This window comes from Pseudoruminococcus sp., from assembly GCF_047012705.1.
Taxonomy (GTDB): domain Bacteria; phylum Bacillota; class Clostridia; order Oscillospirales; family Acutalibacteraceae; genus Pseudoruminococcus.
The window spans coordinates 1-57,671 of the sequence record NZ_JBKXNW010000003.1; the positions used below are offsets into that span (position 1 = coordinate 1).

At 36.4% G+C, this 57,671-nt stretch carries 57 protein-coding genes and 1 other annotated feature; of the genes, 46 read left to right on the forward strand and 11 right to left on the reverse strand.

What is annotated here, in order from left to right:
- Positions 1–954 (forward strand): putative PEP-binding protein (locus ACLU24_RS03450; protein ID WP_412610349.1); only part of this gene is annotated, 954 nt, incomplete at its 5' end.
- A 196-nt stretch (positions 955–1,150) separates the two neighbouring features.
- Here the strand turns inward: ACLU24_RS03450 and leuA are convergent.
- Positions 1,151–2,842 carry a 2-isopropylmalate synthase gene (gene leuA, locus ACLU24_RS03455; RefSeq protein ID WP_412610350.1) on the reverse strand — a complete coding sequence of 564 codons (1,692 nt, stop codon included), beginning with the start codon at positions 2,840–2,842 and terminating at the stop codon, positions 1,151–1,153.
- A gap of 96 nt (positions 2,843–2,938) precedes the next feature.
- Positions 2,939–3,176 (reverse strand) — a binding site (T-box leader).
- Between the two features lie 226 nt (positions 3,177–3,402).
- Here leuA and ACLU24_RS03460 point away from each other — a divergent pair.
- The 5 genes from ACLU24_RS03460 to ilvC all read left to right on the forward strand — a co-directional run bounded on the left by ACLU24_RS03460 (position 3,403) and on the right by ilvC (position 7,959).
- On the forward strand, positions 3,403–3,843 hold the full coding sequence (locus ACLU24_RS03460) for a cell wall hydrolase (protein ID WP_412610352.1): 441 nt from the start codon (positions 3,403–3,405) through the stop codon (positions 3,841–3,843).
- Between the two features lie 33 nt (positions 3,844–3,876).
- Positions 3,877–4,500, forward strand: coding sequence for a hypothetical protein (locus ACLU24_RS03465; protein WP_412610353.1), 624 nt, complete (start codon positions 3,877–3,879; stop codon positions 4,498–4,500).
- 277 nt (positions 4,501–4,777) lie between these two features.
- Complete coding sequence (gene ilvB, locus ACLU24_RS03470) at positions 4,778–6,388, forward strand: biosynthetic-type acetolactate synthase large subunit (protein ID WP_412610355.1); 1,611 nt, start codon at positions 4,778–4,780, stop codon at positions 6,386–6,388.
- A gap of 10 nt (positions 6,389–6,398) precedes the next feature.
- Entirely contained in the window at positions 6,399–6,887 is a 489-nt protein-coding gene (gene ilvN, locus ACLU24_RS03475; protein WP_022264291.1) for an acetolactate synthase small subunit, read from the forward strand.
- Between the two features lie 49 nt (positions 6,888–6,936).
- Positions 6,937–7,959 carry a ketol-acid reductoisomerase gene (ilvC, locus tag ACLU24_RS03480; protein WP_412610356.1) on the forward strand — a complete coding sequence of 341 codons (1,023 nt, stop codon included), beginning with the start codon at positions 6,937–6,939 and terminating at the stop codon, positions 7,957–7,959.
- Positions 7,960–8,128: 169 nt separating this feature from the next.
- Here the strand turns inward: ilvC and asnB are convergent, their stop codons facing one another.
- Positions 8,129–10,000, reverse strand: coding sequence for an asparagine synthase (glutamine-hydrolyzing) (asnB, locus tag ACLU24_RS03485; RefSeq protein WP_412610357.1), 1,872 nt, complete (start codon positions 9,998–10,000; stop codon positions 8,129–8,131).
- 332 nt (positions 10,001–10,332) lie between these two features.
- Here asnB and ACLU24_RS03490 point away from each other — a divergent pair, with 332 nt between their 5' ends.
- The 8 genes from ACLU24_RS03490 to ACLU24_RS03525 all read left to right on the forward strand — a co-directional run bounded on the left by ACLU24_RS03490 (position 10,333) and on the right by ACLU24_RS03525 (position 17,459).
- Complete coding sequence (locus tag ACLU24_RS03490; RefSeq protein WP_412610359.1) at positions 10,333–11,694, forward strand: MurT ligase domain-containing protein; 1,362 nt, start codon at positions 10,333–10,335, stop codon at positions 11,692–11,694.
- A gap of 17 nt (positions 11,695–11,711) precedes the next feature.
- The gene (locus ACLU24_RS03495; RefSeq protein WP_412610360.1) at positions 11,712–12,443 is read left to right on the forward strand and encodes a hypothetical protein; all 732 of its coding nucleotides are present in this window, start codon (positions 11,712–11,714) and stop codon (positions 12,441–12,443) included.
- Between the two features lie 27 nt (positions 12,444–12,470).
- A complete protein-coding gene (locus ACLU24_RS03500) occupies positions 12,471–13,469 on the forward strand; it encodes a sugar-transfer associated ATP-grasp domain-containing protein (RefSeq protein ID WP_412610362.1) in 999 nt (332 codons plus the stop codon).
- A gap of 373 nt (positions 13,470–13,842) precedes the next feature.
- Complete coding sequence (gene rpmE, locus ACLU24_RS03505) at positions 13,843–14,046, forward strand: 50S ribosomal protein L31 (protein ID WP_022264278.1); 204 nt, start codon at positions 13,843–13,845, stop codon at positions 14,044–14,046.
- Positions 14,047–14,106: 60 nt separating this feature from the next.
- Positions 14,107–14,730 carry a YigZ family protein gene (locus ACLU24_RS03510; protein WP_412610364.1) on the forward strand — a complete coding sequence of 208 codons (624 nt, stop codon included), beginning with the start codon at positions 14,107–14,109 and terminating at the stop codon, positions 14,728–14,730.
- Between the two features lie 207 nt (positions 14,731–14,937).
- Positions 14,938–16,203, forward strand: coding sequence for a diaminobutyrate--2-oxoglutarate transaminase (gene ectB / locus ACLU24_RS03515; protein ID WP_412610365.1), 1,266 nt, complete (start codon positions 14,938–14,940; stop codon positions 16,201–16,203).
- A gap of 155 nt (positions 16,204–16,358) precedes the next feature.
- On the forward strand, positions 16,359–17,225 hold the full coding sequence (gene fba / locus ACLU24_RS03520) for a class II fructose-1,6-bisphosphate aldolase (protein ID WP_022264281.1): 867 nt from the start codon (positions 16,359–16,361) through the stop codon (positions 17,223–17,225).
- 45 nt (positions 17,226–17,270) lie between these two features.
- Positions 17,271–17,459: a hypothetical protein gene (locus ACLU24_RS03525; RefSeq protein ID WP_412610367.1), complete on the forward strand. Its 189-nt coding sequence runs from the start codon at positions 17,271–17,273 to the stop codon at positions 17,457–17,459.
- A 255-nt stretch (positions 17,460–17,714) separates the two neighbouring features.
- On the opposite strand, the gene ACLU24_RS03530 is transcribed toward ACLU24_RS03525, so the two are convergent.
- Together ACLU24_RS03530 and ACLU24_RS03535 are read right to left on the reverse strand one after the other, a co-directional pair.
- A complete protein-coding gene (locus tag ACLU24_RS03530; RefSeq protein WP_412610369.1) occupies positions 17,715–18,137 on the reverse strand; it encodes a flavodoxin in 423 nt (140 codons plus the stop codon).
- A gap of 78 nt (positions 18,138–18,215) precedes the next feature.
- Positions 18,216–18,782: a DUF3793 family protein gene (locus ACLU24_RS03535; protein WP_412610371.1), complete on the reverse strand. Its 567-nt coding sequence runs from the start codon at positions 18,780–18,782 to the stop codon at positions 18,216–18,218.
- A gap of 471 nt (positions 18,783–19,253) precedes the next feature.
- On the opposite strand from ACLU24_RS03535, the gene ACLU24_RS03540 reads away from it, so the two are divergent.
- Positions 19,254–19,994 (forward strand): IspD/TarI family cytidylyltransferase, encoded by a 741-nt coding sequence (locus ACLU24_RS03540; RefSeq protein ID WP_412610372.1) that lies wholly within the window; start codon positions 19,254–19,256, stop codon positions 19,992–19,994.
- Between the two features lie 65 nt (positions 19,995–20,059).
- Positions 20,060–23,620 (forward strand): CDP-glycerol glycerophosphotransferase family protein, encoded by a 3,561-nt coding sequence (locus ACLU24_RS03545; protein WP_412610374.1) that lies wholly within the window; start codon positions 20,060–20,062, stop codon positions 23,618–23,620.
- A gap of 128 nt (positions 23,621–23,748) precedes the next feature.
- Here ACLU24_RS03545 and ACLU24_RS03550 read toward each other — a convergent pair whose 3' ends face one another.
- Genes ACLU24_RS03550 through ACLU24_RS03565 form a run of 4 tightly spaced genes read right to left on the reverse strand, consistent with a single transcriptional unit; the run spans position 23,749 to position 25,941 of the window.
- A complete protein-coding gene (locus ACLU24_RS03550) occupies positions 23,749–24,210 on the reverse strand; it encodes a GNAT family N-acetyltransferase (RefSeq protein WP_412610376.1) in 462 nt (153 codons plus the stop codon).
- Positions 24,207–24,665: an HIT family protein gene (locus ACLU24_RS03555; RefSeq protein WP_412610377.1), complete on the reverse strand. Its 459-nt coding sequence runs from the start codon at positions 24,663–24,665 to the stop codon at positions 24,207–24,209. Before ACLU24_RS03555 ends, ACLU24_RS03550 begins: the two co-directional genes overlap by 4 nt.
- Positions 24,666–24,691: 26 nt before the next feature.
- The gene (locus ACLU24_RS03560) at positions 24,692–25,360 is read right to left on the reverse strand and encodes a class I SAM-dependent methyltransferase (protein ID WP_412610379.1); all 669 of its coding nucleotides are present in this window, start codon (positions 25,358–25,360) and stop codon (positions 24,692–24,694) included.
- 20 nt (positions 25,361–25,380) lie between these two features.
- Complete coding sequence (locus ACLU24_RS03565; RefSeq protein WP_412610380.1) at positions 25,381–25,941, reverse strand: hypothetical protein; 561 nt, start codon at positions 25,939–25,941, stop codon at positions 25,381–25,383.
- Between the two features lie 177 nt (positions 25,942–26,118).
- Between ACLU24_RS03565 and speD the strand changes: the two genes are divergently transcribed.
- The 7 genes from speD (at position 26,119) to ACLU24_RS03600 (ending at position 32,653) form a co-directional block, all read left to right on the forward strand.
- Entirely contained in the window at positions 26,119–26,922 is an 804-nt protein-coding gene (speD, locus tag ACLU24_RS03570) for an adenosylmethionine decarboxylase (RefSeq protein WP_412610381.1), read from the forward strand.
- An 11-nt stretch (positions 26,923–26,933) separates the two neighbouring features.
- Entirely contained in the window at positions 26,934–28,379 is a 1,446-nt protein-coding gene (locus ACLU24_RS03575) for an aminotransferase class I/II-fold pyridoxal phosphate-dependent enzyme (protein WP_412610382.1), read from the forward strand.
- A 15-nt stretch (positions 28,380–28,394) separates the two neighbouring features.
- Positions 28,395–29,063 (forward strand): hypothetical protein, encoded by a 669-nt coding sequence (locus ACLU24_RS03580; RefSeq protein WP_412610383.1) that lies wholly within the window; start codon positions 28,395–28,397, stop codon positions 29,061–29,063.
- Positions 29,064–29,152: 89 nt separating this feature from the next.
- Positions 29,153–29,995: a polyamine aminopropyltransferase gene (speE, locus tag ACLU24_RS03585; RefSeq protein WP_412610384.1), complete on the forward strand. Its 843-nt coding sequence runs from the start codon at positions 29,153–29,155 to the stop codon at positions 29,993–29,995.
- An 11-nt stretch (positions 29,996–30,006) separates the two neighbouring features.
- Positions 30,007–30,483, forward strand: coding sequence for a hypothetical protein (locus tag ACLU24_RS03590; RefSeq protein WP_412610385.1), 477 nt, complete (start codon positions 30,007–30,009; stop codon positions 30,481–30,483).
- Positions 30,484–30,516: 33 nt separating this feature from the next.
- Positions 30,517–31,716: a saccharopine dehydrogenase family protein gene (locus ACLU24_RS03595; RefSeq protein WP_412610387.1), complete on the forward strand. Its 1,200-nt coding sequence runs from the start codon at positions 30,517–30,519 to the stop codon at positions 31,714–31,716.
- A gap of 508 nt (positions 31,717–32,224) precedes the next feature.
- Positions 32,225–32,653 (forward strand): RNHCP domain-containing protein, encoded by a 429-nt coding sequence (locus ACLU24_RS03600; protein WP_412610388.1) that lies wholly within the window; start codon positions 32,225–32,227, stop codon positions 32,651–32,653.
- A 77-nt stretch (positions 32,654–32,730) separates the two neighbouring features.
- On the opposite strand, the gene ACLU24_RS03605 is transcribed toward ACLU24_RS03600, so the two are convergent.
- Complete coding sequence (locus tag ACLU24_RS03605) at positions 32,731–36,057, reverse strand: GGDEF domain-containing protein (RefSeq protein ID WP_412610390.1); 3,327 nt, start codon at positions 36,055–36,057, stop codon at positions 32,731–32,733.
- A gap of 363 nt (positions 36,058–36,420) precedes the next feature.
- On the opposite strand from ACLU24_RS03605, the gene pyrB reads away from it, so the two are divergent.
- Together pyrB and ACLU24_RS03615 are read left to right on the forward strand one after the other, a co-directional pair.
- Positions 36,421–37,497, forward strand: a complete 1,077-nt coding sequence (gene pyrB / locus ACLU24_RS03610; RefSeq protein WP_412610392.1) for an aspartate carbamoyltransferase — start codon at positions 36,421–36,423, stop codon at positions 37,495–37,497.
- A 22-nt stretch (positions 37,498–37,519) separates the two neighbouring features.
- A complete protein-coding gene (locus ACLU24_RS03615) occupies positions 37,520–38,074 on the forward strand; it encodes a flavodoxin family protein (RefSeq protein WP_412610679.1) in 555 nt (184 codons plus the stop codon).
- Between the two features lie 79 nt (positions 38,075–38,153).
- Here the strand turns inward: ACLU24_RS03615 and ACLU24_RS03620 are convergent, their stop codons facing one another.
- Positions 38,154–40,004 (reverse strand): hypothetical protein, encoded by a 1,851-nt coding sequence (locus ACLU24_RS03620; RefSeq protein WP_412610393.1) that lies wholly within the window; start codon positions 40,002–40,004, stop codon positions 38,154–38,156.
- Positions 40,005–40,229: 225 nt separating this feature from the next.
- On the opposite strand from ACLU24_RS03620, the gene ACLU24_RS03625 reads away from it, so the two are divergent.
- The 20 genes from ACLU24_RS03625 (at position 40,230) to ACLU24_RS03720 (ending at position 55,643) form a co-directional block, all read left to right on the forward strand.
- Positions 40,230–41,072: a fumarate hydratase gene (locus ACLU24_RS03625; protein ID WP_412610680.1), complete on the forward strand. Its 843-nt coding sequence runs from the start codon at positions 40,230–40,232 to the stop codon at positions 41,070–41,072.
- The gene (locus ACLU24_RS03630; RefSeq protein ID WP_412610394.1) at positions 41,069–41,638 is read left to right on the forward strand and encodes a Fe-S-containing hydro-lyase; all 570 of its coding nucleotides are present in this window, start codon (positions 41,069–41,071) and stop codon (positions 41,636–41,638) included. The genes ACLU24_RS03625 and ACLU24_RS03630 overlap by 4 nt, the downstream gene beginning before the upstream one ends.
- A 416-nt stretch (positions 41,639–42,054) precedes the next feature.
- The gene (locus tag ACLU24_RS03635) at positions 42,055–43,245 is read left to right on the forward strand and encodes a trans-sulfuration enzyme family protein (RefSeq protein WP_412610395.1); all 1,191 of its coding nucleotides are present in this window, start codon (positions 42,055–42,057) and stop codon (positions 43,243–43,245) included.
- 121 nt (positions 43,246–43,366) lie between these two features.
- Entirely contained in the window at positions 43,367–43,597 is a 231-nt protein-coding gene (locus ACLU24_RS03640) for an RDAC family protein (protein ID WP_412610397.1), read from the forward strand.
- Positions 43,590–44,033, forward strand: a complete 444-nt coding sequence (locus ACLU24_RS03645) for an NUDIX hydrolase (RefSeq protein ID WP_412610398.1) — start codon at positions 43,590–43,592, stop codon at positions 44,031–44,033. Before ACLU24_RS03640 ends, ACLU24_RS03645 begins: the two co-directional genes overlap by 8 nt.
- The gene (locus tag ACLU24_RS03650; RefSeq protein WP_412610399.1) at positions 44,011–44,514 is read left to right on the forward strand and encodes a GNAT family N-acetyltransferase; all 504 of its coding nucleotides are present in this window, start codon (positions 44,011–44,013) and stop codon (positions 44,512–44,514) included. Before ACLU24_RS03645 ends, ACLU24_RS03650 begins: the two co-directional genes overlap by 23 nt.
- A gap of 35 nt (positions 44,515–44,549) precedes the next feature.
- Positions 44,550–45,398 carry a hypothetical protein gene (locus tag ACLU24_RS03655; RefSeq protein ID WP_412610401.1) on the forward strand — a complete coding sequence of 283 codons (849 nt, stop codon included), beginning with the start codon at positions 44,550–44,552 and terminating at the stop codon, positions 45,396–45,398.
- Between the two features lie 51 nt (positions 45,399–45,449).
- Positions 45,450–46,121 carry a hypothetical protein gene (locus ACLU24_RS03660; RefSeq protein WP_412610402.1) on the forward strand — a complete coding sequence of 224 codons (672 nt, stop codon included), beginning with the start codon at positions 45,450–45,452 and terminating at the stop codon, positions 46,119–46,121.
- A 108-nt stretch (positions 46,122–46,229) separates the two neighbouring features.
- Complete coding sequence (gene hisZ / locus ACLU24_RS03665; RefSeq protein ID WP_412610404.1) at positions 46,230–47,426, forward strand: ATP phosphoribosyltransferase regulatory subunit; 1,197 nt, start codon at positions 46,230–46,232, stop codon at positions 47,424–47,426.
- A 22-nt stretch (positions 47,427–47,448) separates the two neighbouring features.
- Complete coding sequence (hisG, locus tag ACLU24_RS03670) at positions 47,449–48,099, forward strand: ATP phosphoribosyltransferase (protein ID WP_412610406.1); 651 nt, start codon at positions 47,449–47,451, stop codon at positions 48,097–48,099.
- Positions 48,096–49,382: a histidinol dehydrogenase gene (gene hisD / locus ACLU24_RS03675; RefSeq protein WP_412610407.1), complete on the forward strand. Its 1,287-nt coding sequence runs from the start codon at positions 48,096–48,098 to the stop codon at positions 49,380–49,382. Before hisG ends, hisD begins: the two co-directional genes overlap by 4 nt.
- Before the next feature lie 160 nt (positions 49,383–49,542).
- Positions 49,543–50,607, forward strand: coding sequence for a pyridoxal phosphate-dependent aminotransferase (locus ACLU24_RS03680; RefSeq protein WP_412610409.1), 1,065 nt, complete (start codon positions 49,543–49,545; stop codon positions 50,605–50,607).
- A gap of 36 nt (positions 50,608–50,643) precedes the next feature.
- Complete coding sequence (gene hisB / locus ACLU24_RS03685) at positions 50,644–51,219, forward strand: imidazoleglycerol-phosphate dehydratase HisB (RefSeq protein ID WP_412610411.1); 576 nt, start codon at positions 50,644–50,646, stop codon at positions 51,217–51,219.
- Between the two features lie 37 nt (positions 51,220–51,256).
- Positions 51,257–51,670: a hypothetical protein gene (locus tag ACLU24_RS03690; RefSeq protein ID WP_412610412.1), complete on the forward strand. Its 414-nt coding sequence runs from the start codon at positions 51,257–51,259 to the stop codon at positions 51,668–51,670.
- A 66-nt stretch (positions 51,671–51,736) separates the two neighbouring features.
- Entirely contained in the window at positions 51,737–52,498 is a 762-nt protein-coding gene (hisA, locus tag ACLU24_RS03695) for a 1-(5-phosphoribosyl)-5-[(5-phosphoribosylamino)methylideneamino]imidazole-4-carboxamide isomerase (protein WP_412240826.1), read from the forward strand.
- Complete coding sequence (gene hisI / locus ACLU24_RS03700) at positions 52,479–52,811, forward strand: phosphoribosyl-AMP cyclohydrolase (RefSeq protein WP_412610414.1); 333 nt, start codon at positions 52,479–52,481, stop codon at positions 52,809–52,811. Before hisA ends, hisI begins: the two co-directional genes overlap by 20 nt.
- 22 nt (positions 52,812–52,833) lie before the next feature.
- Entirely contained in the window at positions 52,834–53,163 is a 330-nt protein-coding gene (gene hisE / locus ACLU24_RS03705; RefSeq protein WP_412610415.1) for a phosphoribosyl-ATP diphosphatase, read from the forward strand.
- Positions 53,164–53,282: 119 nt separating this feature from the next.
- A complete protein-coding gene (locus tag ACLU24_RS03710) occupies positions 53,283–54,446 on the forward strand; it encodes an amidohydrolase (RefSeq protein ID WP_412610416.1) in 1,164 nt (387 codons plus the stop codon).
- A 118-nt stretch (positions 54,447–54,564) separates the two neighbouring features.
- Positions 54,565–55,104, forward strand: coding sequence for a ribosome hibernation-promoting factor, HPF/YfiA family (gene hpf / locus ACLU24_RS03715; protein WP_412610417.1), 540 nt, complete (start codon positions 54,565–54,567; stop codon positions 55,102–55,104).
- A 143-nt stretch (positions 55,105–55,247) separates the two neighbouring features.
- Entirely contained in the window at positions 55,248–55,643 is a 396-nt protein-coding gene (locus tag ACLU24_RS03720) for a metal-dependent transcriptional regulator (protein ID WP_412610419.1), read from the forward strand.
- Positions 55,644–55,684: 41 nt separating this feature from the next.
- Here the strand turns inward: ACLU24_RS03720 and ACLU24_RS03725 are convergent, their stop codons facing one another.
- On the reverse strand, positions 55,685–56,446 hold the full coding sequence (locus tag ACLU24_RS03725; protein WP_412610421.1) for a formate/nitrite transporter family protein: 762 nt from the start codon (positions 56,444–56,446) through the stop codon (positions 55,685–55,687).
- A gap of 257 nt (positions 56,447–56,703) precedes the next feature.
- Here ACLU24_RS03725 and ACLU24_RS03730 point away from each other — a divergent pair, with 257 nt between their 5' ends.
- A complete protein-coding gene (locus ACLU24_RS03730; protein ID WP_412610423.1) occupies positions 56,704–57,264 on the forward strand; it encodes a VanZ family protein in 561 nt (186 codons plus the stop codon).
- Positions 57,265–57,671: the final 407 nt, after the last annotated feature.

The following is a 57,671-nucleotide window of genomic DNA, read 5'->3' on the forward strand; positions in this document are numbered from 1 at the left end:
CTTTGCCGTACAGAGCATATGTTCTTCGAGGAAGACAGAATTGCTGCATTCCGTGAGATGATTTGCTCCGATACAGTTGAAGAGAGAGAAGCAGCTCTCGAGAAGATTCTTCCATATCAGCAGGGCGACTTCGAGGCTCTCTACGAGGCTCTTGAAGGTAATCCTGTTACAATCCGTTTCCTTGACCCACCTCTCCATGAGTTCGTTCCAACAGAAGAGGCTGATATTAAGAAGCTTGCTGATGCACAGGGTAAGACAGTTGAGCAGATTAAGGCTATCATTGCTTCTCTCCACGAGTTCAACCCAATGATGGGTCACCGTGGCTGCCGTCTTGCAGTAACATATCCTGAAATTGCAAAGATGCAGACAAAGGCTGTTATCCGTGCAGCTATCAATGTTAAGAAGGCACATCCTGATTGGGCAGTTAAGCCGGAAATCATGATTCCTCTCGTTTGCGAAGTTAAGGAACTTAAGTATGTAAAGAAGATAGTTGTTGAGACAGCTGACGCTGAAATCGCTGCTGCTGGCATCGACCTTGAGTACGAAGTTGGTACAATGATTGAAATTCCAAGAGCTGCTCTTACAGCTGATGAAATTGCTAAGGAAGCTGACTTCTTCTGCTTCGGCACAAACGACCTTACTCAGATGACATTCGGTTTCAGCCGTGATGACGCTGGTAAGTTCCTCAATGCTTACTATGATTGCAAGATTTTCGAAAACGATCCATTCGCAAAGCTCGACCAGACAGGCGTAGGCAAGCTTATGGAAATGGCTATCAAGCTTGGTAAGCCAGTTAACAATAAGCTCCATGTAGGTATCTGCGGCGAGCATGGCGGCGACCCATCATCTGTTGAGTTCTGCCATAAGATTGGTCTTGACTATGTATCTTGCTCACCATTCCGTGTACCGATTGCTCGTCTTGCTGCTGCACAGGCTGCTATCAACAACAAGTAATTTAATTGCACTGAATAAATAGACCATAAAATGAAAGAAATCCGTCTGTTGTGAGAAATCACAGCAGGCGGATTTTTATGTCTACTCCAAAATATGCAAATAATAAAAAGGTAGTCACTATAAAATAGCAACTACCTTCTTTAAAATATTTTTGATTTCTTTATACTAAGTAAATAGAAATGATCAAGTTTTGAAATCAAAGCCCTTTTTGAATAACATCTCTGTTAATAGCGCAAAGAACAGCTTTAATTGATGCTTTAAAGATATTTGTGTGAATACCTACACCATATATAGTTTTACCCTCAGGAGTTTTTAAACCGATATAAGCAACCGCTTTAGAGTCTGAACCGCTTGAAATAGCGTGCTCGGTATAGTCAACAACTTCATAGCCTGTAACGCCGATTTCCTTTATAGCATTGCAGAAAGCATCAATAGGACCATTTCCGTTGCCTTCTATTATCTGTTCACTTGCAGAGCCATCACTAATTCTGAGTTTGCCTCTGAAGTACATAATATCATTGCCATGATTTTCGAGAACAGTGTGTCCGAGGAGAGAATATCTTTCATGGATATCAATATAGTTATCCTCAAATACTTTGAAAACTTCTTTAGGAGTAAGTTCACGACCTTCGTCGTCACAAACCTTTTGAACCAAAGTACCAAATTCAGGGTGCATTTTTTTTGGAAGATTATATCCGAAATTATTCTGCATAATAAAGGCAGCTCCGCCCTTGCCTGATTGAGAATTGATTCTGATGATAGGTTCATACTGTCTGCCGACATCAGCAGGGTCTATCGGAAGATATGGGATTTCCCACATATCGCTATCGTGTTCTTTCATATAAGCAAAGCCTTTATTGATAGCATCTTGGTGAGAACCTGAAAAAGCAGTGAAAACAAGGTCGCCGACATATGGTTGACGCTCATTAATGTGCATTTTTGTGCAGCGTTCAAAGATTTCACGATATTTAGGAAGGTTGCTGAAATCAAGCTTAGGGTCAACGCCTTGAGTATACATATTCAAACCGACAGTAACAATATCAAGATTACCTGTGCGTTCACCGTTACCGAAAAGTGTACCTTCAACTCTTTCTGCACCAGCAAGAAGTGCAAGTTCAGTAGCAGCAACGCCTGTACCTCTGTCATTGTGTGGGTGAATACTGATTATAGCGCTCTCTCTATTTGGAAGATTACGAATAAAGTATTCAATTTGGTCAGCATAAGTATTTGGAGTACACATTTCAACTGTGTTAGGAAGATTAAGGATAACAGGATTTTCAGGTGTAGAGCCAAGAGCCTCCATAACAGCAGAACAGATTGAAATAGCATTATCAGGTTCTGTGCCAGAAAAGCTTTCAGGTGAATATTCAAAACGAATATTTGTATCTCCTGCAAAATTTTCAGTAAGTTCTTTGATAAGCTTAGCACCATTTACAGCGATTTCTGTAATTCCGTCCATATCCTTATGGAAAACGACCTTACGCTGTAAGGTTGAAGTTGAGTTATAAAAATGAACGATAACATTTTTAGCACCCTTAACAGCTTCAAAAGTTTTTCTGATTAAGTGTTCACGAGCCTGAACAAGAACCTGAATAGTAACATCATCAGGTATGAGGTTATCATCAATAAGTTTACGGCAGATTTCATATTCTGTTTCAGATGCAGATGGAAAACCGATTTCAATTTCTTTAAATCCCATATCGCAGAGAGCTTTAAAAAATTCAAGCTTTTGTTCAAGATTCATTGGGTCTACAAGTGCTTGGTTTCCGTCACGAAGGTCAACAGAACACCAGATAGGAGCCTTTGTTATAACATTATTAGGCCACTTTCTGTCGGGAAGATTTATTTGCTTAAACGGTGCATATTTTCTGAACGACTCTTTTAACATAAAAAATTCCTCCATATATCAATAATTTTATCCCACAAATTAGCTGACAGGAGGCTTGGGTGTTATAAACATCAAAAAAGCCCGCCCCCTTAATAGCTAAGGGGCGAGCATAAAATTCAATGCACGCGGTACCACCCTAATTCAAACGCCAAAGCGTTCCTCAGCGAATCTCCAACAAGATTCTGGTCTATAACGGGACCTTACGGTCTGCCTTTAAATATTCGGGCAGACAACTCCGGGATGAGCTATACATATATAAAGCCAACGCTGTCTTACACCAACCGACAGTTCTCTTTGCTTGTTTTATATATCTTATTCCCTTCACAGTTTTTGCGGGATTATTCTTAATATTTATTATACGCATTGAGCCTAAAAAAGTCAACTGAATTTATAGAAATTCTACGCATTTATGGAAAATTAACAGATTAAGTGTAGGGACAATCTGAGTTAGTTCATTCTTGTCCTGAAAATATTCTCACGCAACAAAGCAATGTTGCATATCATATATCAAGGCGTCGATTCCGACAAACCTTTCAGGAGATTCCAAGGGGGATGATTCTGTGGATACACGGGAATTATTTGCAAGACTTATAGAATGTGAAGCGGGCGGAGAAGGAGAAGACGGCATGAAAGCCGTTGCAACAGTTATTATGAATCGTGCGACAGTGCCTTATGGTGAATTTGCGAGAGTAAGCAACGGCGGCGATATTCGTGCAATTATTGAACAAGCAGGCCAATTCGTATGTATGATGACTACAGTTGGCGGAGAATATAATCCGCAAAATGTTTATAATATAACTCCATCATCCGAAAGCTATGAGATTGCAGATTGGGCGATTGACGGAAATCTTTTTAACCCGGTCGCCAATAGTTTATTTTTTATGAATCCATATAGTGCCAGATGCCCAACATATTTTCCTGTTGGTGGAATAGGTGTCGCATTTAATAGAATAGGCGACCATTGTTTCTATGTCCCAACAGAAAAATATGCTCAGACTTGATTTTCGATAATTTTTATTGTAAAGGTGATATTTATGAATAATAGCATGAACGATGATTATGCAATAGACCTTGCTCAATATTATGGAGTTTCTTTCAGTGGTTCGGAGAACGCTTCTGCTCCAACAAACTATCACCCGAACCTTCCGTCACTTGAGCAGATAGCATCATATAATCTTCAAAATGCCCGTGCAGAGGCGGCAAGACAAAATGCAATGAATAATCAAACTCAACAAGGAATGAGTAGCTCAAATATGAGTGGCTCAAGTATGGGAAATTCAGGTACAAGCGGTTCTCAAATGTTGACGGCACCTGGAACCGGAGCATCAAGCTACCCTACGAATGATAATTCTATGAATATGGGTACGACAAGCAGTTCAGGTACTATGACTCAGACATCTTCATCTCAGCCGATACTTGAATATAATCAGCCATATCCGATAACAGCCGAGAGCATACAATACTTAAATGGATTTATTCGTTCGCAAATAGGAAGAAATGTCAGTATAGAATTTCTTGTTGGCACAAATCAACTTGTAACTAAAGATGGCTTTTTGTTAGCGGTTGGTGCAAACTTCATTTTGCTTAATCCAAAGGGAACAGATGATATACTTGCCTGTGATTTCTATAATATAAAATTTATTACATTCTACTCTTAAAAACAAATTTTATTTTTAAGAAGATTTTTTATTTTGTGTAATTTTTAAATCCAAATAATTTTTATACAATCTGTGGGCGGACTATGTTCGCCCATTTATTTTATTCTGTTAAAAGCTTTATGCTAATAGGTTAATTATGCTTATTTAGCATTATAGAAAAAGTTTTTTATGAATAAATATGCTAAGTGACTTGCTAAACTCTTGACTATAAAATTGCAAAATGCTATAATAAAACCTAAACGAAAATCTATTTTAAAAGTTAAAGGGAGGTCAGGATATGATAAGCGGTGCTGATATTATGGTTAAGTGTCTCGTAAATGAGGGCATTTCCGTTGTATTTGGATATCCTGGTGCAGCTATCTGCCCTTTCTTCGATTCCTTATATGATTCTGATATAAGAACAGTTCTTGTAAGACAGGAACAGAATGCAGCTCATGCAGCGAGCGGTTATGCCCGTGCTTCAAGTAAGGTTGGTGTATGCGTTGCGACTTCTGGTCCCGGTGCAACAAACCTTATTACAGGTATTGCAACAGCTTATATGGATTCCATTCCGATTGTTGCGATTACAGGACAAGTTCGTTCAGACTTAATCGGACGAGATGTTTTTCAGGAAGCGGATATTACAGGTGCTTGTGAACCTTTTATAAAGCATAGCTATCTTGTTAAGGATACAAATGATTTAGCAAGAATTTTTAAGGAAGCTTTTCATATAGCTACAACAGGCAGACCCGGACCAGTCTTGATTGATGTTCCGATTGATATACAGCAAAATAAGATTTCAGGTTTTGAATATCCGGAAGATGTAGATATTATAGGTTATAAGCCAAGTGTTAAAGGACACCCTATACAGATAAAAAGAGCCTTAGAACTTATTGCTGAATCAAAAAGACCAGTAATATGTTCGGGCGGTGGAGTTCTTTCATCGGGTTCCAAACCCGTTTTTGCAGAATTTGCCGATAAAACAGGTATTCCGGTTGTTTCAACAATGATGGGCATAGGCGTTATGCCGTCAGATAATAAGCAATATCTTGGTATGCTTGGTACATTTGGTACAGTTCGTGCAAACAGAGCTTTGCTTGAAACAGACCTTTTGATTCTTTGCGGAGCAAGAGTTGGTGACAGAGCGGTTGCCGCTCCACATCAGGTAGCAGAGAGAGCAAAGGTTATTCATATTGATATTGACCCTGCCGAAATCGGCAAGAACATACAGACAACCGTTCCGATTGTCGGAGATATGAAAAATGTTATCACTGTTATGAGAGATAAGATTAACTATCATGTTTCTGATGAGTGGAAAAACGAATTTATGTCTTGGAAAGAGCCGGAAATTAAGCCTATCGAGGGCTTTGTTGAACCGAGAACCTTTATATCAAGACTTTCAGAGATGCTTAGACGAAAAGCAATTCTTGTTGCTGATGTTGGACAAAACCAAATCTGGTGTGCAAATAACTTCAAAATTTCAGACGGCAGATTCCTGACCACAGGCGGTATGGGAACTATGGGATATTCTCTTCCGGCTGCTCTTGGTGCAAAGCTTGCCCGTCCTGAAAGAGATGTATTTGTTGTTTGTGGCGACGGCTCGTTCCAGATGAGTATGTCGGAACTGGCAGTTGCTGTACAAAGCGACATAAATGTTAAGATTATCATTATGCAAAACGGCAGACTTGGTATGGTTAGAGAAATTCAGGACAAGCTTTATGGAAGTAGATATGCTGCGACTATACTTGGCAATGTTCCTGATTTTGCGAAGCTTGCTGATGCATATGGAATCAAAGCCTATGTTGCTACAACAAACGAAGAAGCCGAAAATGCTGTTGCAGAAATGCTTGAATCAGACAAGCCTAATGTGCTTATTTGCCAAGCAAGTCCTGAAACACCATCGAGATAAGGGGGATTATATGAAATATACACTTTCTGTTCTCGTTGAAAACCAAGCCGGTGTTCTTTCTAAGGTTTCTGGATTGTTTTCAAGGCGAGGCTTCAATATCGACAGCCTTGCGGTTGGAATTACAGAAGACAGTTCAATCTCTCGTATGACTATTGTTGTTGACGGAGATGAATATGTTGTTGAACAGCTTGAAAAACAGCTTAACAAGGTTATTCCCGTAATAAAAGTCAGAACCTATGCTCAGGGCGAATTTATCAGTCGTGAGCTTAGTTTAATCAAAGTCAACTGCCCTGCAAAGCAGCGACTTGATATAATGAAAATTGCAGAGCTTATGGGTGCAAAAATCGTAGATGTTGCGGTTAATACTCTTACTCTTCAATTTGCAGATACTCATGAGCAATTTGAAACATTGCTCGATTTACTCAAGCCATATGGTATCCGAGAAATCGTTCGCACAGGTACAGTAGCCATCGAAAAAGGCTCTAAAACAACGGTTTAAGGATTCATATATATTTTATTTTTCATTAAGAAAAGCGGAGGTAATTTTTATGTCAAAATTCACACCGAAAATCTACTATCAGGCAGACTGTGACATCAATGTTCTTAAGGGTAAGACTGTTGCTATCATTGGCTACGGTTCACAGGGCCACGCTCACGCTCTTAACCTCAGAGATAGCGGCGTTAATGTAATCATTGGTCTTTATAAGGGCAGCCGCCGTTGGGACCATGTTAAGGAGCTTGGTTTCGAGGTCTATACAACAGCAGAAGCAACTCAGAAGGCAGATATCATTATGATTCTTACACCTGACGAGAAGCAGGCTGATATTTATAAGAAAGATATCGAACCAAACCTCACAGCAGGCAAGGCTATCGCATTTGCTCACGGCTTCAACATTCACTTCAAGCAAATTACACCTCCTAAGGATGTTGACGTATTCATGATCGCTCCAAAGGCTCCGGGACACACAGTTCGTTCTGAGTATGTAGAAGGCAAGGGTACACCAGCTCTTGTAGCTGTATATCAAGATGCTTCAGGTCATGCACTTGACATCGCTCTTGCATATGGTGCTGGTATCGGTGCAGCTCGTGCAGCAGTTATGGAAACAACTTTCCAAATCGAAACAGAAACAGACCTCTTCGGCGAGCAGGCAGTTCTTTGCGGCGGCGTTACAGCTTTGATGCAGGCTGGTTTCGAAACACTCGTAGAAGCAGGTTATCCACCGGAGAATGCATACTTCGAGTGCATTCACGAAATGAAGCTCATCGTTGACCTTATCTACACAGGTGGATTCTCTATGATGAGATATTCTATTTCTGATACAGCTGAGTTCGGTGATTACGAGACAGGTAAGAGAATCGTAACTCCTGAAACAAAGGCTGAGATGAAGAAGGTTCTTGAAGAGATTCAGGACGGTACATTCGCTACAAAGTGGATTGCAGAGAACAAGAATGGTCGTGCACACTTCAACGCAACTCGTGCTATCAAGGCTTCTCATGAACTCGAGAAGGTCGGTGCAGAGCTTAGAAAGATGTATTCTTGGAATGCAACTGATAACAAGTACGCTGACTAATTTCTTTAATATTACAGAAAAGTCGCATAGCTACTTGATATATACTTCTTGTAAATAAATAACCCCCGCACATTGATTATAGAAATCATAGTGCGGGGGTTATTTTATTATCTTTAAAGTGCTAAAAGTTTAAATTTTATTTTAGAGATTAAAGATATTATCCTCAGCCTTAGTCATCAATCTGATTTTCAGGGATTGGAGGAATTACTTTATCAGAACCGAAATAGATGTTATACCAAAGTAAGAAAACATAGATTGTCCAAACCTTGCGGCTGTTATCTTCTTTGTTGTGAAAATGCTCGTCAAGAAGCTCAACAAGAACATCAGTGTTAAAGAACATTTCAGCAGTTTCAGATTTAAACATATCCTTAACAATGTTATAGAATTTTTCGTCACGGAGCCAAACTCTTGTAGGAACAGGAAAACCAAGCTTTTCCTTTTGAGCAGTTTCCTTTGGAAGATGACGGAGAGCAGCCATACGCATTGCATACTTTGTGTTCTTTCTATTTACACGAAGATTTGTAGGAAGCTTTCTCGCAACCTCAAAAACCTTTCTGTCAAGGAACGGAACACGAAGTTCAAGAGAGTTAGCCATACTCATACGGTCAGCCTTGAGAAGAATATCACCGACCATCCAAAGGTTGATATCGAGATATTGCATCTTGGTAACATCATCATAGCCACGAACTCTGTCATAAAACTTTTTGCAAAGGTCCTGTGGACGAGTTACGATTGAAGTATCCTTGAGGATTTCATCTTTTTCTTTATCATCAAATAGGAAAGCATTACCTATGAACTTTTCTTCAGTAACTCTTTCGCCACGAAGAATAAAGCCTCTGCCCTTGATGTGTGGCATCTTGCGAGCCTTGTTAGCTAAAGCAGTTCTTGCCTTTTGGTTGAAAATCTTCTGATAGAGCTTAAATACATGAGGTTCATTATAGACAGTGTATCCGCCAAAAAGTTCGTCGGCGCCTTCGCCTGAGAGAACAACTTTTACATATTTACTTGCTAACTTTGAAACAAAGTAAAGTGCAATACATGATGGGTCTGCGAGAGGTTGGTCCATCTGATACTGAACCTTAGGAACAGCCCCCCAGAATTCATCAGAGCCGATAAGCTTTGTGTGGTGGTCAACGCCGATTTTTTCAGAAAGACGCTTTGCCCAGCTTATTTCGTTGTAGTGGTCGCCGAAGTCAAAACCGACAGTAAATGTCTTTTGGTCAGCAAAGTATGTTGAAACATAGCTTGAGTCAACACCGCTTGAAAGGAAACAACCAACCTCAACATCACTGATTTTGTGAGCATTAACAGAATCCTCAAATACAGCCTCGATTTCATCAACAGCTTTATCAAGTGTGAGTGATTCATCAGGCTTAAAAGTAGCCTCGAAATATCTTGTAGTAGTAACCTTGCCGTCCTTATACCAAAGGTAATGTCCCGGTAAAAGACAGTAAATGCCCTCAAAGAAAGTTTCAGGCGGAACTACATATTGGAAAGAAAGGTAGTTATCAAGAGCCTTATGGTTGAATTTCTTTTTATATTTCGGATATTCAAGAATACTCTTAATTTCAGAGGCATAGACGAAAGAACCGTCAACCATAGCGTAGTGCATAGGCTTTATGCCAAAGAAATCTCTTGCAATAAATAAAGAGCCGTCCTTTGTGTTGTGAATTGCAAAACCAAACATACCTCGGAGCTTCATAAGCATATCCTCGCCCCATTCTTCAAAGGCATGGATGAGAACTTCGGAGTCTGTCTGAGTATAAAACTTATGACCAGCCTCCATAAGTTCCTTACGCAAATCCTTATAGTTATAAATTTCTCCGTTAAACATAAGAACGAGTGATTTATCTTCATTATATATAGGCTGACTACCTGCATCAAGGTCTATAATACTAAGACGGCGAAAGCCCATAGAAATCTTGTCGCTTGTATAGTAGCCGTAGCTATCAGGACCTCTGTGAGTGATAACATCGGTCATTCTTTTAAGGACATCATCTCTGTCGATTATTTCGCCAGTAAATCCGCATAATCCGCACATAATTATCTTCCCTTCATTTTATGAACAGTCATTTTACAAAACTATACCAATTTTATCACACAGAGAATAATCTTTCAACTATTTTGAAGTGGGTTTTATTCTATAAATATAATTAGCTTGTTTTTCGATGTAAACTTTGTAAAATATGTTAAGGTCAGAAGAAGTAATAAATTTAATTTACCCTGTAAATTTACTAAAATTACAGGGTGAAATCGTGAAAAAGCCTGATTTCTTGCCACTTGTTTTTTGCTCTTGCGTATTGTATAATCAATTAGATAATTTTGTAATATGATTTGATTAAATCGTTTTTTATTTTAGGAGGAAATTATTATATGCTGAGATTTATTATTAGCCTTTGGGCATCAAAGCTGTGCCTATTTTTATTTAAGCATACAGGCAGAGAGCGTGACGACAGACCGGGTATTCTTGCTCTCAGACTTTGCCCGAATTTTCTTGATAGAGTTAAGAAACCACCGCTTGTTGTCGCTGTTACAGGAACAAACGGTAAAACAACAATATCAAATCTTGTCAGCAATATATTAAATCTTGAGGGAAAAAAGGTTGCGTATAATACATGGGGAGCTAACTATAAGGCAGGACAGGCAAGATGCTTGCTTGATGCTGTAAGTATTTTCAACAGACCTACTAAAGACGCAGCAGTTGTTGAAGTTGATGAACTTCTTTCATATAAGACTTTGCCGTGGATTCAACCGAATTATGTTATAGTAACTAATATTTGTCGTGACTCAATAAGAAGAAATGCTCATCAGGACCTTATTTTCAGCAGAATAAATCAAGGCGTATCAAAGCTTCCAAATGCTACGCTTATCCTTAATGCTGATGACCCGAATAGTAGTTTCTTAGGCGAAAATAACAATAAGCGTTTCTTTGCAATAGCGGACCAACACGCTGATGTTTTTGAAACAAATGTTTCAGACTTCCCTGTTTGTCCTAAGTGTGGAACTGTTCCGGTATTTAATTACCGCCATTATCGTGCAATCGGAAATTTCTATTGCCCTAATTGCGGTTTGAAATCCAAGACAGGAGATTTCATTGGAACTAAGCTTGATTTTGATAAAAGAGAAATGCTTGTCAAAGAAAAGGACGGAGAATTTAAATATCCGCTTGTTTCTGATACAATTTTTAATGCCTTTAATATTATGGCTATCATCACACTTTTCCGTACTATTGGATATTCCCCGGAGGTTATTGCTGAGCATATTAAGCATATTAAGCTTCCTGAAAACAGAGTTGCCTGTGAAGATTTGGGCAAGATAAAAATGTACACATTCTCCGCAAAAGGACAGAATGTTTCTGCGGCCTCTACCGTATTTGAATATCTCGCAAAAGAACCATCAAAGAAAGAGCTTATTCTTTTGCTTGATGAACATTACGGAGATGACCCTAATATTGAAACAATCACTTGGTTATATGAAACTGATTTTGAATATCTCAACAATGAGAATATAAAAAAGATTATCGTTGCAGGTCAGCGTTACCTTGATTATAAGCTTCGTTTGCGTCTTGCAGGAATCCCTGTTGAAAAAACCGTTTGCGTTTTTGATGAACAAACTATTCCGGATTATGTATCAACAGACGGAATCGAATCAATCTATGTTCTGCACGATGTTACAACAGTTCTCAGAGCTAAGAAGATTAAGGACAAAATTAAAGAAAAAATCACAAACCAATGAGCCAATAAGGAGGATATATGAAAATAGAAGTACTTTACCCCGAACTTTCTAATCTTTACGGAGATTATTACAACGCTAAATATCTTGCTATGTGTATTCCGGATAGTCAGACAGTTTTTACCTCAAATAATGATAAACCCGCTTTTCTTAGCGAAAAAGTTGATATAATCTGTATGGGTTCTATGTCAGAAAGAAATCAGGAATTTGCAATTAAACATCTTATGCCATATAAGGATAAAATCAAAGAGCTTGTAGATAATGGAACTTTCTTTCTTGCAACCGGAAATTCCTTTGAAATTTTCGGCGACCATATAGAAGATGACGGCAAAAAAATAGAATGTCTTGGCGCTATAGATTTTTATTCAAAGCGTCAGATGAATGATAGAAGAAATTGCTTTTTCCTTGGAGATTTCCAAACAGAAAAAGGTGAAGATATTAAAATAGTAGGTCATAAATCGCAGTTCTCATTCTCGCATGGAAAGGCTACCGAAAAGCCATTTATAAGTGTTGAGGGTGGTTTTGGAATAAACCTTGATAGCAAGAACGAAGGCGTTCATTATAAGAATTTCTTTGGAACATATATCCTTGGTCCGTTTATTATGCTTAATCCGCAATTTTTAAAGTACCTATTAAGGTCAATGAATCTCAATGATAGCTTACTTTATGAAGAAGAAATCAATAATGCATATGCTGACAGATTAAAAAGGCTTCAGCGTGAAGGCACAGAATTTCTTATGGGAGCGGAATAATTTTATCAAAGGTTTGGTGTTTATAATATGGGAAAAGTCGGGTTTCTTATTAAGCGTATAGCGACTCTTGATTATAAAAATCTTATGAAAACAGCAGGCGAAGTTCATAAGGCAAGCGGAAAGAGCAGAATTTCAGCTTTTACAGATATAGTTAAGTGCGGAATGAAATATCAGGCTGGCTATATGGATTATAAGCTTTTTAAGATGTATGAGCTTAGCAATGAAGAAAGAGCAAAAATTCTTACTCGTGGCAAAAATGATGCATATGTCCGCCGTCTTAATGATAAGGAGTATGTCGGAATCTTCTCTGATAAAGCTGAATTTAATAAGCATTTTGATAAGTACCTTTGCCGTGAATGGATTTTGCTTGATGGAAATAATGAAGCTGATTTCGCCAAATTTATTCAAAATAAGGAACAGATTATAGTAAAGCCTTTAGGCTTGTGCTGTGGTAGAGGAATTGAGATTTTAGACCCAAGAAAATATAGTGTACATGAACTTTATGACTATCTTATGAAAAATCAAAGCTACCTTGTTGAAGAAGTTGTAAAGCAAAGTGCCGAAATTTCAGCAATTTACCCTTCATCTGTAAATACAATAAGAATAGTTACAGTGCTTAGCGATAATAATGTTCCGTCTATTGTCGGTGCATATATGAGAATAGGAACAGGCGGAAATGTTGTTGATAACTTCAACCATGGTGGAATAACAGCTCCTATAAATATAGAAACCGGAAAAATTGAGCATAAGGCTCGAAATAAGAGCAATGTATATTTCAGCAATCATCCGGATACAAACGCTCAGATTCTTGGATTTACAATTCCAAATTGGTCTGGACTTACTGATTATGCGAAAAGCCTTGCTTTGGTTATGCCTAAGATGAGATATGTCGGTTGGGATATTTGCATTACAGAAAAGGGCTTTGCGGTTATCGAAGCAAACGAATATCCGGGCAACGACCTCTATCAGATTCCAAAGGAAGATATTGGAACAGCAAATCTTATAGAAGATGCTCTTAAAAAATAATTGTTACATCTTAGAAGACTATTGTTTAGCTAATACACTTATTTAGACAAATAAAAGTTTCGCTCGAGGTGGCAAGTCGCCACAGCCGAGACGCGTAATCGCTCGATAAGTCTCGCTCGTAGTGTATATGGTAAGTTAATTGACGCGAATGTGGAAACTACCGATGAGCTACCATATGGGCGAACACAGTTTGATCCTACACTTAAATCATTAGTATATTTTTGATAATTTTAAAAAATATTATTAACCAACATCTATTATCAAACTTGCGTTAATTTATTATAGATTTTTCTTGAAATTTATCTTGCATTTTCTGTTTTGTTGTGGTATAATTGATTTTGTTATGTAGCAGTGTTGAAAGAGGTGAACCGAAATGAAAGAGAATATTCATCCAAATTATAAGCAGACAACTATTACCTGTGCTTGTGGTAATGTTATCGAAACAGGCTCCACAAAGCAGGATATCCGTGTTGAAATATGCTCAAAGTGCCATCCGTTCTTTACAGGCAGACAGAAGCTCGTAGATACAGGCGGTCGTGTCGATAAGTTCAGAAAGCGTTACGGCATGGGCAAATAATTATGTTTTATGAAAGGACGACACAGTTTGTGTCGTCTTTTTTGTTTGGTGGGATATTTTATGGAGATATATAAAACAATTAAAAATGAAGCTCAGGACGAATTTGTCGAACGCCGTTCAAAATTTATAGGTTATATCAAGCCTGTTCAAAAGGAACAAGAAGCTATCGACTTTATAAACGAAAAAAAGCGTATCCACTGGGACGCAACTCATAATGTATATGCTTATATTTTGCGTAATGGTCAGATAAAGAGATATTCCGATGACGGAGAGCCTCAGGGCACAGCGGGTATTCCTGTACTTGATGTTTTGCAAAAAGCCAGAATCGTTGATGTTGTGGTAGTAGTTACAAGATATTTCGGCGGAATACTTCTTGGCGGTGGAGGACTTGTCAGAGCATATTCTCACGGAGCGTCCATTGCCGTTAATGCAGGCGGAATAATTACAATGGAAAAATCCCTAAAAGTTGCTTTGAACTGTGATTATAACCAGTATGGTAAGCTTTCAGGTTTAGTTCCGTCATTTGGTGGAAATATATACAATAGTGAATTTACAGATTGTGTTGGCTTGGAATTTTATTTGCCAAAGGATAAATATGAGCCTTTTATAAAAGAACTTGCAGATGTAACTTGTGGAAGTGTTGAAGCAGAAATTATAGGCGAAGAATGGGTAGAGGCAAGTTAACTTCATAAGGCAATAGTATTCTGTATTTGTAATAAAATTATTGGCTTTCTTTGACAATATTTTTACATCTGGCAGCTCAATATATTATTGTTTAAACATTGACAAAGGGATAAATAAGGTCTAAAATTTATTCTGTTAGAAAGCAACTTGTTTTGAATGGCATTTTGCCAGAACAAAACAACTTATAATTGGAAGGGGTATGAATTTATGAATACCGAAGTTTTTGAAAACTATGAATCCAGCGTTCGTTCATATTGCAGAAGATTTCCTACAGTTTTTAAGAAATCTAAGGGTGCGTTTATGTATGACGAGAACGGCGAAAGATATATCGACTTTTTCTGCGGTGCAGGTGCAGTAAACTACGGACATAATAATGATTATATCAAGCCAAAGCTTATTGAATATATTGAGAATGACGGCATTATGCACGCTCTTGATATGTATACAACTCCAAAGAGAGAGCTTATTGAATATCTTGAAGAAAACATTCTCAAGCCAAGAGGACTGAATTTCAAGGTTATGTTCCCAGGACCTACCGGTACAAATGCAGTCGAGGCTGCTTTAAAGCTTGCTCGTAAGGCAAAGGGAAGAAGCAATGTATTTTCTCTTATGGGTTGTTTCCACGGAATGACTCTTGGTGCATTGGCTCTTACAACTGATTCAGCAGCAAGAAAGGGTGCAGGTGTTAAGCTTAACGATGTAACACATATTCCTGCTCCTTATATGTATCCTGGTTTTGATACTATTAAGTATATGCAAGATTTGCTTGACGATGACCATTCAGGTATAGAGAAGCCGGCAGCACTTGTTATAGAAACAGTTCAGGCTGAGGGCGGAATTCATGTTCTTGATGTAGAATGGTTAAAGGCTGCAAGAAAATTCTGCGATGATAATGATATAGTTCTTATCGTAGATGATATTCAGGTTGGCTGTGCAAGAACAGGCACATATTTTTCATTTGAGAGAGCTGGAATAGTTCCTGATATTGTTGTCCTTTCAAAATCAATCGGTGGCTATGGTTTACCGCTCGCATTGACACTTGTTAATCCTGCAATCGACTGCTTTACACCGGGCGAACATAACGGAACTTTCAGAGGCAATCAGCTTTCATTCATTGCCGCTAAAGCCGGTCTTGAATATATGCTCGAAAATAAGGTTGAAAAGCAAGTTCAGGAAAAAGCACCTATCGTTAAGGAATTTATCGAAAAAGAAATTCTTCCACTTGATAGCCGTTTGAAGCTTCGTGGAATTGGTCTTATCTGGGGTATTGATTGCTCAGAATTCCCTGATAAGAATTTCAGCGATAAGGTTACAAGAAAGGCATTTGACCATAAACTTATAATAGAGCTTGCAGGTAGAGACAATTCTGTTGTAAAACTTATGCCTCCGCTTGTAATTGACAAAGAAACTCTTATAGAGGGACTCAAAGCTCTTAAAGCGGCTGTTGAAGATTGCCTTAAAGAATTAAACTAAAGATAATTTAAAGTTGAAACTTTTAACATTAAAATCTATTTGCATATTTTTTAGGGAAAAGGCTTTATATTTTCATCAGAATATTGTATAATATATATGCAACGCAAGGCGAATATAAAGTAGCAATGCGTAAATAATTATGGAGTGTGATAAAAATGCCATTAGTTAATGCAAAGGAAATGCTTACAAAGGCAAAGGCAGGTCATTATGCTGTCGGTCAGTTTAACATCAACAATCTCGAATGGACAAAGGCTATCCTCCTTACTGCTCAAGAGCTTAACTCACCAGTTATCCTCGGTGTTTCAGAGGGTGCAGGTAAGTATATGTGCGGCTATAAGACAGTTGTGGGTATGGTTAACGGTATGCTCGAGGAACTCAACATCACAGTTCCTGTTGCTCTTCACCTTGACCACGGCAGCTACGAAGGTGCAAAGAAATGCATCGAGGCTGGCTTCAGCTCAATTATGTTCGATGGTTCTCACTATCCAATCGCTGAAAATATCGAAAAGACAAAGGAACTCGTTGCTATCTGCAATGAGAAGGGACTCAGCATCGAGGCAGAAGTTGGTTCTATCGGTGGTGAAGAAGACGGCGTTATCGGTATGGGCGAGTGTGCAGACCCTAACGAGTGCAAGCAGATTGCTGACCTCGGCGTAACAATGCTCGCAGCTGGTATTGGTAACATTCATGGTAAGTATCCTGCAAACTGGAAGGGACTTAGCTTTGAAACTCTTGATGCTGTTCAACAGCTCACAGGTGCTATGCCACTCGTTCTTCACGGTGGTACAGGTATCCCTGCAGATATGATTAAGAAGGCTATTTCTCTTGGCGTTTCTAAGATTAACGTTAATACAGAGTGCCAGCTTGCATTCGCAGATGCTACAAGAAAGTACATCGAAGCAGGTAAGGACCTCGAGGGCAAGGGCTTCGACCCAAGAAAGCTTCTTGCACCGGGCTTTGAGGCTATCAAAGCTACTGTTAAGGAAAAGATGGAACTCTTCGGTTCTGTCGGCAAGGCTTAATCTGATTTTATAAGTTTATTCTCCATGTTTGAGGAGGTTATTCTGATGGTATATGTAATAACTGCAATTATTGTAATCATACTTTTAGTTGTTGGCAATAAAATGTCCAAAGACCAAGGGTATACTATCGGTAAGGGTATGTTTAAAAACAGTGAACATTATCTCGATGAAGATAATGAAAAATCGAAGGACGTAAGTGACTTTGACTATTGGAACAAAAACCAGCTTAAATAGGCATAGAATATAAAATTTAATTTCAAATTTAGTAATCATAAAAATGCCGTATCTCAATCGGGATACGGCATTTTTGCATTTAAAAGTTTTTAATTATGTAGGGACGAACGATATTCATTCGTCTTATCACATAATATTAATATAAGTTAGAGCGAAACTTTTAATTTTTATCAAAACTATATTAAATAAAATATAAAAGCTAAGCAGAATAAAACTGCTTAGCTTTTTGTATGTTACTTATCAGATTAAGATTTATTATGCAAGAGCCTTGCCAAGCTCTTTAAGAGCTTCAAGTGTGTCTGCCTCAGGAGCGTCATTGCAGATAACAGGTTCTGCAACAAGAACCGCACCATCATTTTCGCAAGTTGCTTGCCAGTTTCTCATCCATTCGCCATCGCCCCAGCCGTATGAGCCAAAGAGAGCAATTTTCTTGCCTTTGAGATTAGATTCACAATCGTTGAACATTGGCTCAAATTCGCTGTCTTCAAGCTGTTCGCTACCCATTGAAGGGCAACCGAAAGCAATAGCGTCAAAATCATTTACCATTCCGCCATTAAAATCACTTGCACTAAATTTAGAGCATTCTGCACCGGCAGCCTCTACGCCTTCAACAACAGCGTCAGCCATAGCTTCTGTATTGCCTGTACCGCTCCAAAATACTACTGCTATTTTACTCATTATAAATTCAACCTTTCTAAATATTAGATATGTATATATTATCGCACCAGATTTTATCTAATGCGAAAATACGCGAAATTATTTTGCCACAGTTGCGGCGGTGAGATACATAAGAGGTTTTCCTCCATTGTATAACTTCTGGTAGACCTTTCTGCACTTTTTATATTTTTCAAAGGTTTTCAGAGCTTCATTTTTATTGCAATAAACCTTCCAAAAGCCAGTGTATAGACTATTTTTTCCTTTGTTTTCGATAAACCCCATAACATCTCCAATAGGATACCCAAGAAACAAACCTATCTCGTGAGGGAAGCTTTTTGATTCGCAAATTCTTTTGCTTAGTCTTTCGATACAACCTTGAATATTAGTAATATCATATCCACAAGAGAAAAGAAATTCAGCAACGCCATTTTTGTTGAAATCCTCTTTAAGCTGCTTTTCACGATATACATAAAGCAGAGCGTTTCCTTTTGAAAATCTTAGAATCTTTAGTGAAACACCTTTAGAATTAAGCCGTCTGTTCCAAAGAGCGAGTATAAAGGCGAGTTCTGCACGAGAATGTGAACCATATGGGTAGTTAAAAAGATTTGCAGTTTTGATTCCTGCAAGAGTAGGAGAGCAATATTCTACAAGCAAATTAGCAAGCATTTTCTACACCTCCAAAGTAAACTATTTATAAATAGTTTTTCCCGAAATTCAAAGAGAAAGCCATTTAAATTATGGAATTAGATATAACTAACCTCAACTTAAAAATATAAAGTTTGTTATATTCTATCTAATATAAAACAATTTCATAATTAGTCTAAACTAACCAGCGGAACTATAATAGCATAGAATTATTATAAAGTCAAGCGGTGTATACGAATTTGTGTTAGTTTAACCTAACAAAACGATTTTTTGTCAGATATTTGTATATATTTATTTTTTGAAACTAAAAATGCACAGTCCTAAAAAATCAACTCTGCAAAAGCGATAAAAGCCGTAAAATTGACATTAGGTAGGAGTTGTATTATAATAAATGCAAGCTTAAAGAAAAATATCTTGACAACTTAAGTTTGATTTGTCATTATTAGAGCATAATTAAATATATAATTATAAAATTAAAGGGCGGTTGAAATTATGGTAAACGCAATGATATTTGCAGGAGGTACTGGCACTCGTATGAAAACCTCCGATATTCCTAAGCAGTTTATTGAGGTTGACGGAAAGCCTATTATTATAAGAACACTCGAAAATTTTTCAAAACACCCAGAGGTTGACGGAATAGTTATTTCCTGCCTTGAGGCTTGGATTGATGAACTTTGGAAGCTTATTGAAAAGTGGAAGGTTGCCAAAATAGTTGATATAGTTAAGGGCGGTTCAACAGGTCACGAATCAATCCATAATGGACTTGTTCGTGTAGATGAATTTACAAAGCCTGAAGATATTGTTCTTATCTGCGATGGTGTTCGTCCGGTTATGAGTGAACAGCTTATTTCAAATTGCATTAAACTTGCAAGAGAATATGAAACAGCAGTTCCTGTAACGCCAAGTATAGATTCTGTTCTCTGGAGCGATGACGGAGAACACTGCTCTAAGGCATTGCCAAGAGGTTCTATGTATATAACCCAAGCTCCACAGGGTTATACTATGAGAAAGATTATGGGAGCACACCTTGAGGCTGAGAGGCGTGGAATAGTTTCGCCTACATCTTCAAGCGAGCTTCTTATAGAGCTTGGACAGGAAATTCATATTTATATAGGTGAGCGTGATAATATCAAAGTAACAACGCCTGAAGATTTATTGACATTGCGTTCACACTATTATTATGAGAGATATAAGAGCTTTGCTCGTGAGGAATTGAAGTACGGACTTGAGTAATTTTCAAAATTCTGAATTGTAGTTCAGAATTATTTAAAGTATATAGTGTTTAATCGGGGTAGGGTATGGCTAAAGATTATAAATTCAGTATAAGTGTGTATATAGATAACGAGGAACTTTTGCCTGCTACTATTGCATCAATTACTGCTGATAAGGAATTTTTCCGCAATAGCATACAAATTGTTTTAATCGACTCTCTTGTAACAAAAGAGAGTACCGAGTTATGCCTTAAATACACCGATGATTACCCTGAAAATATATATTTTGTTGACTGCCAAGGCGAAAATATGGCAGAGTGCTTTAGCGATGCAAGAGTTATTTGCACAGGAAGTTATGTAAGCTTTATTCGTGCCGGAGATGAATATTCTCACGAAGCACTTAAAAGACTTTCAGAAGAACCTGCATTTATGAAAGCTCCTGCAATATGTATTGCCGCTGAAACTTCTAAACGCCGAAATAGCTTGGTTCCGTATAATTTCGGTGCTAAAGACGGAACAATTCGACTTAAAACTAATCCTGATAAATTAAGTCTTATTCTTGGGGCATACTTTTTTAGAAGCGATACCATTACTAATGTTCGTTTCAAAAAAAGCCTTTCAAGTGATTTTACAATGGCGTTTATCCTTGATTATTTCTATCATATCGCTTCTTATGTTTATACATCAAAGTTTAAATTTATATCGCCATATCCTGCCGAGAATGATATAAAAAACCTAAAGGAACAGTATAATAAATCATATTTCACAGATTCTATAATGAGATTTGCTATACCTATGCTCGAAACAAAGGGTAATTCTGCTGTGATTATGAATATGGTAATGTATTTAATTTACATAAAGCTTGCTTGTGGGCTTGGCGAAAGATATATGTTTACTATGGGTCCTAATGGTGTAAATGATTTTTTTAACCTTATAAGCGATGCTATGAAAAATATAGACGATGCCGTTATTCTTAATAGAAATATAGCAAGAAGAGCTTTGTTCCCATCAACGCTCACTTTTAAAATGCTTAGGTTGAAATATCATAATAAGGCACTAAAGCCTGACTTGGATTTCTTTCCTATCGGAAATTTAAGTCAGTTTGAATTTAGAGATGCATCGCTTCGTCCCCGTAAGATGAAAACAAATGGTGGGTTTATAGCAACTCTTGGCGGTGCATTGATTTCATCATCAGAACATATTGATGTTAAGATTATGTCGCTTAAGGCTGAAGGTTCTAATCTTCATATAAGTGGTTGTGTTACAGATATTTCGTTCCTTGATAGAATAGAATATAAGTTGTTTGCTGTTTCAAATAGAGAAAAAATACCATTTAAGGACTATCCTTTCTATTCTCTTAAAACTCTTTTTGAAATCCCTTTTGATAAAGATCACGGTTTTACAATTACTGTTCCACTTAAAAATATAAAGGAAATGACAGTTATTTCTTTCTATATTTCTATTGATAAGATAAACTATAAGCTAAGATTTTCCTTCGGTGCAACGGCGGCTCACCTTACTGAAAAATTTCCGCATAGCTATTGTGTTTCAGGTGGCAGACTGATTACCTTTGATTTGGAAAAACGCTCTATAACAATTCGTAGAGCAACATCTTTTATGCAGAGCCACCATGAGAGGCTTTTCCTTTCTGATGTAAAGAAAGCAGTTCCTGTTCAGAAATATCTAAAAATTAAGCGTCTTAGAAAGCGCTATCATTCAACTATTGAAAAATATGCTGAAAGACGAATTTGGCTTATGTGCGATAGTAAGAATGCCAATTCGGAAGATGCTCACGATATATATAACTACATCAACTCGTTGCACGATAAGCGAGGTATAGAGGTATTCTATTCGCATAGGGAGATTAACCCTGACGATAGTTTTATTATGACAGCATTCCAAAGCAACAATCTTGCAAGTGGTACTTTGACTCAAAAAATTATTGCAATGAATGCCGATGTGATAATTTCAAACGGACATAATGTTTATAAAAATCTTGGCTTTGAAGATGGAGAGGAAATCTACTATCGAGATTTGCTTATGGCAGATATAGTTTCCTTTGGCGATGGAGTATCTATGCTTCGTTCCGCGCAATTTGAGAACAAGATGTACGATAATACAGCATTGCGTTTTTGCAGTTCTGAACAAGAATATGAAAGACTTATTCACCCAATATATGGATATGACCAAAAGCACCTATTTGCGTTTGGTTATCCTCATATGGATACTCTTATGTCGGTGCCATCAAAGCAGATTCTTGTATGCCCGGCTATGCGCAGAGGCTTTGCAAAATATGCCCATATTGGTTACCAGAATTTCACGACAGAACCGCTTTATTCTGTGTTCAATTCGTTTATTGCAGATAAAAAGCTTCTTTCAGCGCTTCACGAAAATAAATGCAATCTTATTTTGATTTTGCCGGAAGAGCTTGCCAAGCAGGAATATTTATGGAATAAGAGCGAATATGTTTCTGTTTCATCATTTGAAAATTTAGGATATAAAGAAACAGTGGAAAAATCAGCTATGCTGATTACGGATTACAGCAATATAGCATTTGATTTTGCGTATATGCGAAAACCTGTAATTTACTATCAAAATCCAAGCGTTTCTTTACAAAATAATATTTCATCCTTTAGCTATTGTGAGAATGGTTTTGGTGATGTGATTATCGATTCAGATGAACTTGTAGAAAAGGTTATTTCAGCAATAAATTCAAAATTTGAGGTATCTGCAGAATATCTCAAACGCCGAAAAGAATTTTTTGCGTTTGATGATAGAAATAACTGCAAGCGCATTGCGAATGCAATTTACGATTTTGAATATAGTAATAAAATTCCTACTGCTGATGTTAAAGGAGGTTTTGGAGAAGTAAAACCAAAACCTGAGCCGCAGCCTATTATAAAACAAGCTCCTAAGCAAGAGAAAGTTGAAAAAACTACAAATCCAGTTGAAAAGAAATTACAACAGCAGCCTAAAAAGGTTACTGAACCAAAAGAGGAGTATGAAGAAGTAGAGCATCAGGGAATAATATATTCTGATGTCCCTAAAAAACAACAGGTTGGACATTCTGAAGAGCAGAAAATTTCACAGACATATCGTCCAAGACCAACCGAGCCACCTCGTCAATCAGAACAGCATACAGCTGAAAGGCGAGTACAGCCACAGCGACAGCAAACACAGCAAATTCGCTATGCAGAAGCTCCTCCAAAAAGACAGCAATCAACAGAACCGCTTCGTCAATCGGAACAGCATACAGCTGAAAGGCGAGTACAGTCACAGCGACAGCAAACGCAACAGATTCGTTATGCAGAAGCTCCTCCAAAAAGACAGCGACCAACAGAACCGCCTCGTCAATCGGAACAGCATACAGTCGAAAGGCGAGTACAACCACAGCGACAGCCAACACAGCAGATTCGCTATGCAGAAGCTCCTAAAAGACAAACGAGACCTGCACAGCCACAGCGTTCAAGTGGTGGTGCGAGATATGCAAACCCGAATCAACAGAGAGGTTCCCAAAAACCTTCAGAGGCAAGGCGAGTTGCACAAAATCAGCGAAAAGCACCAACTTCACAAGAGCGTGTAAAGCAAACAACAGCTCAACCAAAACACGCTGATAAAAAATCTAAAAAAGGTTTCAGAATTTTCTGATAGACCATAAGACTAAGTAAAATCTAAAATAAAAAGGTAGCCAATTCTGATGCTTGCACCTAAAAGTCAGATTAAAAGCTGACTAATTATAGGGCAGGTTAGAATTGACTACCTTTTTATTCTGATTTTTATAATAATTCCATTTCATCATTCATTTTTGTGAAACCATATTTTTCGTACATAGGGCGTCCCATAGCAGTAGCCTCAAGAGTAATATGTTTAACCCCTTTTTCCTTTGTCGCTTTAACGAGTAAATCAAGCGTTTTATAAGCGATACCTTTTCGTCTATATTCGGGAATGGTATAAATATTCATAAGATAAGCCTTTTTGCCGGTAGGATTGTGGCAGGTCGGCATAACTCTGAAAAAGCTAACTCCGCCACAGCCGATTAACTTATCATCATCAAAAACGAGATAGGCTATACATTCACCATTTGGAATAGCTTGTTTGTAATAATCATAAGATTGAGTTTCAATCTCTGACATATCTGCGGAATCATCTAAGTGGTTAGCTTCACGAAGAACGATTATTCTTGATTTTACTAAAAGCTCTATATCGTCAAGATTTGCTTGTTTATATGTAATACTCATTCTGAAAATCCTTTCAATCTGATAATTTCATTCTTTAATTCTTTGGTTCTCAGCTCTAATTCTTCTTTGCTGGGACGGAATTTATCATTCCACATTTCTTCTCTCGGAAGCCACCATACAGGGCCTTTTGTCGGAGTATCTCCCTCAACTCTCGGAAATAAATGCCAATGAATGTGAGAATCACCGTTTCCGAGAAGCTCATAGTTCATTTTTTCCGGTTTATAGATGTTATAAACAGCTTCAGCAACGAGTGACATTTCCTCAAGATATTTCATCTTGAAATCATGCGGAAGTTGATGAAGCTCTGTCGCATGATTTTTGCATAAAAACAGCGTATATCCTTTAAAGCATTGATGGTCGCCTAAGACGACATAGCCCGTTTCGAGTTCACAAACAAAATATGGATTTATACCGTTTTTAATCATTTCTATTCTCTCACATATTAAGCAATTCATAATATTATATATTTTCTCTCAAAATATTATTTAATTCCAATGACTCCTACTTGCATATTAGAAAGCCAGATTATTTCTGTCTGTTTAAAGCCTGCTGATTTAAATAATTCTATAATTTGTGATAGCGTGTATGGAAAATAATCTTTTTTATATCTATTTATGTGATTTTCGGCATCTTGAGGATTTTTTCCGTTTCTAATCTGAAAGCGTTTCCAACGCTCCAAAAATAATTTTTCGCCAGCTTGTGTAAAGGGAGCAAAGTTTTCGAAGGAAATAAATAAGCCATTCTTTTTGAGAGATTTAAAGCAATTAGAAACAGTTAAACGCCTTTCGGAATCACTTAAAAAGTGATTTACCATAATAGATGTTACAACATCAAATTCTTCTGAGAATTTGATGTTTTGAGTTGGTGAAATAATAAATTCCGAATGTGTATTTTTAAAGCGTGATTTTGCAATATTTATCATATCTTCAGAGATATCGCAAAAAACAAAACGCTCTATACTAAATTCCCGAAAAGCTGTTTCAGCCATTTTGCCGGTTCCACAGCCAAGGTCAAGCCAGCTTATTTTTTCATTAAAACAACAGTGAAGAATATCAGAAATCTGCTTATAAAAATCTTCATAATAAGGAAGAGTAGCAGCGATTTTTTCGTCATATTTATCAGAGCTAAACGCGGGATTGTAAATGCTCACACTGCAAATCTCCTTTCAATTTACACAAACAACGCCTCAAAAATTTTCTGAGTTTCTTCACTCATTTTTCTAACAACAGAGCTTACAGACAATATAGATGGTTTCCCGTTTTTATCAAAGCGTAACCCTTTTTCTTTACTTTTGCTTGGACCAAAACGCAATTCCTCAAGTAATTCGTTTGGAATTTGACGAGATTCTATGGTAGAACCGCTTGTGCTTGTCGCTGCCAATTTCGCACAGCAGTTAAAAGGTTCCTGATGTTTTTTGTGTGGAAGTAGGGGAGTATAGTAATAAGTTTTCCAATCAATACCGTCTGGTACTAATGCTCCGCAAGAATTGCCGAGTTCACGCACAAGATAATCATAAGCTATTTCAATATTCTCAACAGGTAAGCGTGCAATAGCATATAAATTTCCGTTCATAATAGTAACAGGGTATATAATATCCCCGATTTTTACAGATTGTATTGATGGCATTTTTGTATGTATGCTCCCGAAAATTACTTTAATAGATCTATAGTCCTTATCTTTTTCTAAAGTCTTGATTTGTTCTTTTGGAAAATAGGTTATATAACCAGCCATTTTAATATACCTCTTTTTATATCATTGCAGCTTAATAAAATCATTTCTCAAATTATACCCTAATTTTTATTTGTATTCAATATCAGTAAATAAGAAACACTTAAATTCTTACCAAATATTATTGCTTTCCTTTATATTTTGTGATATAGTAAATTGATGTATTTTGCCTGAAAGGTCGTGATGTTAGGGTTGGAAAAAAGGCTTAAGCTATATGGCTTTAACAACCTCACAAAAACTCTTAGCTTCAATATCTATGATGTTTGTTATGCTAAATCTCAGCGTGAGCAAATAGACTATATAAAGTATATAGACGAGCAGTATAATTCTGAGCGTTTAACAAATATTCTTTGCGATGTTACAGATATGATAGGAGCGAGTGTGCTTAATATCTCTAAGCAAGATTATGACCCACAAGGAGCGAGTGTAACCTTGCTTATTTCTGAAAAAGGTTATCCTGAAACGATAGATGAATCCTGCAACTGTGGCAGATGGCGTGAAGAAATTGCAGCACATCTCGATAAAAGCCATGTTACAGTTCATACTTATCCGGAATATCACCCGGATAATGCTATTGCAACATTCCGAGTCGATATTGATGTATCAACTTGCGGAACAATTTCCCCGCTTAATACACTCGATTTCCTTATTGATAGCTTTGATTCTGATATTATCACGATAGATTATAGAGTTCGTGGCTTTACTCGTGACCAAAGCGGCAAAAAGTTGTTTCTTGACCATAAAATGACCTCAATTCAAGATTATATCCGAGAGGAAACTCTCCGCAGATATGACGCTATTGATGTTAATGTTTATCAGTCGAATATTTTTCATACTCAGATGCTCATTAAAGAGATTGAGCTTCAAAATTATCTATTCAAAACTGATGTTTACGAGCTTCCGCCGAAAGAACGCCTTGAAATCTCAAGTAATCTCCGCAAGGAAATGATAGAGATTTTCAGCGGTACAAATGTTTATGATTGAGGTAAGCAGAAATGAGTCTTTCACAAAATGACGCTCCACTTTATGAAGCACTTTTAGAATATAAAGAAAACAGAATAGTTTCATTCGATGTCCCAGGTCATAAACAGGGAAAAGGCAATAGTGAGCTGACGAATTTCCTCGGTAAGCAGTGTATGAGCGTAGATGTCAATTCTATGAAGCCGCTTGATAATCTTTGCCACCCCGTAAGCGTTATCAAAGAGGCACAAGAGCTTGCAGCAGAGGCATTTGGTGCGGCTCACGCATTTTTTATGGTGAACGGAACATCAAGTGCAGTACAGGCTATGGTTATGAGTGTCTGTAAGCGTGGCGAAAAGATTATTATGCCGAGAAATGTTCATAGAAGCTCTATAAATGCCCTTATCATCTGCGGAGCTGTTCCCGTATATGTTGACCCAGGGCTTAATACCCGCCTTGGCATACCGCTTGGAATGGCTGTTGAAGATGTACAGCGAGCTATTGACGAAAATCCTGACGCAAAGGCTGTCATAGTAAATAATCCAACCTATTACGGTGTATGTTCCAATCTTCGTGAAATTGTTAAGATTGCCCATAAAGCCGGTATGAAGGTTCTCGTTGATGAAGCACATGGAACACATTTCTATTTTGGCGACTATATGCCTCTTGCGGCTATGCGTGTCGGAGCGGATATGTCTGCTGTAAGTATGCACAAAACAGGCGGTTCGCTCACACAAAGCTCAATATTGTTGCTTGGTGAAGGTATGAATGTCGGTTATGTCCGCCAAATTATAAACCTTACCCAGACAACAAGCGGTTCATATCTTTTGACTTCATCTCTCGATATTTCACGCAGAAATCTTGCTCTTAACGGCAAAAAGATTTTCGAGAATGTAACAATGCTTGCAAATTACGGCAGAAGTGAAGTAAATAAACTAGGCGGATATTATGCGTTTTCCCGTGAACTTATTAATGGAGATACAGTTTTCGACTTTGACCCGACAAAGCTTTCTATACATACAAGAGATATTGGTTTAGCGGGAATAGAAGTCTATGATTTACTTCGTGATAAGTATGAAATTCAAATAGAATTTGGCGATATTGGCAATATTCTTGCTATAATTTCTGTTGGTGACAGAATTTTAGAAGTCGAAAGGCTTGTTGCAGCACTTTCAGAGATTAAGCGTCTTTATTCCAAGACAAGTGCTGGCTTGCTCGACCACGAATATATAAAGCCAATAGTAGTATGTTCTCCACAGGACGCATTCTATAATGAAAAAGTACAGCTTCCCATAGAAGAAACTGTCGGCAAAGTTTGTGCGGAATTTGTTATGTGTTATCCGCCTGGAATACCTATTCTTGCTCCGGGTGAGCTTGTAACAAAGGATTCGCTCGATTATATTCTCTATGCCAAGAAAAAGGGTGCAACACTTCTCGGCACAGAGGATATGAACACAGAAAAGCTGAATGTTCTGAAATAATTGGAGGCAAATATTATGGAACAAAGATTTTGTTATAAAGACCAAAGAATAAATATAGGCGATATATTGATGTTTATTGTAATGTTTATGCTGAATATAGGTTTATTCTTTGCAAGTCTTGTTATGGGCTTAAAGGGCGAACTTGATTATGTAGCAAAATTAACTATCTTAGTATTAGTCATTATTTTCAATGGACCAATTATTGCATATTTTATTCTGAAGCTTTCGACTATGATTAAATTTAAAAGAAAGATAAATAGATTTAAGGCTGATGGCAAAAAGTTCAGAGCAAAGATAATAGATGAAAAGCTCGGCAAGCCACTTATGGAATCCGAGATACAAACAATATATACATATTATCCTGTTGTAAAATTTTTTGATTCTGAAACTCAAAAAGAAATAACTCTTACATCTAATTATCCTATGTGTGCGTCATATGAAAAAGCTTTAAGCCTGAATTCGGTTACAATATATGTTATGGACGAGGATTTTTTAATATTTGATTTTGCCGAAATAGGTGATAAGGAATATAGCCTTGAACGCAGAACAAGCAATGGCAGGGCGATTGCAGATGTTACCGAGAAAATATACAAGATAAAACAGATTGCTTATGAAGTAGGTATGTTAATATCTTGCCTTATTCTTCTTGGAATACAAGTTCTTAAATATTTTCTGATTGGATAGTATTTTTATAAAATTTACTCATATAATATTTAAATTTCAAATAAGTGTGGTATAATTTATTTGCAGATATTTTTTAAGGAGTTGATTTTTTGGAGCTTTGGTATACTGAAGAGCAGACAAAGAATGTCCGCTTTTCGATTCGCTGTGATAAGCAGATTTATGCGGCAGAATCAGACTATCAGAGAATAGAAATTTTTTCTACTCCCGAGTTTGGTAAAATTCTTATCCTTGATGATAGAATTATGCTGACTGAAAAGGACGAATTTATATATCACGAAATGATAACGCATGTTCCGCTTTCTGTTAATCCGAATATTAAGAATGTTCTTGTTATCGGAGCAGGCGATGGCGGAGTAACTGCTGAACTTACAAAGTATGATAGTATAGAGCATATAGACCTTGTCGAGATAGATAAAATGGTTGTTGATGCCTGCCTTGAATATTTACCAGATGTTTCAAGCAAGCTCCTCGACAAAAAGGTTACTATACATATTGATGATGGTTTGAGATATGTCCGTAGCTGTGAAAATCAGTATGATTTAATTATAGTAGATTCCACTGACCCGGTAGGCCCTGGCGAGGGACTTTTCACACAGGAATTTTACGGTAATTGCTATAAGGCTCTCAACGAGAGCGGTATTCTTGTAAACCAACACGAAAGCCCATATTATTCAGTTTACGCAAGGGCTATGCGTCTTGCTCATAAGAAGATAGCGGACTTTTTCCCGATAGTAAGGGTATATCAGGCACATATTCCAACCTATCCGTCAGGTCATTGGCTTTTTGGTTTTGCCTCAAAGAAGTTTGACCCGATAAAAGACCTTGATGCAGATGCGTGGAATAAGCTTGACTTAAAGACAAAATATTATAATACAGAACTTCATAAGGGTAGTTTTGCCTTGCCAAATTATGTATTAGAACAGCTTGACTAAGAGTTAAAATAATGGAACAATCTCAAATATTTAAAACTAAATTTATAGAAAAATTTAGTGAATATAATATTAAAGAAAGCATAGAAGATGATTGTTTAGAGATAGAAATCATAAATTATGAAGATAAAAATATTATTATACATTTTGATGAAAATGAAATAATATTTTTCTTTTTAGAATATCATATGCATATTTATTATGACGATGATAGTTTTCAATATTTAGTTGATATAACCAAGAAAGTTTTATCATCAGAATATGTAGTTATGGTTGTTTATAGTAATAAAAGATGGTTATGTAGCAATCTCTTGAAATTTGAAGATGTTCCAATGAATTCATTATCAAAATTTTTGAAGTTTTGCTTTCCAAATACAAAAGAATTTAGAAATGAATTAAAAAATGGTGGAAAAGTATATTTTAGTTTTTGGGATAGCAGTAAAAATATGATATATAAGGTTCAAGATGGTAAACTATCTTGTGAAAAATAAAAGTATATTTTAGTATAATTGGGGGTAATCAAAATGTCAAAGGCATTGATAATTGGTGCAGGTGGTGTTGCGAGCGTAGTAGTTCATAAGTGCTGCCAAAATTCAGAAGTTTTCGAGGAAATTTGTATCGCAAGCCGTACAAAGTCCAAGTGCGATGCACTCAAGGAAAAGCTTGACGGCGGAAAGACAAAAATTACAACTGCTCAGGTTAATGCAGATAATGTTGCAGAGCTTGTTGCTCTTATCAATAAAGAAAAGCCTGATATTGTCATAAATGTTGCTTTGCCATATCAGGATTTAACAATTATGGATGCTTGCCTTGAAACAAAGACAGACTATGTTGATACAGCCAACTATGAACCACTCGATACGGCAAAATTCGAGTATAAGTGGCAGTGGGCATATCGTGAGAAATTCAAGGAGGCAGGAATTACTGCTCTCTTAGGCAGTGGCTTTGACCCAGGCGTAACAGGTGTTTTCTCAGCTTATGCACAGAAACATCAGTTTGATGAAATCAATTATATTGATATTCTCGATTGCAATGCAGGCGACCACGGCTATCCGTTTGCAACAAACTTTAACCCTGAAATCAATATTCGTGAAGTTTCCGCAAAGGGAAGCTACATTGAAGATGGCAAATGGGTAGAAACAGAGCCTATGGAAATTAAGAGAGTTTATAATTTCCCAGAGATAGGCGAAAAGGATATGTATCTTCTTCACCATGAGGAATTAGAGTCGCTGGCACTTAATATCAAAGGCATTAAGCGTATTCGTTTCTTTATGACCTTTGGACAGAGTTACCTGACGCACCTCAAGTGCCTTGAAGATGTTGGAATGACTTCTATTGAACCTATTGAATTTGAGGGCAAGCAAATTGTTCCGCTTCAGTTCTTAAAGGCTGTTCTTCCTGACCCTGCATCTTTAGGACCACGCACAAAGGGTAAGACAAATATAGGCTGTATCTTCCAGGGTAAGAAGGACGGTAAGGATAAAACATATTATCTTTATAATGTTTGTGACCATGAGGAATGCTATAAGGAAGTAGGCTCACAGGCTATTTCTTATACAACAGGCGTTCCTGCAATGATAGGCGCGTCTATGATTCTCACAGGCAAGTGGAAAAAGCCGGGCGTATATAACATAGAGGAGTTTGATCCAGACCCATTTATGGACGCACTCAACAAATGGGGGCTTCCATGGAAAGAAAGCTTCAACCCAGATTTAGTAGATTAATTTTTTAATTTATAAATCTTATGTTAGACGCTTAAAAGTTTTGCGCAGGGCGGAGTACCTCTGATGTCAAGACGCAGAATCACTCGGCATTGCCTTGCTCGTAGTTGGTTAGATAAGATTGCTGCCGCGACTGAAGAAACTACCGATTAGCTAATAAACTTTTCAAAGGTTCACAGTTTCTAAAGGCAGAGTCTTTGGTCTCTCTCAGCATAGAGCGGAACACCTTATCTTTCTCAAAGAGCAGGAAGGTAGAAAAACATTCCAGTGTAATGTTTTTTGTAGGAAAATCTCACAGAGGTTTACCTGAAAAATAAATCTAAGCTAAAAGTAGGGTGAACTGTTTTCGCCCGTTTTAGAAAATAATTTTTAATTTAAAGGAGATAGTTGTTTGAAGAAATATTTGGTATCGGAGATTGTACACTAACCGGGAGGTTTGTGAAAAAACAATCTTAATCCAAGCCTCCCAAAAGAGTTATTATTTATATATGACTTTTAGGAGGATAATCTCGTGAATAGAGAAAATAAAAGAAAACAATACGAAAAAGCTTATTATAAAAATCATAAATGCAATGAAAGTTTTACCTGCAAAATGTGTGGCAGACTTGTTGTGCCAATGGGAGCAGGTAGTGACCATCGCAATCATTGTCCGAATTGCCTGTGCAGTCTACATCTCGATATAGAACCAGGTGACCGTCAGGCTGATTGTGGCGGTATAATGGAACCCATTGCAGTATGGGTACGCAAGAATGGCGAATGGGCTATTATTCATCGTTGCCGAATATGCGGAGAACTTTCTTCAAATCGTATAGCGGCAGATGATAACCCTATGAAGTTGATGTCTATTGCAATGAAGCCGGTTGCACTTCCACCATTTCCACTTGAAAAGATAGAGGAAATGACAAAACAAATGGCAGGCGATGGAACATTAAATTTATAAGCTTTTAGTAAAAATAACAACTCGAATTATTTACCTGAATAGGTTATAATTCGAGTTGTTTCTTTTTGGGATTATTTTTAAATTTTTTGCCAAACCTTAAAATCGTGTTTAGTGCCCTTTTTTATATCATAAAGGGCTGAATCAGCGTGTTTCAGACATTCCATAATTGATTCTTGATTGTATTTTTGCGTCGTTGAGATACCAATAGAGCAAGAAATTCTGTGTTTTGTATCAATTTTTATAGGTCTCTTTAACGCTTTAGAAATATCATTTATAAAGTATCCGTTTTTTTCAATTTGCTCGTAAATTTGTTTTGAAATTTTTACACCATATTCAGTTGAAGAATCGGGAAGAACGATTATAAACTCATCTCCACCATAACGGACACAATAGCCTTTGTCACCAACTATTTCAGTAAATAGTGATGAAAGTTTCTTTAGCATAAGATCACCAATATCATGACCGAAAGTATCGTTGCAGTATTTGAAGTTATCAAGGTCAATATATAGAATAGTTGTCTCTTGTTCCTCAAAGTTTTGCTTTGTTGAATAATCTGAGAAATCCTCAAGCTTTTTCGCAAATCCCTGACGATTAAGCAAGCCTGTAAGCAGGTCTGTAATCGAGCTTTTTTGTAGTTTTGCGTTTATAGCTTTAATTTCTATCTTAGCATTAAGTCGTTCAACGGCGTCCATAATTTGTAAAGCTGCAAACTTAAATATAATAAGTTCAGTGCTTCCGAAGAAATATATATTAGATGATAAGTTTTCGTGAACTTTTACAGTAGCAATCATTACACCTTGAAGAACCTCATTATTATACATAGGTATACATATCAATGATGCTACTTCTATTTTTCCGAAGATATTAAGAATAATATCATAATCATCAAAAGTTTTATCAAAACGAGATGTAATAAATTCTTTTCGATAATCTAAGAAGAAATTAGTTATATCTTTTATATCCTTATTAGTTAGATTAAGACTTTTGCTCATATATGAAACCTTAGGGCTATGATTTTTCATTTCTATAAAGAGAGCATAATCAATATTGTAGCTATTCTGAATATTATTCATAGCATTATTAACAAGCTCTTTATCAGTAGAATAATCCTTATTGAGCAAGTCTTGCCACGAAATAAGAAAATTTATACCCTTATTTTTATTACTAAGCTCGTGTTCAATTTTGCAACGCTTAGACATAGATTCAAGTTGTTTTTGTGTGACGCTTTCAAGTTTGAGTTCAATTTTTTGATGTGGAAACGGTCTGCCCTCAAGCTTTGCTCGAAGAATTTCAGCTTTAAATTCATAACTATGTGTTTCGCAAAATTCGAGCGCTTCATTTAATATCTTAACAGCGTCATCATGTCTTTCCTGAATTTCATAGAGGTCAGCTTGTGCAATAGCAAATTGATAATATGCAAAAAACAGATTTCCTGTTGAGCGGAAAAGATGGATTTTTGCTCTGTCAAAACATTTCTGTGCCTTTTCAATATCTTCATCTTTGGCAATTAGACCTGCTGTGAAGAAGTAGAAAAACATATCATCGTCCCAAAGATAGAAGCTTGATTCGATAGGCTTTTTGAGCATATGAGAAACTGACCTTTCAAGCTTACTGAAATAGAGATTTGCATTATATTCTATTCCAAGATAACAGTTGCAGAGAACAAGGAAACCGTAAATCTTACCAAGGTTACAAATTCTGAGCTTATGCTTATCAAGTGCATCGAGAAATTCAAGAACAATAGTCAGATATGTAATAGCTGAATAGTATTCGTGTGCAAGAATGGCATTAGTAGCCATATTATATAGAGTTTCGCAAACCATATCAGGATTATTAAGCTCATAAAGGATAGCCAATGCTTTATTAAAGTATTCATTTGCAATGCCATATTTTTCACTAACTATACGATTATAGCCAAGCCCGTTATATGTATTTGCTTCTTCGAATTTATTATTTTGCCCTTCAATAATTTCAAGAGTTTTCTTATAAAAATAATCAACAGATGAGAAGTAGCCATAAGAAGACGCCATCATAACATTTTTTTGCCAAGCTTTTATCATCAAAGATTCATTATTAAGCATTTTAGCCAAAGCCATACCTCGTTTAAACGACTCGGCTTCTTCGATGCTTTTTTCTCCATTGGCAAAATAAATAATATCATTGCAAGTTCCGAAAAGATAGATATATGCCAAATGATTATAATATTTATACTTGATTGCCTCGTTAGCAAAGTTATCGTCTACAATGAGGTTAACGTCCCAAGAATAAATATTTTTCCAACAGTTAAGAGTAATAATATAATCAAGAAGCTTTGCTTTAAAATGGTATTCATCATTATCAATTTCTTCTGCAATATCAAAACATTTTTGAATATACTTATTTGCAATATCCTTTTGACCGTATATAAACTGAGATAATGCGGAAATATATGAACAGCTGAATTTTTCCTCAAGACTTGTAGTTTTTTTGATAGAACTATTGATATTATCACAAAGCATAAGTGCAGTTCTTGAGTTATCAAGACATAGTGCGACGAGGCTATAAAGCTTGAGATAGGAAAGTTTATCCATCAGTGGAATAGTGATTTTTTCAACCTCGAATTTATTATGAATTTGCTCGAGATAATAGTTAGCCTGATTTATCATTGCACAGGAAACCATATTGTTAATAAGTCTGACATATGTATTCAAGTCTTTGGGAATAGGGTCAAAAAGTTCTATTCTTTCGCTTTCTGAAGTGTGGCTGTCTTGCAGACTCCAATCAACAATCATATTATGACTATCAATATAGTCAATCATAGTATTCCAATCTTTTTTTATATATTCCGGAACATTATAAACTTCATTATAGTTTGCAAGGAAAGCAAGATTTTCCTTGCCATGTTTTATAAGCTCAATAAGAAGCTTTATAGTAGATTGTTCAGAAAAATGAAGTTTGTTAAGAAGCATGAAGAGAGTATGCTTTTTAGAAACATAGGCAAGAATATTATATATAGATTCTGTAAATCTTTTTTCTTCATATTCGTATTCTATGAAAATAATATTTTCATTTCGATGACATACTCCGGTTTCAATATAGCTTTTTATAACGGGACGAGCCTGAAAATATACGCCGGCTTTTTCGAGAAATTCATCAACAGTAATATCGCTATAAAATCTCTGATAAAGTTCCATTATCCAATCAAGAAAAGGCTCGAATACACTATGCATATATTTTGAAGAAAATTCATGATATAAAAAAACAATATCCTCTTCTTGAGATTCAAAAACCTCTCTTAATTCAGATTCCCTAAGATTTAAAGTATTATAATATTTAACAAAAATTATGTTATTATGTCGCTGCTTTAAATTATTTAGAATAGAATCTATTATTTTATGAATATATAACTGTGAGCATGATTCCATAATTTCAGCCTCCACACGATATTTAATTTATTATACCAAATAGAACTTCAATTTTCAATATTATTTTATTAATTTTAGCTATAAGCAGTTTAATACAAAACGATACATTTTTTAGAATGTTAACATGTTGATATGTTATTGTCTATTTTAATTTATAATTAGTTTGTGGAAATTTTTAAATGAGTAACGCTTTTAGAAATTAATTTATTGCAAGTATACTTTTTAGAAAATTTTAATATTTGGAATTTTTATATGTAAATATTGGATGATATCTGATGATTTTTCATCTGTGAGATGACTATGCTTGATATTTTATAGGAAATCTGTTAAAATATAGGGAAAATAGGGAAGGAATGATTTTTTATGTTATCTAAAAACCTTATTGACCTTGAGGATCTCTCTGTTAAGGAGATTCTTGATATAATCGACCTTGCCAATAAGATTAAAGCTAATCCGTCTGAATATGCAAATGCTTGTCAGGGAAAAATACTGGCAACTCTTTTTTATGAACCGTCAACGAGAACCAGAATGTCGTTCTCAACAGCTATGATGCGTCTTGGCGGTAATGTTATAGGCTTTGATAATCCGATGAATTCATCTGTTTCTAAGGGCGAAACTCTTAAAGATACTCTTACAGTTATAGGCGGATATGCGGATATTATTGCAATTCGTCACCCGCTTGAGGGTTCTGCTGAAGCTGCTGCAATGTATTCGCCTGCACCTATTATAAATGCCGGTGATGGCGGTCATCTTCATCCAACACAAACCCTTGCTGATGTTGTAACATTATATAACGAAAAAGGCAGACTTGATAATCTCTGCATTGGTCTTTGTGGAGATCTTAAATATGGTAGAACAGTTCATTCTCTTATAAAAACTATGAGTAGATTTAAAGGCAACAGTTTTGTTCTTATATCTACTCCTGAACTTGCAGTGCCACAATATATTAAAGATATTATGAATAATGCTGGTTGTAAGTACACTGAACTCACAAGCCTTAAAGAAGCTATGGGCGAACTTGATGTTCTTTATATGACAAGAATACAAAGGGAACGCTTTGAAAATGACGAGGAATATGAACGCCAAAAGGGTGTTTTCATACTTGATAAGGAAAAACTGGATTTAGGAAAATCTGACCTCCGTATTCTTCACCCACTTCCAAGAGTTGATGAGATAGATTATGAAGTTGATGATGACGAAAGGGCTAAATATTTCCAACAAACCGTTTATGGAATGTATGCAAGAATGGCACTTTTTATGACAATGCTTGATGGCGAAAAAAAGGTACTTAAAAAGTATAAAAATGATAGTCCTTATAAAGATGTTATCTGCACTAATGAGCATTGTATAACTCATCAGGAAACATATTTGCCTAAGAGATTTAAGAAATATGGTGATATGCTTGTCTGCGAATATTGTGAAAACAGCACTCATAAATAATAATCAGGAGAACAAGCCTTTGATGCTTGTTCTCTTTTCCTCTCCAAGAAAAAACGGCTATACTAAAAAACTGCTTGAATCTTTTTTGATGGTTGCGGAAAATAAGTATGATATTAAAATTTTAGATTGCTATAAGCTTATGCCCAAGCCCTGCATACATTGCGGAAAATGTGAAAAAGCTGATGTTTGTATATTTAATGATTTAGATGAATATGATGCACTTCTTAGTGAGGCGGAGGCTTTGGTTTTTGCGAGTCCTGTATATAATTTGTCTGTTCCAGCACCGCTGAAAGCTTTGGTGGATAGGAGTCAGAGATATTTTTCAAAGAGATTTTCGCTCGGTATTAAACCGCCGATAAAAAAGCATAAAAAGGCTGTTTTATTGCTTACTTGTGGAAGTAATGATGAAAGTGGTTTTGAAATTATAGAAAAACAGCTTTCACGAATGTTCACAATTATGAACACTGAACTTTTTGGAAAAATTTGTGTTGCAGAAACAGATAGGATTAAGGATATTGCTGAATATGAAAAGCAAGCTTATGAACTGGCAAAGAACTTGACTGATACGATTAACTAATTTTTAATTTTAAACTTACACAAATTTATATTAAAAAACCTCCTATATCAGAAATTATAATCTGACATAGGAGGTTTGTTTAGATTGGAGAAGGATTTTCTCCAACAATATTTCCATAAAGAGATAGAGAAGTATGTTTTTGATCGAACGGATTTGTTATAACAAGTCTGGCATTTTTACTAGAAACATTATCATTAAAACCGAGATTTTCTATTGCGGCAAACTCAACCCATTCTGTTGAGCCGGCATTGTGTTTGAGTGTATATATTATATCATTTTCAATTTTATACTGACCCTTGAAGGTTTCGTAATCTTTTTCCTTACTATGTGTAGTGCAGTAACGATATAATGAATATGTTCCATCATCGTTAAAAACAAACCTATATACAAGGGTAGGCGAATGGCATTTTGTACATTGCATAGTTGTATTTTCCCAGACTGACGAACCTCCGCCAATATGAATTGATGTGCTTAGTATTTTTTTAAGAGCATCAAGTTTTTTGAGAATTAAATCTACATGGTCATAACCTGATAGAGAGTCATAAAGCTTGAGTGCCTCGACATATTTATTGGTTTCATATAGATAATTTGCCTGACTTAGTGTTGCGGAATTTGCTTGTTCAAGAGCATCAGCATTTTTAGTTATATTATATATCTGCATAAAAAGTTCGCTTGCTTCTGAATAATGCTTTTTATTATAAAGTGCAGACGCTTTACTCATCAGAGAGTCTTCAACTTTTTTTGCCAGTTTTTCTGAATTTTCATAACCGTCTAAATTTATGAGCGTTTTAAGAGCGGAAATGTAGTCCTTTTGAGAATAAAGATATTCACCGTATTTATACATAGATTCGAGGTATTTCTCAGAAGAATCGCTGTAATTTATTTGGCTAAAAATCTCAGCCGCCGATAAATATTTTTCGTTGCTAAAAAGAGTTTTTGCTTTGAGGTATTTTGCACGAAGAATTTCCTGTTCGCTATCACCATATCCATTTAGCTTTGAAAGAGCGTCTATTGCTTGGTCATATTTTCCTTCACTTATAAGTGCGGTTGCATGATAATAATTGCTTGCAGGAATAAGAAAATAATAGGTGCAGAAAGTTAGTACTGCAATAATAAGAAGTATTATTGTGAATGCAGTTATTTTCTTTTTTTTGCTTTTAGCCTTTACCTTTTTTCTTTTTGAGGTTTTTGAAGGCTTTGGTTGAGTGTTAAGTGAATTATTCTGTTTTTTGGGGGAAATATTTTCAGTTTTTGTTGTTAAAGACTCTGTTTCATTGCTTTGATGTTTTAGAAAATTTTCATTTTGGTTCATAGTTGATACATCGGTACTTTCAAGAAGCCATTCAAGTTCAGCACCGCATTCACAACAGGTTTCCTCAACCGGCCAGTTGAATGTACCACATACGCAAAGCCAATAGTTGGTTCCTATTTGTGGTGCATAGAGAAGTTTATCGTCAGGTAGCCCTTTTTCCGACCATAAATCCCTAAATTTTCCGAAGTATCTACCCATATATGAGGAAATACTATTTTGCTTAATTGGAATATTAAAAGCTTGAGAGCTTTCATTAATCCATTCTTCACCGTCAGAATCAGAAGCACTTTTTAGAATAATATCAATCGCCATAGTTTCAGAATTTTCTATGGGAATTAAATTTTCATCTCCGAAACACTCATTTCTTTTTGCATTGAGATTTTCAAAGGTGTAATTTTCAATTCGTGAAATTTCATTTCTGATTATACCATAGCATATAATGTCTATTCTAATAGATGTAAGTATTTCGGGTTGGATATTTATAAATTTTACATTGGCAAAAAGTTTATCAGAATCATTTTCTTTATATAAATTAGCACAGCAAATGAAAAGCGGTGAGCCGTCAAACCAGCGAATTTCATTATTTGAATTTATTATTTGAAAATTAGATTCATTCATATCCACCCCTCCTTATAAAAATATATATTTATTCTATTATAAATCTCGGTTTATGTCAAGGAAAAATTCACAGAAAGTTCATAATTTGTAAATAGAAATATGGCTAATCAACGATTTTTTGAATCACTTAGCATTGAAATTTGTTGAAATATGCTGTATAATATATAAATATGGCTGTTTTTAAAATTGAGATAATATTAAATGATAGGAGCTTCAGAAATGGAGATACGGACTATTAAAGCGGAAACTATTACTAATACAGTAGAAAAGCTTTTTAAAGACTTGAATTATAATATTGGAGATGATATAAGCGAGGCTCTTTGTGACGCACAGAAAAATGAGGAATCGCCTGTCGGAAAGGCTGTTATTGCTCAGCTTTTAGAAAATAATAAAATTGCTGCTGAAGAAGAAATTCCTATTTGTCAGGATACAGGAATGGCTGTACTTTTTGTTGAATATGGAGAGAGGGTTGTTATTGACGGCAATTTTAAAGAAGCTATTGAAGAAGGCGTCCGTAGAGCATATGTCGGCGGATATTTGAGAAAATCCGTAGTTGCCGACCCGGTTTTTGATAGAATTAATACTAAAGATAATACCCCTGCAATTATTTATACGGATATTGTTGAGGGCGATAAAATTAAAATTCTTGCAGGTTGTAAGGGCTTTGGCAGTGAGAATATGTCGCAGATTAAGATGCTTACGCCGTCTGCCGGAATTGATGGTGTAAAGCAATTTATACTTGATGCAGTTGAATATGCAGGACCTAACCCATGTCCACCGATTGTTGTCGGCGTTGGAATCGGTGGAACATTTGAGAAAGCGGCGCAGCTTGCAAAAAAGGCTACTCTCAGACCGATAAATACTAAAAACGAAGACCCGCGCTATGCAAAGCTTGAAGACGAACTCATAGAAGAAATCAACAAAATGGGTTTTGGTCCGGCCGGTCTTGGCGGAAATACAACGGCAATAGGCGTTAATGTTGAAACATATCCTACACATATTGCGGGTATGCCGGTTGCAGTTAATATCTGCTGTCACGCTGCAAGACATAAGGAGGCGGTTATATGATTACAAAGAAAGATGACGGAAAAATCAAGATAACTCTTCCGCTTACAGATGATGATATAAAAGAACTTCATGCAGGAGATAGCGTTCTTATCTCAGGCAGTCTTATTACAGGTCGTGATGCCGCTCACAAAAGGCTTTATGAACTTATTGAAGAAGGAAAGGAACTTCCTGTTGATATTAAAGGTGAGGTTATTTACTATGTAGGTCCTGCACCCGCAAAACCTGGTCACGCAGTAGGCCCGGCCGGCCCTACATCAAGCTATCGTATGGATAAATATTCGCCAATTTTGCTTGATTTAGGCTTGAAAGGTATGATAGGTAAGGGTGCAAGAACTCAGCCTGTTATTGACGCTATCGTTAGAAACAAGGGTATTTATTTTGCAGCAATAGGCGGTGCGGCGGCTCTTATTTCAAGAAGTATTAAGAGCAGTGAAGTTCTTGCCTATGAAGATTTAGGTACAGAGGCTATATATCGCTTTGTTATAGAGGATTTTCCGGCAGTAGTTGCTGTTGATTCTTTTGGCAATGATGTATATAAATTCGGTGCAGAAAAGTACAGAAAATGATGCTTGACATAATGGCTTTGAAAAATTATTAATTTAGAAGTTACGGTCAGCGTTTATTTTTTAGAAAAATAGTTACCAAAAGCGTTAATTGGCGGACTTTGTCCGCCAATTTAGGGGCAAAGAAATGTTAAGGGCTTTGCCCTTAAAACCCACGAGGGACTCCGTCCCTCGACCCTGCAAGCTTTTGAAAAAGCTTGAGCAAAACTTTTATCTGTCTTAGATAAGTTAGTAAACTATTGTAGGGGCGAAATATATTCACTCACTCGGTAGCTACTTTCTCCGCGTGAACAAGCTGCTTATGCTTACTACTATCGAGACTTGTCGAGCGATTCTGCGTCTTGTCCTGTGCGGTCACGCACCGTGTCTTGACTGCGGAGGCACTCCGCAAAATTATAATCAGAGAGGAAATGAAAACTATGAGCAATACCAATGAAAAACAAAGCTTCGCTACCCGTGCCGTACACGCTGGCAATGGTATCGATACTAACACAGGTGCTATTAAGCACGCTATCACAATGGCTAACAGCTATGTACTCCCTTATGACGCAACAACTCTTAACTGGAGTGACGCAGATGTAAACATCTACACAAGAAACGGCGGTGCTAACCAAGGTTATCTCCAAGAAAAGCTTGCTTCTCTTGAAGGCGGTGAGGATTGCGTAGTTCTTGCAAGTGGTGTTGCGGCTCTTTCAGGCCTTTTCTTTGCACTTCTAAAAAGCGGCGACCATGTTATTTTCTCAAGCGTTACATATATCGCTGTATATCGCCTTTTGAATGAACTTTTCAATAATAAGTTTAATATTGAAACTACTATTGTTGATACAACAGATATTGAAGCTGTAAAGGCGGCTATTCGTCCTAATACAAAGCTTATTCATATCGAAACTCCAGGTAACCCTACCCTTAATGTTACTGATATTAAGGCTATTGCAGACCTTGCACACGAGCATAATATTCTCCTTTCTTGCGATAATACTTTTGCTTCGCCTTATAATCAGCGTCCTTGCGAGCTTGGTGCAGACTTTACTGTTGAAAGTCTTACAAAGTATATCAATGGTCATGGCGATGCTATGGGCGGTGCTATTATCGGTAAGAAAGAATACCTTGATATTATCAGAGCACAATCTCAGGTTAATCTCGGCGCTACAATCAGCCCGATGAATGCTTGGCTTATTATGCGTGGTTCTGTTACACTTCCACTCAGAATGAAAAAGCACAACGAAAATGCTCAAGCTGTTGCAGAATACCTTGAATCACTTCCTTGCACAAGCTTTGTTGCATATCCAGGACTTAAGAGAAGTAAGTATTATGAGCTTGCAAAGAAGCAAATGCCAAACGGTTGCGGTGGTGTATTCTCATTCGGACTTAAGGCTGACCATGATACAATCAACAAGTTTATCAGCGAGCTTAAAATGATTGTTTCTGCCGTTTCTCTTGGACACGAGGGAAGCCTTATCGTATTTCTCGGCGAAGATGACGAAAGACAGTATCTCTATCCAGAAGAATTCCATAACGGTTTTATGCGTTTCTCTGTCGGTCTTGAGGACGCTGAAGATATTATTGCTGACCTCGACCAAGCACTTCGTAAGTCTGGTATTCTAAAATAATTGAAATTTGATGACAGCTTGAGTTTTGAGAAGTATAAACGGTTTCTTTGAAAAATGCAAGCTTTTAGCTGTTTTAGGGTTGATTTTATATCAGCCCTATTTTATTATAAGGAGGAAAATTATGGCTTTTACTTATGATGAAGTCCTTAAACTCAAAAAGTATATGGACGAAAAACTTTCTGTCTATGTTCATTTTCACGATGCCTGCGGGGGTCAATATTTTAATCTTGATGAACCAAATGAGGACGCTAAGCATGAGCTTGAAAGATATTTTGCAAAGCTAAATAAATCAGTTAAATTCGCAGAGGATAATATGACTTTTACTGTCGAGGAGGGTAAGAATAGTGGTTAAATTTTATGACAGCGTTGATGATAGTTTACTAAAATTTGCAGTTATTTTTGCTATGTACGACGGAAAATATATTTTCTGCAAGCATAAGCAAAGAGATACCCTTGAAATCCCTGGTGGGCATCGTGAAGAAAATGAAGCCATAGATGATACCGCAAAGCGTGAACTTTATGAGGAGACTGGTGCGATAGATTTTGACATTGAGCCTGTCGGAGTTTATTCTGTTACTGAAAAGAATAATTTTAATGGTGCGGAAACCTTTGGTATGCTGTATTATGCGAATATCAGGAGTTTTGAAACGGAATTGCACAACGAGATTGAAAAAATTATTATAACCGATAAAGCTCCAATAAGCTGGACTTACCCAACAATTCAGCCTAAGATTTTTGAGTATATAGACAAGATGAGGTGGAAATATGATAAAAACCAAAAGGCTTGAATTAGTTAGATTTGATAATAAATACGCAAAAGATTTATTTGAGCTATGGAGCGACTATGAGGTAATAAAATATACATATATGCCACAGCTAAAATCTATTGATGAGTGTTCTGAAAAGATAGAAATGTTTATCAACTATACAGATGATGAAGTTGTGAATAACTTTATTATATTATTAGATGGTAAGGCTATTGGAATAGTTGGTTCTCCTATCATTGATAAAAATAAGGCAGTTTTTGGTTTGTATTATCAGTTAATGAAAAAATATTGGGGTAAGGGATATATAAGCGAGGCGGTAGAAGCTTTTATAAATTATATACGGGGTAAATTTCCAAATGCTGAATTTAATGCAGAAGTTGTTTGTGAAAATCCTGCAAGTGAAACAATATTGAGAAAAATTGGGTTTAGCAAAGTTGGTATTGAAAAAAACGGATTTACCCTAAATAAATTTACACTTGATATTGTTAAATTTATAGGTTGAGTGTGTTTAATATTATTTGAAAATTTGGTGATAATATGAAATTTAGTCAAAGACACCCTTATTTGTTTTGGGAACTTATAGGTTTGGCAGTGCTGTTTATTGATTTTGTACTTATTGTCTGCTTTTTTGGTTTGCTTAATTTAAAGGGCGATGCAGTTTATGCAACGATTGTTTTCACTGCAATTTTTGCAGGGGCTATTATGTTCCTTTCGCCTATTATAATATTTTTCAGGCGTAGAAAATTTGAAAGTTCAATAAGATATGATAATTTTGCAGAGGCAATAATATTTGAGAAAAAATCAGATGTTTGGAAAGCAATAATTGTTTTTATAATTAGTTTACTTGTATGTGTGGCAGTTATTGGATTTATGTGCTATACTGGATTTGTGATTTTTGCACCGCTTGGGGTTTATGCAGCAGCTGCGGTTTATATTCCTTGGAGAAAATATATGCTTTCTAAGTTCTATAAGATTAAAAATGCTGAAAAGTATTGCGAAATAATTTGTGCTGATGGCAGTGATTTTCTTGATAGGCTGGATAAAGAATATACATTGACAGCTTTTAATATTGGTAATAAACCGAATGATGAGCTTTTGAATTTCTTATATAATGCAATGAATTTTAAAGGCTTTATTAAAGATAACAAGCTTAGAATTTATATTCTGGATAATGCTTTTATAAGCAAAAATTACAGCTTTAAAACTAACCCTAATCTGTCATTATTATGTATCCTTCCCGATGATTTGAACCTTTCAGATAAAAATGAACTTAGCAAGTTGTTTTATAATCGCACAAATACTATATTTGATAGCTATGAAACAGTTATACATACACTGATGGCAGACTACCTACTATATATAAACTATAATGCACATTTGGAGTAATTGTTGAATGTAGTATATAAGTAAATTGAGTATGTGTGGAGAATAAGTTTTATGAAAAAAATAAAAAAGATACTTTCAGTGATATGGATTATAGTGGGACTTTTGCTCCATTTATCTATATTTATTATTATAAAAACTAAAGATGATAGGTCTTTACTTGGATTTATAATATCGGTGATTGTTTGGTGGATTATAAGTGCATTATTATTGAATCATAAGGTAAAAACAGCGAATAAAGAAGCTAAGGAATATCGTGAAAAATTTATATCGACTGAAATAATAGAAAATGATAAATTCGGTAAGGTATCTTTTGAAAAAGACTCAAAGACTAATGAGCTTTATTGCGAATGTTTTAGCCTACCATTTGGAAATTTTAATCCCTCAATATATATTATTGATTATAATGATAAATTTAAGACTTTATATTTAAAAAGCCTGGAGGAAATTTATGATAATCAAGAAAAGATATTGAGCGATTATTATGATGAAGCAAAGAAATTCTGTGATAATTGGGATGAAAAAGATTCAGATGGCAATTCAATAAGCATAGAGTACATAAAGAAAAATCTCAGTGTAGATGACATTGATATTTTTGAGAGCGATGATGAAATTACAATAGTTATAAACGGCAACTTTGAAGATACTAATATTTTAGGTGGTCATACCATAACTGCTTCTATAAACTGCAATACTAAAGAAATCATTTATGACCTTGCTGGTTGAAAGATTTATTTAATGCAAGAATATGGTTGACAAAATCATATGCTTGTGTTATCCTATTATTACATTAGCGTGCTAAAGTAAAAGCACGAAATTGAGATGAGGTATATTATGAAAAATTACAGCAAAATTACTCCTGAGGGTACAAAGGATTTTCTTTTTGAGGAATGCCTTTCCACAAGGACAGTTTCACATATTTTGGGCGAGGTCTTTTCTCAGAGAGGATTTCATGAAGTTCTGACTCCCGGAGTTGAATTTTATGATGTTTTCTCAAATCCTGCTGCATTGATTCCGCAGGAAAATATGTTTAAATTGAGCGATTCTAAGGGCAGACTTATGGTTGTTCGCCCGGACTCAACTCTCCCGATAGCAAGAATGACTGCTACAAGACTTCAAAATGAAGTTTTGCCAATCAGACTTTATTACAATCAGAGAGTTTATAGAAATAATCGTGGTCTGACAGGCAGAAGCAACGAGGTTATGCAGACTGGTATAGAGCTTTTGGGTGTTTCTGGAAAGCGTGCAGACCTTGAGATTATTACTACTGCTATTGAGGCATTGACAAGATGTGTTCCTGATTTTAGAATAGAACTTGGTCACGCCGGTTTCTTTAAGGCTCTTTTGAATAAGCTGCCTGTATCTGATAATGAGCGCGAAGATATACATTCATTCATCGAGGCAAAGAACTATTCCGCACTTAATAGTTTTCTTGATACTCTTGAGCAAACTAAGGCTGTTGCAGCAATCAGAAGATTGCCAAGACTTTTTGGCGGTGAGGAAGTTCTTAACGAGGCGTCTGAGCTTTGTGATGATAAGGACGCACTTCGTCCCCTTGAGTATCTCAAGGAAATCTATGATTGCCTTACAAAGTTTGGTCTTGGTGAAAGGCTTATGATTGACCTCGGACTTGCCCAAAGAAACGACTATTACAGTGATATAGTTTTCTCAGGCTATGTTGAGGGTTCAGGCGAGCCTGTACTTATCGGTGGTCGTTATGATAAGTTGCTTGATATTTTTGATTCATCTATGCCTGCAAGTGGTTTTGGTATAAATGTAGACGCTCTTGCAAAGGTTATGCTTTCAAGAGGTCAGATTAAGATGAAACCATTGCCTGATGTACTTGTTCATGGTGATAATAGCTTTGAGGTTAAGTCTATCAAGCATTATCAGGCTCTTACACAGAGTGGACTTATCTGCGAGAACAGCGTATTCTCTACAAGAGATGAAGCTATTGCATATGCAAAGAAAAAAGGCATAGTAAGAATCGATTTCGTTAATGAAGAAGTCGAAACTGTTCTCTTAAATTAAGATTTGAAAGGATTTTATATATATGAAGCCATTAAGAATTGCTCTTACAAAGGGCAGACTTGAAAAGGATACAATAGGCTTGCTTGAATCGGCAGGATATGACTGCACAGCCGTTCGTGAAAAGGGCAGAAAGCTCATTCTTCCGATAGGCGACGGAGATATTGAGGTTGTTCTTGCAAAGGCTGCCGATGTTATTACATATGTAGAAAATGGTGTATGCGATTTAGGCGTTGTCGGAAAAGATACAATTATGGAAAACGGTAGTTGTTTCTTTGAGATACTCGACCTTGGCTTTGGTAAGTGCCGTTTTGCACTTGCAGGTAAGGGTGGAAGAAGTGCTGAGGAATTTTTCTCAGGTTATGGCGAAAAAACTATCGCAACTAAATATCCTAATGTCGCAAGAAACTTTTTCGAGGGCAAGGGTATGGATATAAGAGTTATCAAGATTGAAGGCTCTGTTGAGCTTGCGCCGCTTCTCGGACTTGCAGACGCTATTGTTGATATAGTTGAAACAGGTTCTACTCTCAGAGAAAACGGACTTACTATTATAGAGGATAATGTCGCTCAGATTTCTGCAAGACTTATTGCAAATACAGCAAGTCTGAAGCTTAGAAAAGCAGAAATTGAGGCATTGGCACAAAAGATGGAAGAGGAAAGGAGAAAATCCTCATGATTAGAAAAATTAAAGCAGATGGTGTTCAAGAAGTAGAATTTCTTGCAAAACTCGGCGAAAGAAGCCGTAACACCAATAAAGATGTAACAGAAACAGTAAGTGAAATCATCAATAATGTTATGATGAACGGTGACAAAGCTGTTCGTGAGTATACTGTTAAATTTGACGGTAAGGCTCCTGATGCTTTTGAAGTTCCAAAGGAAGAGCTTACAGCCCTTACTGCTAATTGTGACCCTGAATTTATTGCAACTCTTAAAAAGGCTGCTGATAATATTCGCAATTTCCATGAAAGACAGAAACAACAAAGCTGGCTTACAACTAAAGACAACGGTGTTATTATGGGACAGCGTATTCGTGGCTTAAAGTGTGTAGGTCTTTATGTTCCGGGCGGTACAGCAGCTTATCCGTCATCTGTTCTTATGAATGCTATTCCTGCAAAAATTGCCGGAGTTTCTGAACTTATTATGGTAACTCCTCCTGGCAAGGACGGCAAGCCTAATCCAGATATTATGGCAGCCGCAGCCATTGCAGGCGTTGACAGAGTTTTCCTTATGGGTGGCGCTCAGGCTGTTGCGGCTCTTGCATACGGTACAGAATCCGTTCCTAAGGTTGATAAGATTGTCGGCCCTGGTAATATCTTTGTTGCTACTGCAAAGAAATTGCTTTACGGAACAGTTGATATTGATATGATTGCAGGTCCAAGCGAAATTCTCGTTCTTGCAGACGAAAGTGCAAATCCAAAATTCCTTGCGGCTGACCTTATGAGTCAGGCTGAACACGATAAGCTCGCTTCTGCTATTCTTATTACAACTTCTGATAAATTGGCAGAGGATACAACAAAAGAAATTTACAGACAGGTTGAGGAACTTTCAAGAAAGGATATTATTGAATATTCTCTCGATAACTACGGTGTTATTATCGTTTGTGACACTATGGAGAGAGCAATAGAGCTTGCAAATGAGCTTGCCCCTGAACATCTTGAGGTTTGCTGTGAAAATCCTATGGAGTATGTCGGCAAGCTTGATAATGCAGGTTCTGTATTTTTGGGTAACTATTCTCCGGAACCGCTTGGAGATTATTTTGCAGGCCCTAACCATGTTCTTCCAACGTCAGGTACAGCAAGATTTTTCTCACCGCTTTCTGTTGATACTTTTGTTAAGAAATCAAGCTTTATTTACTATACAGAGGACGCTCTCCAAAATGACAGCGATGACATTATAAGATTTGCGAACACAGAGGGCTTAACCGCTCACGCAAATTCTATTATTGTTAGAAAGAAATAAGAACAAGCTTTCCAGACGGGAATCCGTAAGGATTCCCGTTATTTATCGAATGTTAAGGGCGTTGTCCTTAAAACCCACCAAAGGCTTTGCCTTTGGAAACTACGAGCCTTTAAAAAGGCTCGAGCGAAACTTTTAATTTTTATCAAAAGGAATGATTTTTATGTCATATATTTTATGCGAAAAGGTTCGTTCGCTTGAACCTTATGAGCCTATAAGTGGTACATATAATATTCGCCTTGATGCGAATGAATCTTGCTATCAGCTTCCTGAATCATTAAAAGCTGATATTCAAAAGGCTATTGAAAATGTTCAGTTTAACCGCTATCCTGACCCAACAGCATCTGAACTTATAAAGGCTTTCTCAAATTACTATAAGCTTTCTCCGAAAACAGTTACCGCTGGAAATGGTTCTGATGAACTTATTTCTCTTATAGTTTATACAATGATTGAAGATGACGGAGTTGTTTTGACAGTAAATCCTGATTTTTCAATGTATGGCTTTTATGCCGCAACAGGCGGTCATAGAGTTGTTACAGCAAGCAAGAATGATGACTTAACATTCAATGTTGATGAGGTTATCAAAAAAGCTAATGAAGAAAATGTCGCTTTGATTATTCTATCGAACCCTTGCAATCCGACAAGTTTGGGTGCGTCTAAGGAAGATATGCGAAAACTGATTACAAGCGTTAATGCTATGGTTGTTCTTGATGAAGCATATATGGATTTCTGGAATGAATCACTCTTAGATGAAGTTGAAAAGTATGATAATCTTATCATTTTAAAGACAGCGTCTAAGGCTGTTGGTTCAGCGTCATTGCGTTTAGGCTTTGCAATAGCTAATGAAACTATTACAAAAGCACTTAGAAGTGTTAAAGCACCGTACAATGTGAACTCAATTTCGCAGGCAATCGGTACAATTATATATAAAAATACAGAAATTTTGGAAAATTCCCGTAAAAGCCTTATATTTTTAACAAAATCACTGTATAATGGAATTATGGCATTGAAAGAGAAATATTCTGTGCCAATGACTGTTTATCCGACTTGCACTAATTTCTTATATATAAAGACTGATTTATCAAAAGAGATTACAGACTTCCTTGCTGAAAATAGTATAGCTATCCGTTTGTTTAAGGACGGCCACATCAGAATTTCAACAGGTACAGAGGAAGAAAATAAAATCGTTCTTGAAGTTCTTGAAAAGTTTTTTGCGAAGTTAGGCTAAATCGGAAAACCGACAGTAAAGGAGGTTGCTTAAAAAATGAGAAGTGCAAAGCTCGAAAGAGTTACAAAGGAAACGAATGTTTCAGTTTCGCTCAATCTTGACGGCGGAGATGTAAAGATTGATACAGGAATAGGTTTTTTCGACCATATGCTTACAGCATTTGGTGTTCATGGCGGTTTTGGTCTTGAGGTTAAAACAAAGGGCGACCTTGAGGTTGACTGTCACCATACTATTGAAGATACTGCTATCGTTCTCGGAAAGGTACTCGGAGAAGCTCTCGGAGATAAGTCGGGTATCGCAAGATACGGTTCATTCTATATTCCGATGGACGAATCACTTGCTTTTTGTTCGCTTGATATAAGTGGCAGACCGTTCCTCGTTTTTGATGCTGAATTCAAAGAGGAGAGAATGGGCGGTTATGATTCCTGTATGACAGAGGAATTTATGAGAGCCTTGGCTTTCAACGCAGGAATTACACTTCATATTAAGCTGTTATACGGCACAAATTCACATCATGCAACAGAGGGTATTTATAAGGCTGTTGCACACGCTCTTGCTGTGGCTGTGAAAGAAACAGGCAAGGGAACTCTTTCGACAAAGGGTGTTCTTTGATAAAAATGTATTTTCTTAAATTTAAAGGAGAATAATTATGGAAATTCGTATGTTAAAGTTATCTGAGGATAAAGATCCAAGATTAAGCAGTATGGATATTTCATCTATATATTTAGGATATTTTGTAGTAAATGGTAAAGTAACATATTCAACTCATGTACCCATTGCTAGCAAGCCAGATTATGTGCTTTTAACATTAGGAAATGATGATAGCATTTGCTATTTGTGTCATGTCGAAAAATATGATTATAAAGGCAAAAGTATATCTTTTTCACCTGATGAAAAAGATATACAGAACTACATACCAGAAATATATAAATCTGAAGAGAATGTTTCTTGGTTACTATTGGATTCAATGCAAAAAATTTCATTAGACTTTTTATGTGGTCTTTGCAAAGATGAAAAGATGGTAGAGTTTGTTAAAAATAGAGCAAACAATAAAATTATATAAATAAAATATTTTAAAATTAATAATTAAACAGTTTGTGGGTAAGCCCCATAGAAAGGGTGGTTTTTAATGATTATTTTACCTGCTATTGATATTAAAGATGGTGCTTGTGTTCGTCTATATAAGGGCGATTTTTCTACCGTTCATAAGGTCGCTGAAAATGCAGTTGATACTGCAAAAAGCTTTGCTGAGCAGGGTGCAAAATGGCTGCATATGGTAGACCTTGATGGTGCTAAGGACGGCGAAAGAAAAAATTCCAAAGTTATACTTGATGTCCGAAAGAATACTTCACTTCATATAGAAGTCGGCGGCGGTATTCGTGATATGGCTTCTATAGAGTATTATCTTAGCCAAGGCATAGACAGAGTTATTCTTGGTTCTGCGGCTGTTAAGAATCCGGAGCTTGTAAAAGAGGCTGTAAAGGAATACGGCGTAAAGATTGCCGTAGGAATTGACGCACTCAACGGAATGGTTTCTGCTGAGGGCTGGACTGATACATCAGAAATCAGCTTTACAGAACTTGCAAAGCGTATGGAGCAAATTGGTGTAAGCTGTATTATTTTCACGGATATTTCTAAGGACGGTATGCTTTCAGGCCCTAATCTTAATCAGCTTGATGAGCTTAAAGCGGCTGTTTCTTGCAGAATTATTGCTTCTGGCGGTGTCGCCAACCTCAAGGATATTATCAATCTTACTGACCTTGATGTTTATGGCGCAATCTGCGGAAAGTCGATTTATTCAGGAAGTCTTGATTTAAGAGCAGCTGTTGAAATTGCTCATGCTGCCGAAAACAAGGGAAAGGGTGCAAGCTATGACTACCAGCAATCTTGATTTTATAGAGGATTATTTTCAGAAATCTGAGCTTATTCCTGCGATAATTCAGGAAAAAGATACAGGAGAGGTTCTTATGCTTGCGTATATGAACCGTGAATCTATGCGTAAAACCTTTGAAACAGGCTATACATGGTTTTATAGTCGTTCAAGACAGGAACTTTGGAATAAAGGTGCAACTTCTGGACATCTTCAAAAGGTTATTTCTATCAAGGGTGATTGCGATAAGGATACACTGCTTGTAACGGTTGAACAAACAGGAGCGGCTTGCCATACCGGAAGTCATAGCTGTTTCTTTAGGGATTTACTTTAAAATAATGAGAGGTATGATTAAAATGACAAACGATACATTAAAGGCACTTTATGAAACAATTCTTGACAGAAAATCCAATAAGCAAGAGGGGTCTTATACTTGCTATCTTTTTGATAAGGGTTTAGATAAGATTCTTAAAAAGGTTGGCGAGGAATGTAGCGAAACAATTATTGCTGCAAAAAATGGCGATAATTCCGAAACAGTTCTCGAAATTTCAGACCTTATTTATCACCTTTTCGTTATGATGGTTGACCAAGGTATCGCCGTTGAAGATGTTATGGCAGAGCTTGATAAGAGAAGTAACAAGACCGGCAACCTCAAAAAATTTCATCAGGTAGACAAGAACACCTGATTTTATAAAAGTTATAATAACACTTCTTTAAATGAAAAATAAAGAAAAAACAAAAAAATAATTTGATTTTAGCGACACGCAGGATTATTTCTTGCGTGTTTCTAAATATGGGGGATTTTATGGATATAATAAATGCAAAAATTTTCACAATGAATGATAAAGATACTATCGTAGAAAATGGCTATATAAAAATTAAAGATGGAAAAATTTTTGAAATAGGGGATATGCTAAGCTATGTTTCAAATGGTGATGAATTTATAGATGCTGATGGTGCAAGTGCTTATCCGGGCTTTATAGACGGACATACGCACTTAGGTATGTTCGAGGACGGACTTTGCTTCGAGGGCGATGACGGAAATGAATCCACAGACCCGATTACACCACAGCTTCGTGCGATTGACGCTATAAATCCATTTGACCGAGGTTTTGAGGAGGCTTTAGAAGGCGGAATTACAACTGTTCTGACAGGTCCGGGAAGTGCAAATCCGATTGCGGGACAATTTGCCGCAATCAAAACCTATGGTAAGCGTATCGACAAGATGATTATATCCGCTCCAGCGGCTATGAAGTTTGCACTTGGAGAAAATCCTAAGAGTGTTTATAACGATAAAAGTCAGATGCCTGTTACAAGAATGGCTACGGCGGCACTTATCCGAGAAACTTTATATAAGGCTAAACGCTATATGGAAGATAAAGCAAAGGCACAGGCTGATGACGAGCTTGACGAACCTGAATATGACGCAAAATGCGAGGCTTTGATTCCACTTTTAGAGAGAAAAATTCCTGCACATTTTCACGCGCACAGGGCAGATGATATTTTTACAGCGATACGCATTGCAAAGGAATTTAATCTTGATTTAGTATTAGTTCATGCAACAGAGGGATATATGATTCTTGACGAACTTAAAGAGGAAAATATTCCGGTTCTTGCAGGTCCTTATATGACGGATAGAAGTAAACCCGAATTAAAAAATCTGAGCAGAGCGGCAACTGGAATAATGAGCAACAATGGCATTAAGACTGCTATTATTACCGACCATCCGGAAACTCCGATTCAATTTTTGCCATTGACGGCGGCTGTTGCAGTTCGTGAGGGTATGGACGAATATGACGCTATTCGTTCAATTACGTCAACTACGGCAAAAATTTGTAAAATATATGACAGGGTAGGCTCAATAGAAGTCGGAAAAGATGCTGATATTGTACTCTTTAACGGTTCTCCACTTGATGTTATGAAAAAGCCAAAGGCTGTTATAGCAGGAGGCAAGTTCATAAATTCGTAATTTATGATAAATTTAATAACATTCTGATAATTTTCAAAAAAATGCTTTTCTTTTTTTGTTTATTGTGATATAATTATCTTAGCAAAGGTCCTAATGATTAATCAAGGAGGCACTAAGTATGAATGTTAATATCGTTGGAAGAAAGGTCACACTAAAAGACAATTTTAAAGAGCGTGTAAACAAGAAGCTCGGCAAATTTGAGCGTATTTTCAGTGAAGATGCAAATGCTACTGTTACTGTAACAGTTGAAAAGAATCGCCAAGTAGTCGAGGTTACTATTAGAGATAATGGAATGTTGTATCGTGCAGAAAGTTCAGCGTCAGAGATGAACGATGCACTCGACAGCGTTGTAGATATTTTAGGTGGTCAAATCAGAAAGAATAAGGCTAAGCTTAGTAAGCGTTTGCGTGCTGATTCTATTGACCAATATTTCGCTCCGGTTGACGAAACAGATAGTGAAGCTATTGAGGAAGAATATAAGGTCGTCAGAACAAAGCGTTTTCCTGTTAAGCCACAAACTATTGATGAGGCTATTCTTGAGATGAACCTTATCGGACATCAATTCTATATGTTTAGAAATGGTGATACAAACGAAATCAATGTTGTTTATATAAGAAATGACGGCACATATGGACTTCTTGAACCAGATGCTGGTTAATAAAATTTAAACTCAATGAATGGAGCAGTTCATTTTGTACTGCTCCATTTCATTTGTAATAATTGATACTTGAATATTGCATAAAATTATGTTAAAATAATAAAAATAATCTATAAAATTTTACACTAATAGAGGTGAGAAATTTGAGAATTCACGAATCTGCAGAAAATTATCTCGAAACTATACTAATGTTGAGAATTAAAAATCCTTATGTTCGTTCTATTGATATTGCAAACGAGCTTGGTTTCTCAAAACCAAGCGTCAGTGTCGCTATGAAAAATCTTCGTGAGAATGGCTATGTTAATGTTGACGGTGACGGATATATAACCCTTACTGATAAGGGCAAAAAGATTGCTGAAACTATGTATGAGCGTCATAAGTGGATTTCTACTTGGCTTATGCGCCTTGGTGTAAATGAGAAAACTGCTGTTGAGGACGCTTGCAGAATAGAGCATGTTATAAGTGCAGAAACCTTTGAAGCTATTAAAGGCTTTACAAAGGAATTTATGTCTAAAGCAAATATTAAAAATGATGACTAAATAAAAATGCTTGCAGAGTTGATTTTCTGCAAGCATTTTTGTTACTTTCTTTTTGTTACAAGCTGTATCGGTAGGGCAAAGAGGATTGCTCCGCCGACCATATTCCCAAGTGTTACGAATATAAAATTGTTTATTACTTCTTGTGTTGGAAGTCCGCCGAGCAAGAAACCTGATACGGTAAAAATTCCCATATTTGCTATGCAGTGTTCAAAACCTGCAATGACAAAGGCGGTTATTATACAGAACATAATGACAAGCTTTCCGCTTTCAGTTTTCATTCTTGTGCCAATGAATACCGCAAGGCATACAAGATAGTTACAAAGTATTCCGCGGATAAATAATGTCAAAGGGTCAAGCTCTAATTTTCCCGGTATGATTGCTGAATAGTAATCAGTTAATATTCCGCTTGCACAACCGCTTAAAACTAATAATCCACCAATGATAAATGTTCCTATAAAGTTTCCTATATAGCTCATACCCCAGATTCTTAAAGCACTGCCAAACTTTACTTTTTTGTTATAAAGCCCAAAAGCCATAGTCATATTGTTGCCTGTGAAAAGGTCACCGCCAACAAAGACTATAAGTACGATTGCTATTGGAAACAAGATCGAACCAAGAAACTTTGAAAGTTCAGGAGAACTTTTGTAAAAAACCGCAGCGGTGATATTAGATAGGATAATTGCAACATCAATGAAAAAACCTGCGATAATTGCTGAAGTCATATATCTAAGCGGAGAATTTTTCGACATATCGCTTTTTTTGACAGCAGCATCACATAATGAGTCTATTTCTTTACTAAACAAGCTGAACCCTTCTTTACTTTTTATAGGTTAAACAAACCAAACTATATTATAATAAATCGTTCGCCAAAATACAACTATTTTTGCCTATTTTATTATATTGAAAGAATTTTTTACTAAAAGATTTGAATTGTTTTGTTTTTATATAATTGTAATTGATTATTTAGAAAAAACTGTTATTTTGATAATTGACCTAAAAGATTTGGTACTATATAATAGCAATGTTGTTTTTAATTAGAGAAGTGTTAAGAGGTGCTTTTATGACCTTAGGAAGACCATTAGCATTTTTTTCTGGAATAGTGGCTTTAATTTTTTGGATAATTGTTTCTTGCATAACTAAAAAAGATCGTTCTAAAAAGATACTGATTTCGTTATTTATTGTATATATGACGGTTGTAGTTTCAATTACAATTTTTCCGCTAATTATTGACCCAGAGCTAATGCCTATAAATGATAGAAGTATAATTTTAGTTCCATTTTCAACGATTACAAATCTTCTTGAAAATGCTACATTATGGACTATAGTTTTACAAATTATAGGAAATATAATTATGACAATTCCTTATGGAATTTTTATACCGTTTATGGTTAAGAGGAAAAGATGGTATAATTATTTAGTGTATACTTTGATATTTCCGCTTGCTATTGAATTGACACAGCTTATAATTTGTATATCAACTAATAGTTTTTATCGCACTGTTGATATTGATGATGTTATATTAAATTCGATTGGAATTATTATCGGATATGGGATATATAAAATCTTACCTAAGTTTGTAAAAGAATACTTTGAAAATAATAATACAGAGAAAAATTCATAAAAATGTTAGCTTGATAAAAAATTAAAAGTTTCGCTCGAGCCTTTTCTACACCAGCTTTGCTGGTGAAAGTTGCTCGTAGATCAAGGGCGAAGCCATTGTCGACGTCCGCAGACGGCGAAATACTTTATACTTCACAAAGCGTAGGAGGATAGAAAAACATTCCACCGGAATGTTTTTTGTAGGGAATCCTCGCAGAGGGTGACCTGTTTAACTGACGTTGATATTAAAAGAAAAATAGCGGCGAATTTTATCCGCCGCTTAGTAGAGTAAAGAATGTTAAAGGCTTTGCCCTTAAAACCCACGAGGGACTTCGTCCCTCGACCCTGCAAGTTTTTAATTGTCTTAAAGAATTTGCTAACTAATCGGTAGATTAGTCCTCCGCGTAAATAAACCTCCCTAACTCATTG

Coding starts and splice junctions, on each gene's coding strand:
- hpf (WP_412610417.1), top strand. CDS start 54,565: ATGAATGTTAATATCGTTGGAAGAAAGGTCACACTAAAAGACAATTTT.
- hisI (WP_412610414.1), top strand. CDS start 52,479: ATGACTACCAGCAATCTTGATTTTATAGAGGATTATTTTCAGAAATCT.
- ACLU24_RS03660 (WP_412610402.1), top strand. CDS start 45,450: ATGAAAAAAATAAAAAAGATACTTTCAGTGATATGGATTATAGTGGGA.
- ACLU24_RS03730 (WP_412610423.1), top strand. CDS start 56,704: ATGACCTTAGGAAGACCATTAGCATTTTTTTCTGGAATAGTGGCTTTA.
- ACLU24_RS03690 (WP_412610412.1), top strand. CDS start 51,257: ATGGAAATTCGTATGTTAAAGTTATCTGAGGATAAAGATCCAAGATTA.
- ACLU24_RS03590 (WP_412610385.1), top strand. CDS start 30,007: ATGGAACAATCTCAAATATTTAAAACTAAATTTATAGAAAAATTTAGT.
- ACLU24_RS03550 (WP_412610376.1), bottom strand. CDS start 24,210: ATGAGTATTACATATAAACAAGCAAATCTTGACGATATAGAGCTTTTA.
- ACLU24_RS03525 (WP_412610367.1), top strand. CDS start 17,271: ATGGTATATGTAATAACTGCAATTATTGTAATCATACTTTTAGTTGTT.
- ACLU24_RS03605 (WP_412610390.1), bottom strand. CDS start 36,057: ATGGAATCATGCTCACAGTTATATATTCATAAAATAATAGATTCTATT.
- hisG (WP_412610406.1), top strand. CDS start 47,449: ATGAAGCCATTAAGAATTGCTCTTACAAAGGGCAGACTTGAAAAGGAT.
- ACLU24_RS03630 (WP_412610394.1), top strand. CDS start 41,069: ATGATTACAAAGAAAGATGACGGAAAAATCAAGATAACTCTTCCGCTT.
- ilvC (WP_412610356.1), top strand. CDS start 6,937: ATGTCAAAATTCACACCGAAAATCTACTATCAGGCAGACTGTGACATC.
- ACLU24_RS03635 (WP_412610395.1), top strand. CDS start 42,055: ATGAGCAATACCAATGAAAAACAAAGCTTCGCTACCCGTGCCGTACAC.
- ilvN (WP_022264291.1), top strand. CDS start 6,399: ATGAAATATACACTTTCTGTTCTCGTTGAAAACCAAGCCGGTGTTCTT.
- ectB (WP_412610365.1), top strand. CDS start 14,938: ATGAATACCGAAGTTTTTGAAAACTATGAATCCAGCGTTCGTTCATAT.
- ACLU24_RS03580 (WP_412610383.1), top strand. CDS start 28,395: ATGGAACAAAGATTTTGTTATAAAGACCAAAGAATAAATATAGGCGAT.
- leuA (WP_412610350.1), bottom strand. CDS start 2,842: ATGTTAAAAGAGTCGTTCAGAAAATATGCACCGTTTAAGCAAATAAAT.
- hisB (WP_412610411.1), top strand. CDS start 50,644: ATGAGAAGTGCAAAGCTCGAAAGAGTTACAAAGGAAACGAATGTTTCA.
- hisZ (WP_412610404.1), top strand. CDS start 46,230: ATGAAAAATTACAGCAAAATTACTCCTGAGGGTACAAAGGATTTTCTT.
- ACLU24_RS03555 (WP_412610377.1), bottom strand. CDS start 24,665: ATGAATTGCTTAATATGTGAGAGAATAGAAATGATTAAAAACGGTATA.
- ACLU24_RS03540 (WP_412610372.1), top strand. CDS start 19,254: ATGGTAAACGCAATGATATTTGCAGGAGGTACTGGCACTCGTATGAAA.
- ACLU24_RS03465 (WP_412610353.1), top strand. CDS start 3,877: ATGAATAATAGCATGAACGATGATTATGCAATAGACCTTGCTCAATAT.
- ACLU24_RS03495 (WP_412610360.1), top strand. CDS start 11,712: ATGAAAATAGAAGTACTTTACCCCGAACTTTCTAATCTTTACGGAGAT.
- ACLU24_RS03595 (WP_412610387.1), top strand. CDS start 30,517: ATGTCAAAGGCATTGATAATTGGTGCAGGTGGTGTTGCGAGCGTAGTA.
- ACLU24_RS03535 (WP_412610371.1), bottom strand. CDS start 18,782: ATGCTTGCTAATTTGCTTGTAGAATATTGCTCTCCTACTCTTGCAGGA.
- ACLU24_RS03655 (WP_412610401.1), top strand. CDS start 44,550: ATGAAATTTAGTCAAAGACACCCTTATTTGTTTTGGGAACTTATAGGT.
- ACLU24_RS03530 (WP_412610369.1), bottom strand. CDS start 18,137: ATGAGTAAAATAGCAGTAGTATTTTGGAGCGGTACAGGCAATACAGAA.
- ACLU24_RS03545 (WP_412610374.1), top strand. CDS start 20,060: ATGGCTAAAGATTATAAATTCAGTATAAGTGTGTATATAGATAACGAG.
- ACLU24_RS03490 (WP_412610359.1), top strand. CDS start 10,333: ATGCTGAGATTTATTATTAGCCTTTGGGCATCAAAGCTGTGCCTATTT.
- asnB (WP_412610357.1), bottom strand. CDS start 10,000: ATGTGCGGATTATGCGGATTTACTGGCGAAATAATCGACAGAGATGAT.
- ACLU24_RS03650 (WP_412610399.1), top strand. CDS start 44,011: ATGATAAAAACCAAAAGGCTTGAATTAGTTAGATTTGATAATAAATAC.
- ilvB (WP_412610355.1), top strand. CDS start 4,778: ATGATAAGCGGTGCTGATATTATGGTTAAGTGTCTCGTAAATGAGGGC.
- hisE (WP_412610415.1), top strand. CDS start 52,834: ATGACAAACGATACATTAAAGGCACTTTATGAAACAATTCTTGACAGA.
- ACLU24_RS03575 (WP_412610382.1), top strand. CDS start 26,934: ATGAGTCTTTCACAAAATGACGCTCCACTTTATGAAGCACTTTTAGAA.
- ACLU24_RS03640 (WP_412610397.1), top strand. CDS start 43,367: ATGGCTTTTACTTATGATGAAGTCCTTAAACTCAAAAAGTATATGGAC.
- ACLU24_RS03620 (WP_412610393.1), bottom strand. CDS start 40,004: ATGAATGAATCTAATTTTCAAATAATAAATTCAAATAATGAAATTCGC.
- ACLU24_RS03615 (WP_412610679.1), top strand. CDS start 37,520: ATGCTTGTTCTCTTTTCCTCTCCAAGAAAAAACGGCTATACTAAAAAA.
- rpmE (WP_022264278.1), top strand. CDS start 13,843: ATGAAAGAGAATATTCATCCAAATTATAAGCAGACAACTATTACCTGT.
- ACLU24_RS03680 (WP_412610409.1), top strand. CDS start 49,543: ATGTCATATATTTTATGCGAAAAGGTTCGTTCGCTTGAACCTTATGAG.
- ACLU24_RS03710 (WP_412610416.1), top strand. CDS start 53,283: ATGGATATAATAAATGCAAAAATTTTCACAATGAATGATAAAGATACT.
- hisD (WP_412610407.1), top strand. CDS start 48,096: ATGATTAGAAAAATTAAAGCAGATGGTGTTCAAGAAGTAGAATTTCTT.
- pyrB (WP_412610392.1), top strand. CDS start 36,421: ATGTTATCTAAAAACCTTATTGACCTTGAGGATCTCTCTGTTAAGGAG.
- ACLU24_RS03565 (WP_412610380.1), bottom strand. CDS start 25,941: ATGGCTGGTTATATAACCTATTTTCCAAAAGAACAAATCAAGACTTTA.
- hisA (WP_412240826.1), top strand. CDS start 51,737: ATGATTATTTTACCTGCTATTGATATTAAAGATGGTGCTTGTGTTCGT.
- ACLU24_RS03500 (WP_412610362.1), top strand. CDS start 12,471: ATGGGAAAAGTCGGGTTTCTTATTAAGCGTATAGCGACTCTTGATTAT.
- fba (WP_022264281.1), top strand. CDS start 16,359: ATGCCATTAGTTAATGCAAAGGAAATGCTTACAAAGGCAAAGGCAGGT.
- ACLU24_RS03510 (WP_412610364.1), top strand. CDS start 14,107: ATGGAGATATATAAAACAATTAAAAATGAAGCTCAGGACGAATTTGTC.